Origin of the sequence: Hymenobacter canadensis (assembly GCF_027359925.1) — a bacterium.
Classification (GTDB): Bacteria; Bacteroidota; Bacteroidia; order Cytophagales; family Hymenobacteraceae; genus Hymenobacter; species Hymenobacter canadensis.
This window is the reverse complement of the sequence record NZ_CP114767.1, coordinates 2645021-2702691: the sequence shown is the minus strand read 5'-3', so window position 1 is coordinate 2702691 and position 57671 is coordinate 2645021. Positions and strand designations below refer to the sequence as shown.

Genomic DNA, 57671 nt, shown 5'->3' with positions numbered 1-57671 from the left:
CATTGAACCTGTCCGGGTAATGCCGGCGAAGGGAACAAACGATCCGCGAGCGACAAGCCGAAGGCACCGACCCCTGGTGTCCGGTCCGTTCCACTTTTTTCATTTTTCACTGTTGAAAAATTTTCTAACCACCGGCGTAGCGCTTTTGGCGCTGTCCGGTCCGGCATGGGCGCAAGGCCCCGTGTCCGGCACGCTTACCGATGCCCAGACGGGCACGCCGCTGCCCGGCGCCACCATCCTGATTGACGGCGCGGCCAGCGCCGCTACCGATGCGGCGGGCATCTTCACCATCCCGGCCGTGGCGGCCGGCGCGCACGAGCTGCGCATCACGTTTGTGGGCTACGAGCCGCTGGTGCGCCAGTTACAGGGCCAAGCGGCCGCCCAGCGCCTGGCGGCCACGTTGCAGCCCGGCGGCATCCTTACCGGCGAGGCCCTCGTGACGGCCAGCCGCGCCAACGAGCGCACGGCCACGGCCTACACCAACCTCAGCAAGGAAGACCTGGCCAAGCGCAATTTCGGCCAGGATCTGCCCTACCTGCTCGACCAGACGCCTTCCGTAGTGGTGACCTCCGACGCCGGCGCGGGCGTGGGCTACACCGACATCCGCATCCGGGGCACGAGCACAACCGGCATCAACATGACCATCAACGGGGTGCCGCTGAATGATGCCGAGTCGCGCGGTGCGTTTCTGGTGAACCTGCCGGACCTGGCCTCGTCGGTGAGCAGCCTACAGGTGCAGCGCGGCGTGGGCACCAGCCAAAACGGCGGCGCGGCCTTCGGGGCCAGCGTGAATATCAGCACCCTCGACAACCGCCGCGAGGCCTACGGCGAAACCCAGAACAGCGTCGGCTCCTTTGGCACGGTGAAAAACACGGTGCAGTTTGGCACCGGGCTGGTGAGCGGTCATTTCACCCTGGACGGCCGGTTGTCGCGCATCAAGTCCGACGGCTATATGAACCGGGCGTCGTCGGATCTGAAGTCGTATTACTTCGCGGCCGGCTACCAGCAGGCCAATACGCTGGTTAAGTTTATCACCTTCTCGGGCCGCGAGAAAACCTACCAGGCCTGGAATGGCGTGCCCGAGCCTGCCATCACCGGCGACCAAACGCTGCTGCAGAACTACATCGACAACGGCGAGCTGAGCGAGGCCGATGCCGAGCGGGTGCGCCGCGAAGGCCGCCGCTACAGCTACTACACCTACGACAACCAGACCGACAACTACCAGCAGAACCACTACCAGCTGCACCTCTCGCAGGGCCTGGGCCAGGACTGGAACCTGGGCGGGGCCCTGCACCTGACGCGCGGCCTCGGCTACTACGAAAGCTACCGGGATAGCCGCGAATTCGTGGATTACGGCCTGCAGGACGTCATTATCGGGGGCGACACGCTCACCCGCACTAACCTGGTGGACCGCAAGTGGCTGGACAACTACTTTTACGGCGGCACTTTTGCCCTCAACTACCAGCCCAAGGCCAACGACCGGCTGCAGGCCACGCTGGGCGGCGCCTGGAACCGCTACGACGGCGACCATTACGGCGAAGTCATCTGGGCCCAGTATGCCTCCAACAGCACCCTCGGCCAGCGCTACTACTTCAACAACGCCGTCAAGACCGACTACAACGGCTACGCCCGCGTTACGTGGCAGGCGCTGTCGCGGCTGGGCGTCTATGCCGATTTGCAGCTGCGCCGTATCCGCTACACGATTGACGGCGTGGAAGACGACCAGAACGACGTGCGCACCCGCGCCAGCTACACGTTCTTCAACCCCAAGGCCGGCGCCACCTTCACGCTGGCCGAGGGCCGGCAGCTCTACGCCAGCATTGGCGTGGGCCGGCGCGAGCCGGTACGCGCCGACTTCACCGACCGGCTTGCCAACGACCCCACCCCCCAGGCCGAGCGTCTGGTGGATGTGGAAGGCGGCTACCGCCTCAGTTTGCCCGAGGCCAGCGTGCTGGGCACCCGGGCCGTGGCGCGGCTGGAAGCCAACTTCTTCTACATGAACTACCGCAACCAGCTGGTGTCCATCGGGCAGCTGAACGACGTGGGCACGCCGCTGCGTACCAACGTGGCCCGCAGCTACCGCCGCGGCGCCGAGCTGACCGGCTTCCTGTCGGCCAACGACAAAATCAGCCTCAGCAGTACGCTCACGCTCAGCCAGAACCGCATTCTGGGCTTCCGCGACGTGACCTTCGACAAGGACTTCAACCCCGTGCTGGGGGAAGCCCGCACCAGCACCATTTCCTACTCGCCCGGCGCGGTGTCGGCGCACACGCTGGAGGGGCAGCCGCTGAACGGGCTGCGCCTGGCGCTGCTCTACAAAACCGTGAGCCGCCAGTACCTCGACAATTCCGAAAACCTCAACCGCAGCATCAAGCCCTACCAGGTGCTCGATTTCCGGGTGCGCTACGCCATCCGGCCGCAGTTTGTGAAGGAGATTGAGCTGGGCCTGCTGGTCAGCAACGTGCTCAACCGCGAGTACGTGGCCAACGGCTACACCTACAGCTACCCCGGCGCCAGCGGCGGCCTCGACACCTTCAACTGGTACTACCCGCAGGCCACGCGCAACTTCCTCGTATCGGTGGGCGTGAAGCTGTAGGGTGTTATCGGGTAATTGCCTGTCATCCTGAGCAGAGCGAAGGACCTTGCCACGCCAGAACATGTTGCAGTGGCATCGGTTGTTCAACCACCATCAGGTCCTTCGCTTCGCTCAGGATGACAGACGGTTTTCGTCGGCCAACCTAGCAGATTCTGTATCTTTGAATCTGATTCCCACCCAATCCTTTACTCATGTCTTCGCAAGCTGACGTTCTCTCGCCCCAGGCCAAAGCGGCCAAAGCGCACGGCTCTACCAACGCCGCCGGCTTCACCGATTATTTCGACCTCGACGGCCTGCTGACCGAGGAGCACAAGCTCATCCGCCAAAGCATCCGCGACTTCGTCAAGAAGGAAATCAGCCCCAACATTGAAAAGTGGGCGCAGGACGCGCACTTCCCCTCGGAAATCGTGCGCAAGTTCGGCGACGTGGGCGCGTTCGGGCCCACCATCCCCACCGAGTACGGCGGCGGCGGCCTCGACTACATCAGCTACGGCCTGATCATGCAGGAAATTGAGCGCGGCGACTCCGGCATGCGCTCCACGGCCTCGGTGCAGGGCTCCCTGGTGATGTTCCCGATTTACGCCTACGGCTCGGAAGAGCAGCGCCGCAAGTTCCTGCCCAAGCTGGCCTCCGGCGAGTGGCTGGGCTGCTTCGGCCTCACGGAACCCGACCACGGCTCCAACCCCGGCGGCATGACCACCAACATCAAGGGCATGGGCGACTATTACCTGCTGAATGGGGCCAAGCTCTGGATCAGCAACTCGCCCCAGAGCCAAGTGGCGGTGGTATGGGCCAAGGACGAAACCGGCCGCATCCGGGGCGTGATTGTGGAGAAGGGCATGGAAGGCTTCACGGCCCCCGAAATCCACAACAAATGGAGCCTGCGCGCCAGCATCACCGGCGAGCTGGTGTTCGACAACGTGAAGATTCCGAAAGAGAACATCCTGCCCAACGTCAGCGGCCTCCGCGGCCCGCTCTCCTGCCTCGACTCGGCCCGCTTCGGCATTGCCTGGGGTGCCATTGGTGCCGCCATCGACTGCTACGAGTCGGCGCTGAAGTATTCGCTGGAGCGTGAGCAGTTCGGCAAGCCAATTGGCGGCTTCCAGCTGCAGCAGAAGAAGCTGGCCGAAATGCTCACCGAAATCACCAAGGCCCAGCTGCTGGTGTGGCGCCTCGGGGTGCTCAAAAACGAAGGCAAGGCCACCTCGGCCCAGATTTCGATGGCCAAGCGCAACTCGGTGGAAATTGCCCTGCACATTGCCCGCGAAGCCCGCCAGATTCACGGCGGCATGGGCATCACCGGCGAGTACTCCATCATGCGCCACATGATGAACCTGGAATCCGTCGTGACCTACGAAGGCACCCACGACATCCACCTGCTCATCACCGGCGCCGACATTACGGGCATTCAGGCGTTCAAGTAAGCGTCTGCCCGCGTATCTTCAAACGGCCGTCCTGGAAGCAGGGCGGCCGTTTTTTATTTATTATCTACTCGACTATGCAAGCTGATACCCGTCGTTTCTTTGGTGCCGCCCTGTTGCTGGGGGCCGTGTTCTGCGCGGTGTATCTGCGGGTGGCGTATCCGCCGCCGCCGGAGCTAGAGCCGGAGCGGCGGTGGGGGGCGCCGCGCCTGCTGGTGTCCGACAGAGTGCTGTATGGGTTTGTGCGGGAGCTGCTGGCGCAGGCTGACTCTACTCCACCAAGTCCATATGTGAAGAAAAAGGCTGATTATTGGGTTAGTAGAGTACTATTTGAGCACGCATTGCTACCCATTAGCTATGCTCATGTAGATGCTGCTGATATCCGCTATCCATATGGTCAGGAATCGGCCTGGATGATGCGGCAGTTACACGCTGAACGAATACTATCGGCTGCAGACACTGTCTTTATGCAGCGGCAAATCCATTATTCTACTGGCTTCCAACTGGAACCTCGTTTTCTGCCCAGCTGTAGGATTATCCCAGTAGACACTCTCACGCGTTTGGCAAGGCAGCACGCTATTCCTGAAGCTGGTGCAGGCACTGCTCTGGCCTACCTGAAAAATAAGTATCAGACAGATTTTATTTCCAGTTTAAGTGCTCCTCTGTTTTCTCTGGATGGTCGTTATGCATTGACAACCATTACGCTATCCATTGGGATATTTTGTGGAGTTGGGAATACAACGGCGTTGGTAATGGAGAAGAAGAATGGCCGTTGGGGTATACTCAGAGCAGTCAGCCGCTAGAAAGTATGGGCCTCGATATCGTTGAACTCGTCGTTGCTTTTGAGGAGCATTTTCAACTGGCCATCCCGAACCAAGTGGCGGAAACAATCGGCACCGTGAAACAGGCGGCGGCGGCCATCGCCTACCTGAAAGGCCTGCCCGCCGACCCGGCGCGCACAACGGTGTACTACCAGTTACTCACGCGCCTGCTGGCGTGCCTGCACCCGCGCTACCCGGCCACCACCGAAACCACGCCGCTCACGCAGCTGGAGCTGCTGGGCGCCAACAAAGCGCGAGCCCAGGCCCTGGCCACCTGCCTGCAGCTACACATGCCTGATTTGCCCCAAGCCAGCTGGCAGCCCCGTCTGCCGGGCTGGTGGGAGCGCCTGTTCGGAACTATGGCAGCGGCACCCACGCCGCCGCCACTTTCGCCCAACTGGGCCCAAAGCACCGTCGCCGACCTCACGGAGTGGCTGCTTTCTCAGAACTACCAACTGCTGCTGCCACAGCCCGCTACGCTCTATGAGGTCGGGCCGTCGTCGGCCTCACCAGTGACCGATGTGGCGTGCCGGTGCCCGAAATCCGGCTAACCGACAGCTTCACTAGCGACCTGGGTATGGATTAGAAATACCGGCTTACAGGTGCCAGCTGAACTCCCGGTAGACAGACGCAACCCGGAATCCAGCTGGATACTGCCCAGGCCTACCGTTTCTCCAGCAGAAACGTAAGCGTGGCGAACTTATCCGGGCCTAGCAGCGGATACTGGATGTCGGGCACCACGGCTTCGGTGGTTTGCATCTGCACTACTGTCCAGCCTTGCTGGCGCAGCTCATTGAGCTTCAGCATGAGCTGGGCATGATAATCGTACGACCCTTTGGCTTTCTTAAGCAGCGGGTATTGCTGCTGCTCACCGGTGGGGGAGATGGAAACTAACGCGGGCCGGCCCCCGGTGTGCAGCGTCAGCAGCATGTAGCCCGCCTCAGTAGTTGGTTTGGGATGGAAGGCCAGGCTGCTGACGATGGCCAGCACCGCGAATAGATAAAGGATAGATTTTTTCATGCTATCCGTCGTTCAAAAACCTTACCGTAGTTCGTCGAAAGCGTACTGCCCGGTGCTCCAGAACTCGTCCAGGGCCATCAGGCGGGGCTTGAAGAACGAAATCAGGGCGGGCCAGTCGTCGCGGCTGAACAGGTTTACGGGCGTGAGTTCCGTGAAAACGCGGCTGATGGGCTGGCCGTTGGCGTCGGTGGTGTCGGCTTCCCAGCGCCAGGGCTCGCCCACGGCCTCCTGCAGCATGGCCTTCAGCTCGCGCAGCTGCTCAAAGAATAGCTCCCGCACCCCGGCGTCCGGGTGCGTCAGCTCGATGGCTATGGTGGCGTGGCGGGCGTCGGCGTGCAGGCGGAAGTGCACGTTCTTGAGGCCGGTTTTGTAGTTGATCCAGTTGGTGGGCACGCCCTCGGCGGAAGGCACGGGGGTCATATATTGGCCGAAAGTGGTCCAGAAAGCCTGGCGGAGCTGTGTTACTTCAGTTTTGCTATACATGGGCCACAAAAATAACGCTTCTGATAGGGGAATGAAGCCCGGGCCGCGCCGGCGGGTGGCGGCCAGCCAGGCAGGGCGTTGGCGTCGGCACCTCGCGCGCCGGGTAGGATTATACGCGCAAGACAGGTGGCCAGGCAACAATCGGGCACGCGCCGCGCGGTGGCGGCAAGCCCGGTGAGCAGTGCCCGAATTGTCGGGCTGACGGTGTAAAACTATTTTGCTGTGTATTTTACTGCCTCATTACGGCTCTCCTCTATGCCCAAAACCTCCGATTCCCTGATTCTGCTTGAATGCCTGGTGGCCGGCACCACCCACCGCCCCGGCCTGCGCGAGTTCGAGCCCCAGCTGAAAGCCGGACAGCGCCTGGCCCTGCAGCGCGAAGCCGACAGCGCCTATGACGACTGGGCCGTGAAAGTGCTGACCGAAGGCGCCGAGCCGTTCTGGCTGGGCTACCTGCCCGAAGGCCACAACGAAACCGTCGCCCGCATGCTCGACGCCGGCTTCCCGCTGACCGGCCGCCTCACCCACAAAGCCTGGGAAGACGAGTGGCTGCACCTGGAAATCGAAGTGCTGATGCCGAGGTAGATGGTTGTTAGGGCTTAGGGATTAGGGCCTGGGGATTAGTGCTTAGGTATTGCGCCTCTACAGCACACAAGCTGATTCCTGTGTCTAACGGCCTAATATCCTAATCCCTAATCCCCAGGCCCTAATCCCTAAGCCCTAAAGAGAATCAGCCAGGGCCAGCACCTGCTCGCGGGCTTTGTGCAGCGCCGGCTCCTGCGGAAACGTATGCTGCACCCAGCGTGTGAAGCCGCTGACCATCTCGCCCACGGCCTGCCGGCCGCTGGGCTCGTTGGTGGCCAGCGCCGAGGCCGCGACTTCGTCGGGTGCCACGGTCGGGAATACACTGCCCAGGCCCACTTTTTCCAGCACCTCGCTCACGAACACCATGCCGCACACCTGCATGGCCTGGTAGAGCTGCACCAGCTCCGGCATGCTCAGCGCCAATTCTTCGCCAGGCTCCAGAGTGCTCAGGCGCGCTATCATCGGCTCCAGCGCGGCCGGGCGCAGGTCCTCCAGGTCGGCTACGGCGGTCAGAAACGCATGCTCGCCGGCTTCGGGCAGGGAGTGCACTAGCAGCAGGGCCAGCCGCATCATCTGCAGCTGCGGCTCCGAGAAGCGCACCGTGGCCGCCAGCGGCGCCGGGGCCGGGTGGGCGGCCAAGTACTGCGCAAACGCTTCCTCCACGCTCAGCCGGTGCAGCCCCAGCGAAGGCGTGGCCGGCAGGTGTTCTTCCAGCAGCGCCAGAAAAGCACCACTCAGCTCCAGACAATAGGTTTTCAACGCCTGCACCTGCTCGGGTTCAATGGCCATCTGGCGCTGCACGTACTGCAGCACGGGCGTGGCCAAGCTGGTATCGAGGGTGAGGCGGCCCAGCAGTATTAGGTCGTAGAGGGCGCGGGGATGCTGCTCCAGCGCCTGCAGCAGTTGCTCGTGGCTGGCAATGGTGTTCAGCTCGGCTACACGTAGCGTATTGAGACCGGTGAGGGCCGTGAGCTGCAGCAGCGGCGCATCCTGCGGGCGGCTCAGCAGCTCAGCGCAGGCCATGCCGTGCAGCGACAGGCAGTGCGCCAGCTGGTCGTAGAAGTCGGCGGGAATGGCGTGCAGCCAGTCGTGGGAGGCGGAAGGCGTGGGCATAGAACAACGTGCGGAAGGGCGCAAAGGTAGGCAGCAAGCCGCGCAGATACCGGGCTTACTGCCTCGCCCACCCGCTATGCGTGCTGCTTTGCTAGTGAGGTTAGTAAATAATAGCGCCGGACTATTTTTTTGCTAAAAAGGGCACAATCTGCCGGGTGCAGGTGTTACCTTGCTGCTATCAACCTTTACCCTCCGCACTATGCGCGAACCATTTCTAACCGGCGGCGACGACCACATGGACGCCACCGAAAAAGACATTGACAAGGCGCTCCGGCCGCTTTCCTTCGACGATTTTGCGGGCCAGGATAAGGTGGTCGAGAACCTGAAGGTGTTTGTGGCCGCTGCCCGCCGCCGCGGCGACGCCCTCGACCACGTGCTGCTGCACGGCCCTCCCGGCCTCGGCAAAACCACCCTTTCGCACATCATCGCCAACGAGCTGCAGTCGGGCATCAAAATGACCAGCGGCCCGGTGCTTGACAAGCCCTCCGACCTGGCCGGCCTGCTCACCAACCTGGAGCCGCACGACGTGCTGTTCATCGACGAAATCCACCGCCTCAACCCCGTAGTGGAAGAGTACCTGTACTCGGCTATGGAGGACTACCGCATCGACATCATGCTCGATTCGGGCCCGAATGCGCGGTCGGTGCAGATTTCGCTGTCGCCGTTTACGCTGATCGGGGCTACCACCCGCTCGGGCATGCTCACCTCGCCGCTGCGGGCCCGCTTCGGCATCAGCTCCCGCCTCGAATACTACGATTCCAAGCTGCTAACCAGCATTGTGCAGCGCTCGGCCGAAATCCTGGGCACCCCGATTTACGAGGACGCCGCCTACGAAATTGCGCGCCGCTCGCGTGGCACGCCGCGTATCGCCAACAACCTGCTGCGCCGCACCCGCGACTTCGCCCAGGTGAAAGGCGACGGCAGCATCACGATGGACATTGCCCAGTTTGCCCTCAACGCCCTCGACGTGGACGCCCGCGGCCTCGACGACATGGACAAGCGCATCCTGACCACCATCATCGACAAGTTCAAAGGCGGGCCGGTGGGCATCAGCACCATTGCCACGGCTTGCGGCGAGGAAGGCGAAACCATCGAGGAAGTGTACGAGCCGTTCCTGATTCAGGAAGGCTACATCAAGCGCACCAGCCGCGGCCGCGAGGCTACGGAAGCTGCCTACCTGCACCTGGGCCGCGCCATGCCGCAGCACCTGCGCGGCAACTCCGGCACCACCGGCGAGCTGTTCTCGTAGCCGAAAAACCTCCCGTCATCCTGAGCGAAGCGAAGGATCTTCTCACGCTGGAATGAGCCATTTGTTGGTCATCCAGACGTGAGAAGATCCTTCGCTCTGCTCAGGATGACGTATTTTTGTGGCCTACTTACCCAACTCCCGTGCTGCCTACCGCCCACTATACTGCTTTTATCAAGCGCCGCGCGGCGGAGCTGGGCTTTATGTACTGCGGGATTTCCGAGGCCGGGTTTCTGGAGGAGGAGGCGCCGCGCCTCGAAGACTGGCTGAACAAGAACATGCACGGCCAGATGGCCTACATGGCCAACCACTTCGACAAGCGCCTCGACCCGCGTCTGCTCGTGGATGGCGCTAAATCGGTGATTTCGCTGCTGCTCAACTACTACCCGCCCGAGGAAACCCAGCAGCCCGACGACACGCTCAAAATCAGCAAATACGCCTATGGCCGCGACTACCACTTCGTCATCAAAGACAAGCTGAAGACGCTGCTGGCCGATATGCAGGAGGAAATCGGCGAAATCGGGGGACGCTGCTTTGTTGATTCGGCGCCGGTGATGGACAAGGCGTGGGCCAAAAAGAGCGGTCTGGGCTGGGTGGGCAAAAACGCCAATCTGATCCGGCCCGGCACCGGCAGCTTCTTCTTCATTGCCGAGCTGATCGTGGACGTGCCCCTAGACTACGACGGCCCCATCAAGGACTATTGCGGCAACTGCACCAAGTGCGTGGATGCCTGCCCCACCCAGGCCATTACGGAGCCCTACGTCGTGGACGGCAGCAAGTGCATCAGCTACTTCACCATCGAGCTGAAAGACCAGATTCCGCGCGAGGTGGATGGCAAATTCGGCAACTGGGTGTTCGGCTGCGACATCTGCCAGGATGTATGCCCCTGGAACCGGTTCAGCAAGCCCCACCAGGAGCCGCAGTTCAATCCCCACCCCGGCCTGAAGGACCTCACCCGCGGCGACTGGCAGGAAATCACGCACGAGCTGTTTTCGGAGCTGTTCCGGCAGTCAGCGGTGAAGCGCACCGGCTACGCAGGCCTGAAGCGCAACATCCGCTTCGTAACCGGCGACGAGTGAACCGTCTGAACGGCAAACTGCCCCGGCTGCCAGCGTAATGCTGGGGGCCGGGGCAGTTTGCGTACCAGGGAAGCTGGCGTACTAGGCAGGAAGTGCCTGCGTGAAAACACGGTTGAGAATGCGGCGGTAGAGCTTGGAAAACTGCTCGTAGCACCAGGCTTTGAGCTGAAGCAGTTCGTCGGGGAGCATGGTGCGCAGGGCTTTGCGCAGCTCTTTTTCGAAGAGAATCTTATCGAAGCTAACTTTTAGCAGGATGGTTTTAGCGTACTCGAGCATTGGGGTAAAGCTTGATTTCGGGTGGGGTGGGTGATAAACAGGACGGCTGCGGGTTGACTATACGAAGCCAGGAAAAATAGGTCGGCTTCGTGCCGGGGATGCCATGATATTCTATTGAAAATTACAAAATAAAAACGATTAGGTTCAAACATGATTATGGGCAAAAGTGCTTTTGCGCATCGTGAAAGCAGAATATATAAAAAAAAGAACGACGTAGGTCGTTCCTTTTTAGGGTCGGCAGGCACCTTACGAAGCAGGTGCTGCTAGTAGGTAAACAGCCCCAGAATAGTGCCAGCCTGGGCCGTGTTGAGGGGCTCATCAAACGCCTCGGGCACACCCTGCGTGAGGATGTTGGTGCCGGGGAAGCCGATGGGTAGCAGCCGGAACGGCACCGGCCGGTAGCTGGGCACCGATTGCTCCAGCGCATTCTCGCCGCTGTACACGATATCCGTTTTGCCGGCTACCGTAATAGACGCGTCGGTAGGGCTGGGCCAGGGCTTGACCACGGCGCCGCGCTTCTGCCGGATGATGCGGATGCGGGCCGCGTGGCGGGCTTCGGTGGAGTGTATCTGCAGGGCGGTCTGCAGAATAAAGTCGTTGCTGATCAGGGATTCTACCTGGCCTTTGTAGGCCCGCACACCGGTGTCTTCGAGGAGCTGCGCGAGCCGCAGAAAATCGTCGAAGTTGCTGAACACCGACGCGAAAAAGGCCGGCTGCGTGCTGTTGCGGCTACCCGTGAAATCGTAGTTGGGCCGGGCCGGCACCGGGCCGCCTGAGTTGATGATGGCGTCGGTGAGCAGCGTGATGTGCTGCTGCTGCTGTCGCTGCATCGTCACGATGGACGTGCGGATGGTGGCATCGGCGGGGAAGAAACCGGCCGGGGCAGCCAGGGCCTGCGTGTAGAAGGCTTCCTGCAGGCGCTCCAGCTGCAGCGCTAAGCCCAGCGAGTCGAGGATGGTGGTGGTGCCGGCCTGCGCCGGTAGGGCCGCCAAACCCAGCGGCAGGGCTGCCGCCAGGGTTTTGGCGCTGAAACGGCCCAGGCTCTCCAGGGCGGCGCGGCGCGGGGCCGACTGCTCCAGCTGGGTGGTATCGGTGGTGGCCAGTTCGGCCAGAAGCTTCAGAAGATACATAGCAAGCGGCGCCTTAGGTGGTCGGCAGGTTTGCCGTGGAAATAGCTATTGGAACGAACGGCTGGATCAGGGCAACTACTTGGGCCGGAGTTTTGGCGTCGTCGAGGCCGGTGGTGCCTACGTTGTCGGCGAAGGAGCCGGGCTGCAGCACTTCCCGGGCCAGCGCTGCGTGCCGGGCTTCCACCGATACAATCTTGCCCAGCGCGTTCAGATGGTCGGCTGAGGTGAGGTATTTGGCAGCGCCGTTGTAGGCGGCCACCCCAATTTCCTCCAGCTGCCGCGCCGCCGTCCAGACGCCGGTGCGGGTGGTAAGCGTGAACGTGGAAAAGTCGAAAACCAGCGGTGTGGCCAGCGTATTGTCGTAGGCCGAGGTGCCCAGGGCGTACTTCAGGTACTCCCGATGGATCAGCTCATGGTCGCGCATGTCGGTGAGGTAGGCCAGCTCGCCCGGCAGCAGGTCGGCGGGGGGCGTGGTTACTACCTTGTCGTAGAAGGCGGCCTCAATCTGCTCGAGCAGATAGGCGTAGTTGAGCACCGTAATGTTAGGGTCGGAGGTGGCGGTGGCCACGAAATTGCCCAGCGACAGGGTAGGCGTGCCGGGCACTGGCGGCTCGGGGTCGTCTTTGCCGCAGCCAGCCAGAACAAGCGCCGAAACTGCCGCACCGGCCCCGGCTACGCGAAAGAAGGAGCGGCGGGCAAGCATCCGCGCCGGAGAAGAAGGAGTGTGCATAAGGAAAGGTTGGGCGGTACCAGAGCAGAAAACAGCCCGGTTCCAACTCAACAAAGATAGCCTGTTAAGATGGGATGCTCTAGCATCAAGATACTCGGCTGGCAAACAGAGTTGCATAGCCCCACAAACAAAACAAGGATGGCCGGTAAGGCCATCCTTGTTTTAGGAATCAAAACGATGCAGCTACTAGAAAATGGTGCTGCCCGTGATGGTGAACGTGCGGGCGATGGTCGAAACCGTCGGAACGTCCAGCGGCTCGTCGAACGCCTCGGAGAAGGCTGCGGCTGGGAAGCTCAACGAAGCCAGCGCCGTCTGCAGGTTTACGCCAGCAGCAGCACCGGTAGCGCCTTGCGTTACGTTGTCTTCAGCCGGGAACGTAATGCCAGCCGGCGTGTAGGCCGGGGCCGAACCAGCGGCGTAGATTGGGGCCGTCTGGGCCGGCGAAGCGCCGCCGCCATCCTGGCCGGAAATCCAGCTCTTAGGCGAAGCGCCGGTGCCGGCACCAGCCGTAGCCGAAGCGTTGTCGTTCATCGGGCCACCGCGGCGCATGGTGCGCAGACGGGAAGCGTGACGGGCTTCAACGGAGTGAATGTTGAGGGCTGCCGTCAGCACGTCTTTGTTGGAGGCCAAATAAGGAGCACCGCCTTTGTAGGCACGTACGCCGGTGTCTTCCAAGGACTGGGCTACTGCCAGGAACAGCGCGGCGTTGCTGAACAGGCCAGCAAACGGACCCGCGTTGGTGCCTTTACCACCCGTGAAGTCGAACTGCGAAACAGCTGGAGCAGCAATGGCATCAGCGCCAAGTGCCGTACGCAGGAAGTTTACGTGGTTGTTTTCATCGGTACGAATCTTGAGCAGCGACGACAGGTTGGTAGCGCTAAACTGAGCCCGCAGAGCGGTCTGGGCAGCGGTAGTCGTGTTGTTGCCGATGGTGCCGTCGCCCGACAGGCCGATGTTGTAGAAGTAGGCTTCCAGATATTCCAGCTTCAGAGCGAAGTTGAGAACATCGTTAACACCGGGCGCGCTGGTCGTCTGGCCGTACGCTTTGTTGAAGATGGCACCCATTGCCAGTGGCAAGGCGGCAGCCGTCATCTTTTTGCCGAAGCCGGTCATGTGCTTGAACACTTGGCGGCGCGAATCGAAACGTTCGAAGACCTCTGGGTCTGTTTTTTCGATTTCGGAAAGGATATGGAAGAAATTCATAACTGAAGGCGAATTTTAGGTGGAAGTAAGGAAGGCGACCGGACTACACGAGGCCGGTAACGTTGAGTTTAGACCCATCCTTCAGGAAAGTGTTGGCGACAGCCGCTACCTCAGACGGCGTCTTGGAAATCTCCAGGCCGTTGGTGCCGACATTCACAACGTCGGCGTCGAGGAACGAGCCTTCCGACAGCAAGTCGCGGATGATGGCGGCGTGACGGGCTTCCACCGATACAATTTTGCCGGCAGCTACCAGGTAGTTCAGGCCGGCGTTGTCGGTGCCCAGGAAACGGGCGGCGCCATTGTAGGCCGATACGCCCAGATCTTCGAATGCCTTAGCGGCGCCGAGTACGCTGGCGCGGGTGCCAAAGTTGATGGTCGAGAAGTCAGGCTCCAGCGGCTTGATGATGGCAGTGCCGGCATCACGCGTCAGGGCTGCCTTGAAGAATTCGCGGTGAATTACTTCATGGTAGTACAAGTCGTCCAGAATCTGCTTTTCGGCGCTGCCAGCTGCCAGGCCGGTATAGTAAGTGCCGGTGCGCACCTGGGTGTAGAAAGCGGCTTCCAGTTGCTCCAGTGCATAAGCATAGTTCAGTACGCCTACGCTGCCCGAGCCTACATTCACCATGCCGGGCATGTTGCTGCCATTGTCGTCATCGTCGTCGCAGCCCGAGAGCAGCAGAGCAGTAGCACCGGCGGTGGCGCCAGCATACATGAAGAACGAACGGCGCTTGATGGGAACGAGCAGCGGCTTGGTGAAATCAGCCTCGTCGCCACCTTTTTTGAGGTTGTTGGACATGGGGTAGAAAATTAGGTAAGGGGAAGGTTTCGGCAATACAATACCTGCCAGCCTACAAAGCCGCTTTTTAGAAAAGTGGAAATAAAGGAGGTTGGGTATTTGAAATGCACTTACGGCGGCTTCTCAAGTAGGGATTGTCGGAAGCCTAAATTTTGTACCTAATGGGTAGCCGTCGGTATACATAAAATACAGGAACAGCCCCGTAACTAACTGTGAAAGCCGCCAGAATCAGCCTCTTAGCACTGGATTGGCTTTTTGGCGTAATTTTGAAGCTGACGCTGACCATATGATTCGGTTTCTGGGCTGGATGCTCCTATTTCTGTGCAGTGCTGCCGGCCCGCGAGTCTGGGCCCAACAGCCTGTACGTCCGCTAGCTACTGCGCCCGCAGCTCGGGTAGAGCTGGAGCTGGGGCACTCGACTTTTCCGGTGACGGAATACTTCACCGTGAGCTTCCGGCTGAGCGGGGCCCCGCTGGAGCGGTACTCGGCCTTCCCCGACCTCGAAGGCTTTAAAAAAAGCGGGAAGTCCAGCACCACCACCACGCGCATTGTTGAGGGCCGCACCACCACCGAGCTGACCATCACGCAGCGCTACGCTGCCTACGCCGAGGGCGAATACACCATCAAGCCGTTTTCAATGACCGTGAACAGGCAGGTGGCGCGCTCAGCGGGGGCGAAGCTTACGGTGGCCCCGGCTCCGGCGGCCGCGGCCACGCCGCCGGCCGGTAGTGCCCCGCAGGGTATTGGTCTGATGGATCTGCTGTTTGGTAAGCCCAAGCCGCAGGAGTATGTCGAGCCCAAGGACAATGCCTTTCTGGCGCTGGTACCCGACAAAACCAGTGTGTACGTGGGCGAAGGCGTGCACATAGGACTGTATTTCTACCTCACGCCCTCCGACCAGGGCCTGCTGGATTTCTACAATTTCCCGGGGCAGCTACCGGGCATCCTGCGCCAGCTGCGCCAGCGCACGGCCTGGGAGGAGTCGTTCAACGAGCAGGAGATTGTGCCGGAGCCGGTGACGATGGGTGGCAAGCCATTTCTGCGCTACCGGCTCTACGAGGCCGAATATTACCCGCTCAACACCGAGCCACTGGTGTTTGAGGCCGTAGCGCTGCAGATGGTGAAGTACCGCCTGGCCAAAAAGCCCGCCGAGGGCCTCGACAACCGCATGGAAGGCTACAAGACCTACCGCACGGCCGCCCGCACCATTGCCGTGAAGCCCCTGCCGCCGCACCCGCTGCGCGACCAGGTGGCCGTGGGCAGCTACCAGCTGCGCGAGGCCATTGACCGCACGGCGTTCCGGACCGGGCAGGCCTTCACCTACACGTTCGGGGTGGAAGGCGAGGGCAACCTGGCAGCGCTGAACGCGCCGGTGCTGCAGCCGCGGCCGGGCCTGGAGGTGTACGGGCCCGACGTGCAGCAGGAACTGACCCGCCAGGCCGGCCGGGTAGGCGGGCGCAAGGTGTTCAAATACCGGCTGGTGGCGCGCCAGCCAGGCGTGCTGCCCCTGGATAGCCTGCTGCAGCTGGTGTATTTCGACCCTGAAACGGCCCGCTACGACACGCTGCACCCGGAGCTGCGCCCTGACGTGCGCGGCGTAGTGCGGACGGAGCTACCCTTCCGCGCCCGCACCGACGACCCGTACTACCAAGCGGTGCTCCTCGATGCCGGCAACCGCCTGCAGCCCCTGGATGCCTACCGCGACGTGCGCCGCTACGCCACTTACATTCTGGCCGGCTTGCTGGTGGTGGCCGGCTGGGGCTGGTGGCAGGCTAAAAGGTGATAGTTGATGAGGTGAAAACGGGGCGAGGCCGGGTGGCGTGCGTTGGCGTTGATTGCGGAATTATTGCTTGCCGTGCAGCTACTGCGGCCTGCGCAAGCTCCAAATGACGGTTACCTTTGTCACCTCATCACCAGTCACCCCATCACCCCAAAACATATGAATTCTTTCGGCTCACTGTTTCGCATTACCACGTTTGGAGAATCGCACGGGCCGGGCATTGGGGTGGTGATTGATGGCTGCCCGGCGGGGCTGGCGGTGGCGCCCGAAGACATTCAGGCGGCGCTGGACCGGCGCCGGCCCGGCCAGAGCGACCTGACCACGCCCCGCCAGGAAGCCGACCGGGTGGAAGTGCAGTCGGGTATTTTCCAGGGCCAGACCACGGGCACGCCCATCAGCCTCTACATCCGCAACCAAGACCAGGCCAGCCACGACTACTCCCACATCGAGCACGCCTACCGCCCTTCGCACGCCGACTACACCTACGACCAGAAGTACGGCCGGCGCGACTACCGGGGCGGCGGCCGCAGCTCGGCCCGCGAAACGGCCGCCCGCGTGGCCGCTGGGGCCGTGGCGCAGCAGTTTCTGAATCAACAGGGGATTCGGGTGCAGAGCTACGTGTCGCAGGTGGGGGCGGTGGCCGTGCCGGTGGGCTACGAGCAGCTGGACTTAAGCCTCATCGACTCCAACCCGGTGCGCTGCCCGCACCCCGAAACCGCCGAGCGCATGGCCGAGCTGATCCGCCAGACCCGCGACCGGCACGATACGGTAGGCGGCCTCGTGACGGGCGTGCTGACGGGCGTGCCCGCCGGCCTCGGCGAACCGGTGTTCGACAAGCTGCATTCCGAGCTGGGCCGGGCCATGCTGGGCATCAACGCCGTAAAAGGATTCGAGTACGGTTCCGGCTTTGCGGGCACGCTGCTGTTCGGCTCTGAGCACAATGACGCCTTCTACACCGATGACGCCGGCCAGGTGCGCACCCGTACCAACCACTCGGGCGGGATTCAGGGCGGCATTTCCAACGGGCAGGATATCTATTTCCGCGTTGCCTTCAAGCCCGTGGCCACCATTCTGCAGCCCCAGGCCACCATCAACGACCAGGGCGAGGCCATCAGCCTGGCCGGCAGGGGCCGCCACGACCCCTGCGTGCTGCCGCGCGCCGTGCCCATCGTGGATGCCATGTCCAGCCTCGTGCTGGCCGACATGCTGCTGCGCGCCCGCGCCAACCGGGTGTAGGCTGGAGGGAAGGCAAAGGGACGATATCAGCTGTGTCTACCAGCTGGAAAGCTCTTTCAGCTGTTGCAGCTCCTGTTTGGAAAGAGAGGCCAGCCCTTCACTGTGTACTTTTTCCAGCAGCTCATCCAAGGCTACTTGCTGCTGTTTGCGTCGGCCATGAAAACGGTCGTCAACTGTTTGCAGGCGGGTCGGGCGGGCCAGTAAGTTGCCTTGCAGATAGGCAGCGGGGCGGCAGATCAGCAGCACCAGAAACGCCAGGGCCGGAACGGCCAAGGCCAGAATCACCCAATAGTTGGTCAGCAGCGCCCCGGGCACCATGCCAATGGCCGCCAGCAGGCCGGTGAGCGCGCCAACAAGGTGCGCATCGTGGCCGATGTTGCTTGTGCGGGTCGTCACGCCGTAGGCCGCTATGAGCACGTAAAGCAACCCGTACAGCCAGCCCGGCAGGTACAGGCCCACCATGCCCACCTCAATCCCCGGAAACAAGGCAATACCGGCAAATATCAGCCCGCTCATCCCGCCGGATGCGCCTACGGCAGTGTACTGGGGCTCATGCCTGTGCAGCCACAAGGAAAACAGGTTGCCCCCCAACATGCTGAGCAAGTACAGCGCAAGAAAGCTGCGCATACCCAACACCTGCTCCAGAATTCCGCCAAAGCACCAGATCGTAAACAGATTCAGGATGAGATGAAGCCAGCTGGTGTGCAGGAATCCGCTTGTGAGCAGCCGGTAGTACTGCCGCTGGGAGCGAATAGCACCTACTTCAAAAGAGTATTGATGAAAATAGCGGGTGTCCTTCAGTCCCTGATACGATACTATGGCTGTAACCAATGCTATAATGAGGCCTATTACACCTAAATCACTCATAAAGGGATATGTGAAAATATGTTGGAAAGCTGCCAGAACGGGCGGCATAATGCCAGCCGGCTAGATGGAATCATCTATAATTCAGGCAGGCAAGTTAACAACCCATGCCTTGAATTAAAACCTGCTTTTTCACCAGCATATCGGAGGGCATCAACCCTTGCTATAGTGCCGTCCGGCGCTACGGCGTGGGCCCGGCACTAGCTCTTTGCTCCGTTTTCAACGTATTAGCCAGGCGCGTTTGCCTTGCTCTTTCCACTCATTGCCTATGGCTGTTCCTCAACTTGTGCGTCCGCTGGTGCGGCCTTTTACAGAGTTTTTTCGGCGCGAAGCGGCCGGCGGCATCATGCTGATGGCCAGCGCCGCGCTGGCGTTGCTGCTGGCCAATACCAGCTGGGGGCCGGCCGCCTACTTTCCGCAGATCTGGGAAAAGCACCTGAACCTCTCGCTCAACGGCGTGGTGCTCGATATGAGCCTTGTGCACTGGATCAACGACGGGCTGATGAGCGTGTTTTTCCTGATTGTGGGGCTGGAAATCAAACGGGAGGTGATGGAAGGCGAGCTGTCGGAGTGGCGGCACGCGGCCCTGCCGATTGCGGGCGCGCTGGGCGGGATGCTGCTGCCGGCATTGCTTTATTTTCTGGTGAACCGCGGCCTGCCCACCCAAAACGGCTGGGGCATTCCCATGGCCACCGACATTGCCTTTGCGCTGGCGGTGCTGCAGCTGCTGGGGCCGCGCGTGCCGCTGGGTCTCAAGGTGTTCCTCACGGCCCTGGCCATCGTCGATGATTTGGGCGCGGTGCTGGTTATTGCCGGCTTCTACACCACCAACCTCGACCTGACCTACCTGCTGCTGGCGCTGGGCACGTGGGCGCTGCTGCTGAACCTGAATTTCCTGGGCGCGCGCAGCCTGGCTATTTACCTGCCGCTGGGCGTGCTGCTCTGGTTTTTTATGCACCAGTCGGGCATTCATGCCACGCTGGCGGGCGTGCTGCTGGCGCTGGCCATCCCGGCGCGCATCGGGCGGGCCCGCCCCGAGATTCTGCTGATGCTCAACGACCGGCTGGGCATGCTGCAGCACGAGGTGCACGGGGCCGAAGCCAATCCGCGCATCATCAGCGAGGAGCTGGAGTACCTGTCCGACGCCATCAGCTCGCCGGCCCAGAAGCTGGAGCAGCGCCTGCACTCGGTGGTGGCGTTTGGTATCATTCCGCTGTTTGCCTTCGCCAATACCAGCCTCGTCATTGATGCCGGTGTGTTTGGGCAGCTGTTTTCGCCGCTGGGGCTGGGTATTCTGCTGGGGTTGGTGGTGGGCAAGCCGCTGGGCATCGGGGCGCTGTCGTGGCTGAGCGTGCGGCTGGGCTGGGCCTCGCTGCCGGCCGGCGTCACGTGGCGGCATTTGTGGGGCGCCGGCGTGCTGGGCGGCATCGGCTTCACCATGTCGCTGTTTATTACGCTGCTGGCGCTGGGCGAGCATTCCGAGGGTGAGCCGGTGGCCAAGGTGGCCATTCTGAGCGCCTCCTTTATATCGGGCACCGTGGGCTTCCTGCTGCTGCGCAGCGCGCCCGCCCTGCCCGAAGCAGCCTGACGGCGCCCGATTGCCTCGATCCTCCATTTCCTGGCTACCTTTGCAACTATTGCCGCCCCGTGCGGTTTTACGTGTCAGGCCGAACGAATACGGCCGACTTTCTCCCGCTTGTCTCCAAGTCTTTCAAACATGGCTGAACAACTCACTGCCCCCGCCGGCCCGGTTTCTATCTACGCCGAAGCCTCGCCCAACCCCGAATCCATGAAGTTTGTGCTCAATGCCCAGCTGCTAGCTGATGGCGTAAGCGTGGACTATCCCAACCTCGAAGCCGCGGCCAACTCGCCTCTGGCTCAGGAGCTTTTCAACTTCGATTATGTGGGCCGCGTGTTCATCGCCCAGAACTTCGTCACCGTCACCAAAACCACCGACCACCAGTGGGCCCAGCTCATTCCCGAGTTGCGCACCTTCCTGAAGTCGTACGTGGAAGCCAGCGGCCCGATCTTCACCGTCGACCCCGCCGCCGAGCAGAAAGCCGCCCAGCAGGCTGCCGCCAGCGGCTCAGCCGATTCGTCGGAAGCCGACCAGCAGACCAGCCAGAAAATCATCGACCTGCTCGATAACTACGTGCGCCCCGCCGTGGAGCAGGATGGTGGCAACATCACCTTCAAAAGCTACCACGAAGGCATTGTGACCGTGAACCTACAGGGTTCGTGCTCGGGCTGCCCTTCGGCCACCGTCACGCTGAAATCGGGCATCGAAAACCTGCTCAAGCGCATGGTACCCGAAGTGAAAGAGGTAGTAGCCGAAGGCATCATCGCCCAGCACTAAGCGCCGGACTATCTCAACATCAAAAGCCTCGAACCAGCTGGTTCGGGGCTTTTTTGTGTATCAGCAGGAAGTGTGGCGAAATGAACTGCCGCAATGAAGGCTCCAACGCGCCAACAAAAAACGCCCGACCATTTGGCCGGGCGTTTTCAGTAAAGCAGTCAACCAAGCAGATAAGCTCAGCGCAACCGATGATTTATACCTGCGCCGTCGAGAGTTTCGGGGCGTCGGTGCCGTCGTTGATGTGCGTCGACATGTCGGTGCCCCGCTCGCGGGCCTCTTTGCGGCCGTAGGTGTCGAGGATGATCGGCGTGGCGATGAACAGCGACGAGTACGTGCCGAAGATCATGCCCACGAGCATGGCAAACGAGAACGAGCGCAGCGTTTCACCCCCGAACACGTAAAGCACGGCCACCACCAGGAACACCGTGGTGAACGTAATCATGGTGCGCGAGAACGTGGAGTTCAGGGCCGGATTGGCTACCTGCGCAAACGTCAGCTTCGGGTTTTCGCGCAGATACTCGCGGATCCGGTCGTAGATAACTACGGTATCGTTCATCGAGAAACCAATTACGGTAAGCACGGCAGCCACGAAAATCTGGTCCATTTCGTAGTTCAGGCCGAACAGACGGGCAATCGGGTAGCAGGCAATTACCAGCAGCGCATCGTGGAAGAGCGCAATTACAGCGGCCATCGAATACTGCCACTTCTCGAAGCGGAACAGCACGTAGATGAAGATGCCGAGCAGCGTCAGGCCCAGGCTCAGCACCGAAGTGCGCTTGATGTCGTCGGCGATGGTAGCGCCTACTTTCGACGTGGACTTGATAACCGGGGCATCGGCGGCGAAGTCCTTGGTGAGCTCCGAAACCATGGCCGACTCCACTTTTTTGTCGGCAACCACCGATTCGTCATCGGCCAGGTAGCCGGTGGTGATGCGCAGACGGTTCGGGGCGCCGAAGGTTTTCACCTCCGTACCAGCACCCTGGAAAGCCCGCTCCACCAGGGCGTCGTGCACCTTGGAAGCGTCCATGTCCTTATTGAAGTCAACCACGTAAGCGCGGCCGCCGCGGAAGTCAACGCCCAGGTTCGGGCCGCCCTGAATGGCCATCAGCACGAAGCCGGCCACGATAACGATGGTCGAGAAGGCGTAGGCAATCTTGCGCTTGCCCACGATGTCGAAGTTGACATCCTTGAACAGCTTGCGCGACAGGAAGGTCGAGAACGTCATGCTGCTCTTCTCCTTGCCCTTCACCAGCCACTCGATGATGAGACGCGAGATGAATACGGCCGACAGGAACGAGGTGAAAATACCGATGAGTAGCGTTACGGCGAAGTTCTGCACCGGACCCGTACCGAAGATGAACAGGATCAGGGCGATGATGAGCGTGGTAACGTTGGAGTCAAAAATAGCCGAGAAAGCGCGCGAGTAGCCTTTGTTGATGGCGTCGTGCAGGCCCAGGCCGTGGTCCAGTTCTTCCCGGATCCGTTCGAAGATCAGTACGTTGGCATCCACCGACGAGGCAAATACCAGGATCAGACCGGCAATGCCGGGCAGCGTGAGGGCGAAGGAAAACTGGGCCAGTACGCCCAGAATCAGGAAGCCGTTGAACAGCAGGGCGGCATCAGCCACCATACCGGCGCGGCCATAGTACAGAGCCATGAAGGCCATGATGATGATCAGACCGGCCAGCGACGAGTACAGGCCCTGGTTGATGGCCTCCTGGCCCAGCGACGGACCAACTACGGCTTCTTCCACGATGCGCGTCGGGGCGGGCAGCTTACCGGCTTTCAGTACGTTGGAAAGGTCCTGGGCTTCCTCGATGGAGAAGTTGCCCGAAATGCTGGTGTTGCCACCGGCAATTTCCGATTGCACCACCGGGTCAGAGTACACGTAGTCGTCGAGCACGATACCTACCTGGCGGCCGATGTTGGCGCCGGTCAGTTTCTGCCATTTCTTGGCGCCCGAGGGGTTCATGGCCATGCTCACTTCGGGGCGGCCACCCTGGTCGTAGTCCTGGCGGGCATCAGCCACCACCTCACCACCCAGCGGAGCCTCGGTGCCGGGCTGCTTGCGGATGGCGTTCAGCTTCAGGTATTCCTGGCCATTGATGGCGTCTGGCTTTACGCTCCACAGGAACGTCAGGTTGGGGGGCAGAATAGCGCGGGCTTCGTCGGAACGCAGGATGGTGTTCATGCGGGCCGTGTCCTGCACGTTTACGCCCAGCTGGCCGGGAACCGGCATCGTGAACAGGCGGGCCAGTACCGAGCCCTGCTGGGCAGCGGCGGCGGTGTCAGTCTTAGCAGTCGGAGCGGCGTTTTTCTTGGCCAGCTGGCTGGCCAGCGAGGTAGAGTCACCAGCGGCTACGGCAGCGGTATCAGTGGCGGCGGCCAACGTGGCCGGCTTGGCAGTGGTAGCGGCTTTCTCTTTGGCAATCAGGGCCTGGTCGAGCTGCTGCAGGTAAGGGCCGAACTCATCCTGACGCCATACTTCCCAGAACTCCAGCTTGGCCTGGCCTTGCAGCAGCTTGCGCACGCGGTCCGGGTTGTCTACGCCGGGCAGCTCCACCTGAATGCGGCCCGTGCCTTTCACGCGCTGAATGCTGGGCTGGCTGGTGCCGAATTTGTCGATGCGGGTCCGCAGGATGTTGAACGAGCGGTCGATGGCTTCTTCCACTTCCTTGTTGATGGCGCCGATAACCTTCTCGTTGGTCGAGTTGATGTCGATGCCGCGGCTCTTGTTGGTGGTGTTGGCGAAGATGCGGGCCAGGTTCTGGCCGGGCGCGGCCGTTTGGTAGGCCTGGGCGAAGAGCGTAGTGAAAGGCGTCGAAGGATTGGCCTTCTGGGCTTCCTGCGCCTGCGTCATGGCCTGGTTGAACTTCGGGTCCTTGGAGTTGCCGCTCATGGCGCGCACAATCTCCACCGGCGATACTTCCAGTGTCACGTGCATGCCGCCTTTCAGGTCAAGGCCGAGGCCCAGCTCCGACGAGCGCACGTCGCGGTAGGTGTAGTCTACGCCGAGCAGGCTGGTCACGGGCGCGCGCCACACCGAGTCGAGGTAGCGCTGGCGCAGCTTCTGGTTTACCTGGCCGCCTTTGGTGGCATACACCACGGCGTCGTTCTGCACCCGCCGCGAAATAAACGTGAAGGTCAGAAAGTAGATACACAGCGCCGACACAATGATGGTCAGCGCAATGATGAGTCCTTTATTACGCATGTTTGATTAATTGATGTGCTAATTCGGGATGTGCTGATGTGCCCGGAGTGTGCTGTCGATACAGGTTGCCGTTGTGCCTGGCTACTGCCAAAAAGCACGTTGCTTACGTCTGGCGCTATATTTTGCCCGCATCAGCTCCGGACAAATCAGCGCACCAGCACCGCAACCTGTCAGCAGCTCCTCTAAGGAGCCTGCGGCGAAAGGGCCGCCACCAAGAGGCGCGTGCGGAACACGGCCGCCGGCCGGATGCCCGCCAAAGGGCGCGGCACGGCCAAGGCCCGGCGCATGGCCGGCAGCCAGCTCTGCGGAGCGGGCCAGGGCAGCCACGCGGCCAGCTCGGGCGCCGTGTGCAGCACCAAAGGGCCGGTGGCTTCCAAAGTCACTTTCTGCTTCACCACCGACACGCGCAGCGGCTGCCCGATGCGCGTGGTTTTGCCGGCCGGCACCCGGAAGGTGGCCACGGCCTGGTGGTTCAACGACAGCACAAACAGCACGGTGGCTGTGAGCAGCGCGAAACGCACGCGGGGCAAAAAGTGGGAGAAAAAGGGCAGCATGAAAAACCTAAGAGCTACAAATATAGCCAAACCGGCCGGGCGAGGCAACGGCCGCCGGGTATTCGGGCCGGTTGCCGGGGCCAGAAGCCAAAAAGAGAGCCCTGCCGGCCGGCGGGGCTCTCTTTTACTTAGGGTTGTCCCGGCCAGCGGAAGCTAGGCAAAGTCCTTCAACAATGGTCCCCGGATTCCTGTCTTTCGCCGGAGTAATGGTTAGGCTACTTTGCTTTTCAGGAACGACACCAGCACGTCCAGGCCCCGGTCGAAGTGCCGGTTGTTGGGGATGACGATGTCGGCATCCTGCTTGAAAGGCTTGATGTATTTCTCGTAAGTAGGCGCTACGTGGTTGGTGTAGCGGTAGAGCACGTCCTCCAGGTCGTAGCCGCGCTCGTCCCGGTCGCGCACGATGCGGCGCTGCAGCTTCACATGCTCGCGGGCATCGATGTAAACTTTCAAATCCAGCAGCTTGGCCACTTCCTCGAAGTAAAACACGAAGATGCCTTCCACTACCACGATAGGGGCAGGCCGGAACACCAGCTCCTGCGGCACCACACCCGGGTTATTGAACGTGTACTCCGGCCGGCGCACTTCCAGGCCCTGGCTGATGCGCAGCACATCGGCCGCGTAGGCCGCCGAGTCGATGCTGGAGGGCAGGTCGAAGTTGGTGACACCCTGCGCATCCACCGACTGGTTTTCGCGCGGGTGGTAGTAGTTGTCCTGCGAAATCAGGCAAATTTCTTCTTCGGGAAACGAAGCCAGCAGCCGGCGCAGGAAGGTGGTCTTGCCGGAGGCACTGCCGCCCGTGATACCGACGATGAAAGGATGTTGCATGGTGTGGGGAAACGGCCCGTACAGGTAGGGCCAACCTTGCAAAGGTAAGAAGTTAGGGGCTTAGGATGATAAGGTGATGAAGTAAATGGTGAGGAGAGGGCCGGTAATCCGGGTTTCACCGTTCATCCCATCACTTCATTCCCTCATTACTCCATAACGCCCAAAAATGCCACCAGGCCGGCCACGGCCCGGGCCCGGTGGCTGATCTGGTTTTTCTCGGTGGTGGTCATTTCGGCAAACGTGCGGCCGTCGCCTTCGCCGGGCTGAAATACCGGGTCGTAGCCGAAGCCGCCGGCACCGCTGAGCTCCTCGGTGATGTGGCCGCCCACGGCGCCCTCAAACTCGTGCACCACGCCGCCGGGCAGCACCAGTGCCACCACCGTGCGGAACTGCGCCGAGCGGTCGGCGTGGCCGCGCAACTCCGTGAGCAGCTTCTGCACGTTGTCGGTGGCCAGGCGCTGGGGGCCGGCATAGCGCGCCGAGTACACGCCGGGCGCGCCGCCCAGCGCCGCTACCTCCAGGCCCGTATCGTCGGCGAAGCAGGCCACGCCGTAGTGTTCCCACACGTATTCGGCTTTCTGGCGGGCGTTGCCGGCCAGGGTATCCTGCGTTTCGGGCAGCTCCTCGTGGCAGCCGATGTCGGCGAGGCTCAGCAGCTCCGTACCGGCCGGCAGTAGCGGCCGGATTTCGTCGAGCTTATGAGCGTTATTGGAAGCAAAGCAAAGGCGCATCTTAAGTTTGGTGATGAAGTGAACAAACAGCACAGAAGAACGTCATTCCGAGCGTGGGCGGAGCCGGAGCCGAGGAATCTCGCTAGTGTGGTAAAGTAATGGCACCACAACATCAGCACGCGAGATTCCTCGGCTCCGGCTCCGCCTACGCTCGGAATGACGTTCTTTTACGTCCACTCTCTAGCGAAACATCGACTTGATGCTGCCCCAGGAGCGCTGCACGGCGCTGGGCGTCTGGCCGAGGGTGCTTGTGTAGTGCTGGTCGCCGGTGGCAGTGCGTACGGTCAGGCGGTAGATGAACGGCCCGCCCTGCGTGCCGCGGTACACGTCGGTATCGAGGTATTGGTAGCGGCCCTGGCCGGTGGGGGCGAGGGTGGTGAGGCGGTTGAAGCCAGGGTCGGAGTTGGTTTTGCGGTAGAGGTCGTAACCCTGCACGCCGCTTTCACTGGCCGTTTCCCAGGTCACGCGCACATTGTCGTTTTCGAAAGCGGCCTGAAAAAGCGTAATGGTGGCTCCCAGGGCCAGGGTAGTGCACAGGAGCAAAAGCAGCACCAGCGGCCGCGTAGCTTTGTGAGGGAGCATGAGGGAGAGAGTATAGGTAGGCTGAATAGGCAATAGTAGTGGCAACGCTTCAAAAATAAACAAAATCCGGTAGCTCAGGCCGTCTGAAACCGGTTTTAGAGAAAAGAGCCGTAGAAGCTTTTGAAAGTTGCGCGTAACGTGTACTTTTGCAGTCCCTTCCGCAAAATCGGCAGGCAACCAGGCACAAACGGTATTCCGACATGAAAAAAGACATCCACCCCGAGTACCGCGAAGTGGTATTCCAGGACAGCTCCAGCGGTTTCAAATTCGTTACCCGCTCGACGATGAACTCCAACGAGACCATCACGATGGAAGACGGTAAGACGTATCCCGTCGTGAAAGTGGAAGTTAGCTCGGAGTCGCATCCCTTCTACACCGGCAAAAACGTTCTGCTCGACACGGCTGGCCGCGTAGAGAAGTTCATGACCCGCTACAAGAAGAAGTAGTTTTCTGAGTGCCTGGTGCTTAGTGCCTGGTGCTTCGTACAACTGATATTCTAAAAACTCCTGCCGGCTCGCCTGGCAGGAGTTTTTGCTTTTCTGCCCACCTTTGCAGCCCATTGCCTGATTTCTTCTGGAAGCCTGCTCACCACTCTGCTAAGCACCAGGCACGAAGCACTAAGCACCAATTCCATGCACGTTCTGCTCTTCGACGACCCGGCCATCCGGCCCCACCTGCTGCCCTTCACGTTCACGCGCCCGGTGGCGGCCCTGCGCTGCGGCATCCTGACGCTGGCTGAGAAGTGGCAGCACCGGCTGGGCGGGCAGCCCGTCGGCTACCTCACCGCGCCGTACCTGCAGGCCAAGTATCCGGCCGGCGCCACGTCGGGCCCGGCGCTGGTCATCAACGGCGCCGTCTGCCCCGACGACGTGCTGGTGAAGCAGGTGCAGGCTCTGGCTGCCGGCGAGGCGCTGTTCTGCGATGAAACACTGGTGGCGGCCCATCTCACCGATGCCACGCAGGTGGCCGAGCTGATTCAGGAAGGCTTCCTTAAAACCCGCGACGTAGCCGAGCCCATTACCATCATCCGGGAAGTGTGGCACCTGTTTCTGCGCAACGGCGCCGAAATCCGCCGCGACTTCGACCTGCTGACCAAGGGCCGCGAGTCGGCGCCGGTGGGCGACGCGCATACCATTGTGTACGCGCCGGAAAACATCTTCATTGAGCCCGGCGTGAAGATTCGCGCCGCCATTCTCAACGCCGAAAACGGCCCGATTTACCTCGGCAAAAATTCGCAGGTGCACGAAGGAGCCATCATCAGCGGGCCGCTGGCGCTCTGCGAGGGCAGCCACATCAACGCCGGCGCCAAAATGCGCGGCGACAACACCGTGGGCCCGTTCAGCAAGGTGGGCGGCGAAGTCGGCAACAGCATCCTGCTCGGCTACAGCAACAAAGGCCACGATGGCTACCTCGGCAACTCGGTGATAGGCGAGTGGTGCAACCTGGGCGCCGACACCAACACCAGCAACCTCAAAAACAACTACGCCCCCGTCAAGATCTGGAGCCACTCGGCGGGCCGCTTCGTGAACACCGGCCAGACCTTCTGCGGCCTGATGATGGGCGACCACAGCAAGTGCGGCATCAACACCATGTTCAACACCGGCACGGTGGTGGGCGTAGGTGCCAACATCTTCGGGGCCGGCTTCCCGCGCACGTTCATCCCGAGCTTTAGCTGGGGCGGCGCCGCCGGCTTCGAAACCTTCCGGCTGCCCAAAGTGGCTGAGGTTGCGGAGCGCGTAATGGCCCGCCGCAACCTGCCCTACAACCAGATAGAGCAGGATATCATGCGCCACGTGTATGAGCAGACTGCGAAAGACCGGGTGTGGGAGAAAGCTGCGAATAATGAGCAATCAGCAACGAGCAAGGACCAATAGTCGGCAAGCCAACAAGCTGCTTACAGTCCATTGCCAATTGCTCACTAATACAACATGCGTTTCTCCGATATTCCCGGCCAGCAACAGGTAAAGCAGCTGCTTGTGCAAAGCGTGCAGCGCAACCACGTGGCACACGCCCAGCTGTTTCGCGGGGCTGAGGGCTCGGCGGCGCTGCCGTTGGCGCTGGCTTTCGCGGCTTTTCTGAACTGCGAGAGCCGCACACCCGACGCCGATGATTCCTGCGGCCGCTGCCCGAGCTGCCAGAAAATCGACAAGCTCATCCATCCCGACCTGAACTTCATCGTGCCCGTCACGACCACCAAGGCCGTGGCCAAGGATGCCACCAGCAGCAAGTTCATGGCCGACTGGCGCACCTTCGTGCTCGACAGCCCCTACCAGGGCCTCAACGACTGGATGCAGCACATCGGGGCCGAGAACAAGCAGGGCAGCATTTCCAAGGAAGAAAGCCTGCAGTTGCTGCGGCTGGTGAGCCTCAAGGCCTTTGAGGCGCAGTACAAGCTGGTGGTTATCTGGCAGCCCGAGCTAATGCACCCGGCCGCCGCCAACGCTGTGCTCAAGCTGCTGGAAGAGCCACCCGCCGCCACGGTGTTTCTGCTGGTGAGCCACGCGCCCGAGCAGCTGCTGCCCACCATCATCAGCCGGGTGCAGCCCGTGGTGGTGCGCCCACTCTCCGAGCAGGACCTAACCAACTGGCTGCGCGACGAGCATCAGGTGCCCGAAGTGAAGGCCCGGCAGCTGGCCCAACTCGCGGAGGGCAACCCCGGCGCCGCCCTGGCCGCCCACCACGCCGCCGCCACCGACCACGACTACTTTGCCCTGTTCGCGGGCTGGATGCGCACTTGCTTCAGCAACAAGGTGAGCGAGATGCTGGAAAAGAGCGACGAGTTTCAGAAACTGGGCCGCGAAAACCAGAAGGAGTTTCTGCAGTACGCCCTCACGCTGCTGCGCAAGGTGCTGCTCTTCGGTCTCGATCCGCAGCTAGTGCCGCACTTGTCCACACAGGAGCAGCCGTTTGTGCAGGGCTTCAGCCGCTTCGTCACGCCTCAAAACGCCGACCCCATCACCCGCGAGCTGAACGACGCGCACTACCACATTGAGCGCAACGCCAACCCGCGAATGGTGTTCGTGGATGTCTCGCTGCGGATGGCGGCACTGCTGAAAATGGCCGTCTAGAGAGAATAAAGGCGGAAAATACAGTTTGCTAAATAGGTATAGCTGGCGCTAAAACTGCTATAGCCGGCCGCCAAAACCAGCCGCACCGTACCTTTGCCAGAACTGCTGAGGGCCGGCGTCAGCGTCGGCGCAGAACCGGCCACAAAGCCGCTGCGCATCGCAAGCTTACACGTTTACTTTCTAATTCAGAATTCTTACTTGAAAAAGCCCATTCGCATCGGCACCCGGGGTAGCAAGCTGGCGCTGTGGCAGGCCCACCACGTAGCGGCTTGCCTGGAGCAGGCTGGCCTGGCTTCCGAAATTGTCATCATCACCACCAAAGGCGACGTAGTGCTGGACCGCTCCCTTGATAAAATCGGGGCCAAAGGCGTGTTCACCGAAGAGCTGGAAGTGGGTTTGCGCACCGGCCACATTGATATTGCCGTGCACAGCGCCAAAGACGTGCAAAGCAGCATCCCCGATGATCTGGAGCTGCTGGCGTTCATGGAGCGCGAGCAGGTGAACGACGTAGTGGTGAGCTTTCAGGCCGACCTGGATCTGCGCAAGCCGGGCCTCGTGCTGGGCACCAGCAGCACCCGCCGCAAGGCCATGCTGCGCCGGTTTCTGCCCAACGCCAGCACCGCCGAAGCCCGCGGCAACCTTCAGACCCGCCTGCGCAAGCTCGAGGAAGGCCAGTACGACGCGCTGGTGCTGGCCTACGCCGGCGTGCACCGCATGGAGTACGACCACCTGATCCGGCACGTGCTGCCCGAAACCCAGTTTGTGCCCGCCACCGGGCAGGGCAGCGTGGCCATTGAGTGCGCCCGCGCCTTGGAGCCGGCCCTCAAAACCGAGCTGCACCGCATCCTTGACCATCCGGCCACCCACGTGTGCCTGGCAGCGGAGCGAGCCTTTCTGCGCACCATGGAAGGCGGCTGCAGCATCCCCAGCTTCGCGTTGGCCACGCTCAGCCCCGATGGCGCAACGGTGCACCTGCACGGCGGCCTCATTAGCCTCGATGGGGCCAAGCTGCTGGAAGAAGCCCAGACTGCCGACGCCAGCCAGGCCGAAGCGCTGGGAATCCGCATTGCCGAGAGTGTACTGGCGCGTGGCGGCCAGCAGATTCTCGACGAAATTCGCCGGGAAAGAGACGCTTAAGCGTCGCTTCTGCGGTTTTATGCCCAACAAAAAGCCTCGCTTCTGCACGGAAGCGAGGCTTTTTGTTGGGCAGTTTGAAGGTGGATCAGACGTCCTGGCGGCGGCCCCGGCCAAACAGCGCGTACAGAATCAGCGCGAAAACGGCGCCGCTGGTATCGGCCAGCATGTCTTTCTGGGCATCCCAGATGTCGCCCTGGCTGCCCAGGAAGGCGGCCCCGGCGTCGCCGCCGGCTACTTCGGCATACACCCATTCAATCAGCTCGTAGGCCATGGCCACCGTGCCGATGACGCACAACGGAAACAGGTAGCTGATGACGCGGCTGCGGATGGTGCCGTAGCGGTCCGTCAGCTCGATGATGGCGTAGGCGTAGAAGCCCACCGAAAAGTGCGCCACCCGGTCGTACATATTGCGCTTGAAGCCAAACAGGTTGTTGAACCAGTCGAACGGCACTTTCTCGAAGGTATAATGGCCGCCAATGGTGTGCATGAACAGCAATACGCTCATCAGGGCATAGGCTAGGTTGGAGAAGCGTGTGCCGCGCACGTACAGCACCGTCAGGGCCAGCACAATCAGGAAAATCGGCACGTTTTCGGCCCACCAGGTGCCGCGCTCAGCCGGGTTGATGCCCAGCGCCACAAACTCAATCAGGTACACGGCCAGCAGCAGCTTCGGAAACCAGTGGGGCGGCGGCGGGGCGAGGCTGGGGGCAGTAGTGGTAGGGGTAAAGGCAGTGGTCATAAGGGAAAAGTGAGGGGGAAACTGGCGCATCATACGCCAATAAAGACGTTAGGTCGGATATCGGCAGAAAAATATATTCAACAGTTTCGCTGCGTGTTCGGTATCGCCGAGCCGGGACGCTCTGCCGCAAACCGCTTACTTTCGCCCTTTAAATTCTGTAGTCTTCCCGTTATGCGTTTCGTTTCCCGTTTTTCTGCTTTGCTTGGAGTATTCCTTCTAGTGCTAGCTCCGGCCCTGTATGCGGCCAAATTCCCTAAGAGCAGCAAGAAAGATCAGCTCGTGACCATCAGCACCTCGCTCGGCGACATCAAGCTCGTGCTGTTCGATGCCACTCCCAAGCATAAAGCCAACTTCCTGAAGCTGGCCGAAAGCGGCTTCTACAACGGCACCACCTTCCACCGCATCATCTCCGACTTCATGGTGCAGGGCGGCGACCCCGGCAGCAAAGACGCGGACCCCGGCAACGACGGCCAGGGCCAGCCCAGCGAGGCCACCATTCCGGCCGAAATCCGGCCCGAATTCACCCACAAATTCGGCGCACTGGCCGCTGCCCGCCAGGCCGACTTCGTGAACCCCGAGCGGGCCAGCAGTGCCTCGCAGTTTTATCTGGTGCAGAATCACCGCGGCACACCCCACCTCAACGGCCAGTACACCGTCTACGGCCAGGTCGTAAGCGGCCTCGACGTCATCGACAAGATTGCCGCCCAGCCCAAAGACGGCCGCGACCGGCCCACTACTGACATTAAAATGACGATGAAGGTGGAGAAGCTGAAGAAAAAGAAAATTACGGAGCTCTACGGCTACACTTACTAACATCCGGTACCGCCTTCCGTGTCACCTGCTACTGCCAGTGCTATGCGTATTCTCGTTACGGGTTCCAACGGTTTGCTGGGGCAAAAGCTGGTGGCGCTGTTGAGTGCCCAACCTGGTCTGACACTCATTGCTACCTCGCGCGGCCCCAACAAGCTGGCCGGTCTGTACCCGCAGGTGCGCTTCGTGCCGCTGGACGTGACCGATGCCGCGCAGGTGGCGGCCGTGCTGGCGCAGGAGCAGCCCACGCACCTCATCCACACGGCCGCCATGACCAACGTGGACGAGTGCGAGCTGAACCAGCAGGCCTGCTGGCAGCAAAACGTAACTGCCGTCGAGTACTTAGTGGCCGCCTGCGAGGCGCACCAGATTCACCTCGTCCACCTCAGCACCGACTTCATTTTCAGTGGCGAAGGCGGACCGCTGGCCGAGGACGCGGTGCCGGCGCCGGTCAATTTCTACGGCGCCAGCAAGGTAGCCGCCGAGCGGGTGGTGCAGGCCTGCCGCACGCCGTGGGCCATTGTGCGCACGGTGCTCGTGTACGGCGTGGCGCACGACTATGGCCGCACCAATATCGTGCTTTGGGTGCGCGACTCGCTACGAGCGAAAAAGCCCATTAAGGTGGTAAATGACCAGTTCCGGACGCCTACTCTGGCCGAAGACTTGGCCCAGGGCTGCTGGCTGGCGGCCCAGCACCACGCTACCGGCATCTACCACATCAGCAGCGACGAGATGCTGACGCCCTACCAGATGGCGCTTCGGGTAGCCGACTATTTCCAGCTGGATGCCTCCTTGATTGAGCGAGTGGACGCCAGCACGTTTTCACAGACGGCCGAGCGGCCTCTGCGCACGGGCTTCATCATAGATAAGGCGCGCCGTGCGCTAGGCTATCAGCCCCACACTTTTGAGCAAGGCATTGCAGAAGTGGCCCGCCAAGCCGAGGCCAGCTGAAACGGCAGCAGCTATAAAAAGTAAGTGAAGGCGGCGTTACTGGGCGGCGTAAAACGCAAAAACCCCGCGGGCAGAACCGGCGGGGTTTTTACACACCTATTGCAACATTGTTCACGGGATGGAATGCTTTAGAAGCACCGCCAGCCTGAATAATAATATAATGCTATTCGATTGGTTACTAGCTATCGAATTGAGGCAATACCGTTCCTACCAGCAGCCCGCCTATCAGCACCGCAGTGCCCGACCGGATGGCCTGCTCTCCTCTGACATAAGACACCATTTCTCCGTCAATCGTCTGGAAGCCGGTGAACGGGGCTGCTGCGCGCTGGCAGGTAGCCATTTCCAGAAGCAAGTAGCGCAATGCGTGTCCTTGCCGGCGTTTGAGAAGAAGTGAGGCCATGGATAGCCAGTAGAGAAGCGCCAGTAGAAATGCTGAGAGAACTTTCTAGAACCCTTAGCACATTACAAAACTACAGGCAAGGCCATTCGCTGTAAAGGACAGTTTCGGCATATTTGTGACTATGGATTTTCGCCGCGCAATTATCCTTTTTGCCTCCTGTATCAGCAGTAAAATTTATATTATAAAATATCTATATTTTTTATAATCAAAAGATTGCAATTGCAAAGACAGCTGAGTTACTAATGACAGCTGATGATAAATTTATCCAAAGAAGGCTGATTTGTGACATGAGGAAGGGCCAGAGCGCCTTTAATTGCGCTCTGCCTTAGGGGCCGGAAGCAGCTGGCGCAGAGCCAGGGCAGTGAACAATAAGGCTACTGCCGGGAATACTATCAGCCACCAGCTGGAAGCAGCTAAGCGGCTGGCTGCCAGTAGACGGCCCCAGCTTGGCAGTTCAGGGGGCAGGCCCACTCCGAGGAAGGATAAGGTAGTTTCCAGGCCTATAAGCACGGCCAGGTTCATGGGCAGAGAAACCCGCAGCACCCGCCAGCTATTGGGGAGCACATGGTGCAGCAGTATGCTGTAAGTGGGCAGCCCCAGTGCCCGGGCCGCCTCCAGATAAGGCAACTGCTGGATTCTTCGGGTTTCGGCGCGCATCAGCCGGGCCGGCACCGGCCACAAAACCAGGGTAAGCAGGGCCGTAAGTGTAAGCGTACTTGGCTCTGTGGCTGCGGCCACCACCAACACTACTACCAGGCGCGGTAATGCTGCCAGCGCCACAATAGCGGCCGAAACCCATGTATCTATGGGCAATGCAACAGGCTGCTGCAGCCACTTTTTACGAAATAAGAGCCTGTTGGCCAATATGCTGGCTGACAGCAGCAGCACGGGCCACCATGCAGCCAGCGAGCTGGTTGCTGGTGCTCCGGCCACGACAAACAGTAGCGCAGCAACCCCACCGGCCAGCAAAGTGGCAAGTGGTAGGCGCAGGCCGGTATTGCCCCAGAATCCGGCTGCGCCTCCCAAAGCCATGCCCAGGGCGGTGGCAAGCAGCGTGGCCGGCACACTTACCAGCAGTACCGTGCGGGCCCCGTAGATCAGGCTGCCCAGCACATCGTGCCCCTGGGGGTCGGTGCCTAACGGATGCCCGGCAGTCAGGGGCGGAGCATTGGTATGCAGCAGGTCCGGAAATGCGGGGAGCGGCAACAGGTCGGCGAGTAGGGCGGCCGCAACAAGCAGCAGCAGCCAACTCCAGCCCAGGCGCTGGCTCCACCGGGAAAGTTGGTGGGGGCGTCTCATGTGGCCGCAGTGCCAAGGCGTGGGTCGAGCAGGTACTGCAGGCCGTCGGCGAGCCACAGCGAGAGCTGGCGCAGCAGCGTGAGCAGCAGCACACCTGCCAGCAGCACCGGATAGTCGCGGGCAGTGGCGGCTTCGGCCAGCAGCCTGCCCACTCCCGGCAGGGCGAAAATCAGTTCTACCACCACGGAGCCAGCCAGCAGGTTGGGCAGCAGATCAGTGATGAGCACGAGGCTGGGTAGGGCGGCGTTGCGCAGGGTGTGGTGCCAGAGCACCTGCCGCTCCGATAGGCCTTTGGCGCGTGCAGCCAGCGCATACTGCTGCTGAGTTTCATGGCGTAGCGTCGCCGCCAGCTGCACGGCCGGCTCGGCAATGCCCGTGAGCACTAGGCTAGCCACAGGCAAAGCCAGATAGCTCAGATAAGTCAAAGAACTGCCTGACTCAGTGTCTTCAGCCAAGCCATAGGCCGGAAAAAGCGCGAGAAAATCAGGGTTGGCCAGCAGCAGCAGCAGCAGCAAAGCCACCACAAACAACGGCAGGGTATCCAGCGCAAATAGCACCGCCACCAGCGGCCCCGGCCGCCGGGCCTGCACCACTCCCAGCGCCCCGCCCAGCCCCACAAGCAGCAGCATGGCCAGCAGCGCGAGCGGCATTGTATGGCACAGTGCCTGCACTAAAAGAGGCAGTACCGGTTCCTGGGTTTGGTAAGAAGTGCCTAAGTCGCCCTGGCTAAGCTCCGTTAGCCATTGATGATATTGGTTGTGGCACCCTTCCCATTGCCAGCGCATAGCCAGCGCCTGCGTGGGCTGATTGGTCTGCGGCGGGCGGCGGGAGATATAAAACAGCGGCTTGTCGAGGCCCAGGCGGCGGCGGGCCTGCTGCTGTGCGGCCTGCATCTGCCGGGCGCTGGGGGCGGCACCGGTAGCAATGCCCCCAAAGCGCGCCAGCAGTTCCTGTTCCTCGGGCAGCGTGCGGGTCAGCAGAAACAGAACCGAGAGAATGCTCCACGTCATGAATAGCTGCTTCCCCAGCCGAACACCCAAGCGGCGCACCATACGCTAACGGGCCGAAGAAGTGGCCAGCTTCAGATGCAGGGCATCATAGCCAGGCCGTACGCTGGTGGCCCGCACCGGTTGCAACCGGCGGGAAGCAACCAGCCGGTTGCGCGAAAAATACAAGACAGTGATGGGCGCCTCCTGCTGCAGCAGCCGCTGAAAACGGCGTACCAGCTGGTTGCGCTCAGCCGGTTGGCTGGCGGCAGATATAGCCTCAATCAGCTGGTCGGATTCAGGTGAGCTGAACCGGGTGAAATTGAATAACCCAATGCCCTGCGAATGCAGAATAGGCATGAAGTTGTACCCGAAAGGGGTGCCCGATATCGTTCGGATAAACATATCAACGCTGCCGGCAGTAAGCTGCTGCTGTAGCAGGCTGGCTTCTGTAGGCCGCAGCCGCACGGCAATGCCCAGCTTGGTAGCAGCCTCCAGGAACTGCAGCGCCGCCGTTTCATGGTCGGTGGCCTGGCTCCGGTAGCTGAGGCTCAGTGCCAGCGGACCCGTTTGGCCCTTCCACCACGTTCCATCGGCCTTTCTGCGCCAGCCCGCCTGCTGCAACAGATTGACTGCCTGCTCCGGTGAGAATCGGTCGACCGTCAGGCTGTCGTTGAACGCATGCCTGTCGCGTGGCGAAATTATGCTCGGGCTACGGTAAGCTAGCCCGGGTTGGGTAGCCTGAATCAGACGCGGGACATCAAACAGTAGCGTCAGAGCGCGGCGCGTACGGGCATCGGCCAGAAATGCACGCTCAGTATTAAAGCCCACCATCGTCGACTCGTAGGTGTCGGCCGTGGCAAAGGAAAAGTGGCTGCTGTCAGCGGAAGTCTTCAGTTGCGTGAAGATGCGGACCGAAGGCATGGAGTACAGGTCCAGGTTTCCCCGCCGCAGGGCCAGGGTAGCCGTGGCATCATCCGGAATGATGCGGTATTCGAGCTTAGCAGCCTGCGCCTGCAGCCAATATGCTGGCTGGGCCAGCCGGTCGGCCCACCAGCGGGCCTTGCGTTGCAGGCGCAAATATTGGTTGGGCTGCCAGGCGGCCACCTTGTAGGGGCCACAGCCCGGCAGGCGTTCCGGGTGCTGGCCCACGTGGGCTTGCCGATAACGGGCGGCAAAAGCCCGGATAGTCGGATATTGGCGGGTGGCGGCAGCCGTATCCGTTCGTAATAGCGGGAGCGGCACAGCCCGTAATTGCCCGGTCGGGTCCAGCGAGTATTCCGGCAGAATAGCGAAGTCGCCGGAGGCCAGCACCATATCCAGCGAAGAACTGGCCCGCACCAACGTAAAGCGCCTTGGGTCCGATGCGTCCAGTTCCACATCCAGGATATCACCGTACTGCGTACGGGAGAATTCGGTGGGGAGCCCGGGGCAGTTCAGCAGACGCAGCGTAAAGGCCACGTCGCGCGCCAGTACCGGCGTGCCATTGTCCCAGGTTGCCTGTGGCCGAAGACGGTACTGCAGCAGTGTAAGCGGGCCGCGTTGCCGGATGCGGGGCAGCGAATCAGCCAGCCAAGGTATTACCTGCTGCTGGTCGGGTTCGCCCATCAGCAAGCTGCAGTGTAGCAGGTTGATAACCTCCGTGGCCTGGGGCGTAGCACTCACCAGCGGGTCGAGCGAGCCAGGGTCGTTAGACCAGCGGATTCGGACAGCCGCCGAGGGTTTGGCCGACGGGTTGCAGGCAACCAATACGCAACAGCCTGTAAGTAGGAGCAATACCCCGGAAAGTAGCGACTTCATGTGCACGCAGCAGGCATATTTTCCTGCCAAGCAAGGTAGCCAAGAAATTCGAGGCTGCGTGCTGGAGTGCCCTTACAGGCCTTGGCGTGGCTTAGCGGCCCGTCCAGCCGCCAGTGCCGTGGTCAGCGTCGATACCCGTCCAGCCGCCAGTGCCGTGGTCAGCGTCGATACCCGTCCAGCCGCCAGTGCCGTGGTCAGCGTCGATACCCGTCCAGCCGCCGGTGCCGTGGTCAGCGTTGTTTGCCGTGACAACCGACGAGTTAGCGGGATAGACACCGGCGGAGAAATCAGAAGTGAAGCTCGAAAACTGGAGCAGGGCGAGGGCGATTAATTCTAACATGGCGCTTGGTTTTTGTGTGGTTCAAGTGATTGACTGACACAAAGGTGGGCGCTTAAACAAGCCACGTAAAGGACACTATTGGTGTAAAAGTGATTGGTATAATTGTAATAATAAATATTTATTATTATATAAAAATTGTAACTGGAAGGCCACTACATTGCTATCAGGAAGTATGCCTTCGTAGGATGTTGTACCCGGATACTGCCAAAGTGTGACATTATACGATTGAAAAAAACATATTTTACCACTACAAATGTCCAACAAGGCAGTGGTGTTAGTAAAGGAAAAACCGCGTTGTTTTGTGACAGCAATTTTAGAAGCTGCCTAATTTCAAAAACATCAATAAAAGCCTATTGAGGCTGATTTAGCAATGGATGAACTGATAAATCTGGCCCGTATTGTGACAGATAGAAAGCTGAAAGTGCTTCCATTGCTTGACTTTACGACCCGTCATTCGTCCAATAAAGAGATGCAACTGGTACAGCAGCTGGTCGACGGAGTGCCAAAGTCGCAGCAGCAGATCGTTAAAAACTTATACGGCAAAACAGATCAGACCCGGTATGCGGCATTCCGCAAGCTCAAGTCGAGGGTTCAGCAGAAACTGCTGAACCATTTGTACTTTCTGGATGAAACCGACCCGCGCCATCTGGTATCGAAGCGTTATGAATATCAGGTGCTTAACCTGTACATGCAGGTTAGTATACTGTATTCTGAAGGCGAACTGAAAGCGGCAGAATCGCTGAGCAGAAAGGGCCAGCGGCTGTCCCAGTCCCACGAAATGACGCAGTATGTGGTGCTGTTCGGGCAGTTGTTGCGGGGCATATATGCCGATATCCGCATGCCGGTCCGCTACCAAGCCAACAAGTTATTGCTGGAGAAAAGTAAAAAGGTTCTGGCAATAGAAGAGGAAGCCACGCAATTGTACTGGGACGTGAAAGGTAAAATAGCCTATAACGTGCGTACCCGGCGCTCAATCCTCGATAAAATGGATAACGCGGTGCAAAAACTGGCAGACTTGCACCGGGCTGCCGGTACGTTCATCACGTTCCACTACCACTATCGGGTGCAGTTGATTCAGCAGGAGCTGCTAGGTAACTATCAGGAGATAATCCGCATTACTGGGGTAACGGCCCGGCTGCTGGAACAGGGGAAAATTAACAATAAGCGCTTTGATAAGCGTTACAACGCTTACATGATTGTGTACGCGCACTTTCGGAGCCGCAATGTGGCAGCGGGCCTGCGCTTGGCGGAAGCCTACGCCAAGGAGTTCCACCAATCCTCGGTCAACTGGCTGTATTATCTGGAAATCTACCTGCTGCTGGCTATTCATGCCGAGCAGTATGGGCAGGCCATAGAGCTGCTGGCTACGGCCCGTAAGAATGTGCATTTCGACAAGCAGCAGGCCGTGGCCCAGCAGCGCTGGGACTTATACATGGCCTATCTGCAGTTTGTGCGGCCGGAAATGTCGCCGATACGGATGCGCAACTTCACCACCTTCGTGCAAACGGTGCCCGACCATAGCCGCGACAAGCAGGGCTACAACGTGGCGGTGCTCATCCTGCAGTTTCTGCATTTCCTGCGTCAGCGCGACATCGAGAACATTCTGACCCGCCTGGAAAGCCTGCGCAAGTATCAGCAGCGGCATCTGCGCGAAACCGGCAACGTGCGCAGCCAGTTGTTTTTCCGGCTACTGGCAATTGCCGTCAAGGAAGAGTTCAACCCGGTGACCAGCCGCAAAAAGGGCGAGCCAGTGCTGAAAAAGCTACAGGCCTCGCCACCACCCGGCGAGGCCTTTGCTGAAATCGAAATCGTGCCTTACGAGGATCTCTGGCAAATCACGCTGGGGATTTTGCAGGCCACAGCGCTGTACAATGCCGAGCAGGACAGGACGCTGGCCTAGCCTAAAGCGCGCGGTTTACTTGGGCGAGGCTGCCGTGGGCTTCAGGGATGAAACGGAATGCGGAGAGGTGGGCGCGGTGCCGGCCGCTACCAAGGCTTCGTAGCGCTCAAACTGTGAGGTCGTCAGCAGGCCTTTCAGCTTATCGGTGTATTCCTGCTCCACTACCCGCAGCTTGTTCTGTCGCATGGCCGGATCGTCGCTGTACATGGTGGTAATCTGGCTTTCCTGCACCAGCCGCTCGTAGGTCAGGTGGCGGACACGCACGGAGCGGGCGTCGTCGAGGGCAATGCGGTTGGCCAGCAGACGGGTGTTTTCCATGGCTTCTGCCCGCAGCCGGTCGGGGGCTTGCTGAGCCTGAGCGGAAAACGACGCAGCACCGAGGCTGCCAGCTACTAGAATGGCAAAGAGGCGTTTCATAGTGAGGGCGTAAGGGCAAACAGCCGGTGTGAGCTGTTTGGGTACGCAAATAAAGCAATTGTTTATTAGATAAGTGCAGTATAAAAAGTATATTATTGAAATATATTGCTATTCAATAGCAGCGGTGCTGGCCTGCGCACAACAGGTGTATTGCGGAGATGATGGTTAAATTGCTTTTTATGAGCGGGTTATGGCTCAATTAGGATGCTCACCAGCCGGGTAACACAGTGGCTGTCGGGGCAGGTGTCGGGACCATTGCCGCGCAGGGCCATGCGCACTACGTACCTGCCGGGCCGGCGGAAGACGTGCTCTACGCGGCGGCCATTTTCCACGGACCCATCCCGGAAATCCCATAGTATCACCACATTTTCGCATAGCGGTAGCTGCGAGTCGAGGGCATCAAATGCTATTCGCTGGCCAACGCGGGCGTTTGCCGGGGAGGCCCGGAAATTGAGGACTATTTCTTGGGTGAAGTCAACCGGGATGAGCTTTTCGGCGGCCCGCACCTCGCCGGTTTTCTCGTCCACTACGTCCAGTTGCACGGTGTAGCGGCGGCGCTCGGTGTAGCAATGGGCTACGGTGGCACCGGTCAGGGTGGTGCCGTCGCCCATCAGCCAGCGGTAGCTAAGAGGCCCTGCGGCCGAGTCGACGGAAGTGCGGGCGTCCAGCTCCACGCACATCTCCACAAGGCGCGCCGGCGGGCATTGCGCGCTAGTGGTGTCGCCGGCTGTTTGGGCACGGGCAGCCCGGGGCAGGGCCGCCAGCAGGGCGGTCAGCAGAAGCAGGGCAAAGAAACGGCAGGTGTGCACGGCTGGCTAAACCAAGTACGTTGAACAGAGGCGGCGCTAGAACTTATTGAGCCGCTGAAATACGTCGCGCGTGTAGGTCTGGCCGATGGGAATGTGCTTGCCATCAATGAGGATGGAATTGTCCTCGATGGCCTGGACGCGTTTCAGGTTGACGATAAACGAGCGGTGCACCCGCACGAAAAGGCCGGTCGGAAACTTCTCTTCCACCGCTTTCATGGTGCTGTACACGATGAGCTTGCTCTGGCCCGTCACCACGTGCACGTAGTCGCCGAGGGCCTCCACGTAGCGCACTTCGTCGAATATGACCTTCACCAGCTTGGTATCTACCTTCATGAAGGTAAAATCGGCGGTTTCGGTGGCCGTGGCGGGCTCGGGGTCGGTGCGGGCAGAGGACAGTTCCAGCGCGCGCTGCGCGGCTTTCAGGAACCGGGCATAGCTGATGGGCTTTACCAGATAGTCGACCACATCGTGCTCGAAGGCCTCGACGGCGTATTGCTGGCTGCTGGTGATGAGGACCACCATAGGCGGGTTCTGCAGCGTGCGGAGCAGGTCGATGCCCGACATCAGGGGCATCTCCACGTCCAGGAACAGCAGGTCGACGGCTTGGGTGCGCAGGACTTCAGCCGCCTGTACGGCACTGGTGCAGGAGCCGGCCGAGGTCAGAAAGTCGGTGCTGGCAATGCAGTTTTCAACAATCTGAATGGAAAGCGGGTCATCGTCGATAACCAGGCAGCGGAGCGGGGAGGGGTGCGGCATATACTCAAAGGTAAACTATCCCCTGAAAAAACCACACCGCAGCCACCAAGCCTTAACTGACCATGATACGGGTCTGAATAAGCGGATACAGGTCGGCCAACTGCAGATCCAGGTGCCCCAGGCCGGTGGCCAGCTGGTCGGGGGAGGCGTGCTGCCGGGCCTGCTGCTCGAGCTGCTCGAGCGTGGCGTGGAGCGCTGGCACCCCAAAGTACGCTACCTGGCCTTTCAACTTGTGCGCAGTGCGGGCCAAGGCCTCGTGGTCGGTAGCGGCGAAGGCGGCGGCCAACTCCTGCTGCAGCAGGGGCGCCTGGGTTAGAAACGTCCGGATGATCTGGCCGATAAAGGCTTCGTTGCCGCCCGCCAGCTCTTCCAGCAAAGTCCAGTCGAGGGCGGCAGCCGGAGTAGCAGGCGCCACTTCTGCCGGTGCGGCTGCCGGTGTGGCGGCCTCGGTGGTAGGGCGGCGGGTATGCTGGGCGAGCCGGGCGAAAAGTACGGCCGGGTCGAAGGGCTTGGCCAGCGTGTCGTTCATGCCGGCTTCCAGGGCCAGGGCGCGGTCTTCGGGCAGGGCCGACGCCGTAAGGCCGATAATCGGGAACTGGCCGGCATCAGGAAAGAGCATGCGCAGCTGTCGGGAGGCTTCGTAGCCGTCCATTTCCGGCATCTGCACGTCCATCAGCACGGCATCGAAAGCCTGAGTGGCGGCAGCTTCCACGGCCAGGCGGCCGTTGGCAGCTATGGTTACCTGCACGTTCCAGGCTTCGAGGGTTTTGCGGGCTACCAGCTGGTTGAGCTCGTTGTCTTCGGCCACCAGCACGTGCAGCGCCGGCTCGAAGCGGCCGACGGCCAGGCTGGCTTCGGCGGGCACGGTAGCCGGGTCGGCGGCTTCGTAGGCGATACTGAAGTGAAAGGTGGAGCCAGCGCCGTCCTGGCTTTCCACGCCCAGTTGGCCGCCGTGCAGCTCCACCAAGTTGCGGGCGATGCTCAGCCCCAGCCCGGTGCCACCAAACTGGCGGGTGGTGCTGGTGTTAGCCTGCGAGAAGTCCTCGAAAATGGCTTCCAGCTTATCAGCCGGAATGCCGATGCCGGTGTCCTGCACCGCGAAATGCACCGCGGGCCGGGCCGTACCGGTGGCTTCTTCGGGCACCGATACGCGCAGCGTGACGCCGCCGCGGGTGGTGAACTTGATGGCGTTGCCGACCAAATTGACCAGCACCTGATTGAGGCGCACCGGGTCGCCAAAGACGGCAGCGGGCACGCCGGGCCCGATTTCCAGCCGGAAGTAGAGCTGCTTGCTTTCGGTGGCGAAGCGGAACATGCTGGCCACGCGCCGCAGCAGCTCCGGCAGCCGGAACGCGGTGTGCTCCAGCGTCATCTTGCCGGCCTCAATCTTGGAGCTGTCGAGGATGTCGTTGATGATGACCAGCAGGTTCTGCGATGACGATTGCACGGCCTCCAGGTACTCACTCTGCTCGCCGGTGAGGGGCGTCTGGCGCAGCAGGTGCGAGAGGCCGATAACGGCGTTCATCGGCGTGCGAATCTCGTGGCTCATGTTGGCCAGAAACTGGGCCTTGGCCTTGCGCGAGGCCTCGGCCACGTCGCGGGCCACGGTCAGTTCAACGTTCATCTCCTCGATGTGGGCATTCTGGTGGCGCAGTTCCTGGGTTCGCTCGCGCACGGTGGTTTCCAGCTGTAGCTTCTGCTGCCGCAGCACCGCCTCGCGCCCCCGCACAAACGCCCAGATGCCGGCCCCAGCCGCCAGCACGCTCAGGACCGCAAACCACCACGTGCGCCAGAATGGCGTGGCGATGCTGAAGGCCACAGTGGCCGGCCGGCTCCACGCGCCCTGCTCGCCGCGCCGGGCCCGCACCTCGAATTGGTAGGCGCCAGCATCCAGTTGGGCAAACTGCGCTTCGGTGGCCGTGGAAGGCTTGCTCCAGACCATATCGTAGTCGCGCAGGCGATACTGGTACTGCAGGCTGGCCGGGCCGGCCAGCAGGCTCACGGCCCGAAACGCAAACCCCAACCGGTGCCGGGTAGCGGACAGCTGCCTCAGCTGCTGCGGAGCCTGGGCGGCGCCATCCACTTCGCTGCTCAGGATGGCCGGGGCCGGAACCGCCAGGCTGGGCAGTAGCTCGGGGTAGTTGGTGCGCACGCACAGCAGGCCCGTACGGGTCTGAATCCAGGCGCAGTAGTCGTTCCAAGCGACGGCCGCTGCGGGCAGCAGTTCCCGCACCAGCGGGTTGTCGGGCAGGGCAACCGGCCGGAACCGCTGCCGCGTACTGTCCAGGAAGCTGAGGCCGTTGCGGTGTACGGCGAGCACCTGCTCCTTCCGAAAATCGTGGTGGTAGGCGGCGTGGTAGTTGGTGCCCCAACGTACGGGAAGCAGGGCATAATTATAAGGGGAAAGCAGGCCCTCGGCCGGGCCATACGGGCGAAGCTGGCCTTTTTCGTAACAGAGCACGCCGCTGCCTTCGGTGCCAATCCAGACCCGGCCGGCATCATCGGTGAGCAAGGCCGACACGTCGATAGCACCGGTCCGGAACCGGAAGTAGTGGAACCGGCCCCGCTGCCAGAACGCCAGCCCCGTATCGTGGGTGCCCAGCCAGACCCGGCCCGCCGAGTCGGCGGCAAGGGCATAAATGGTATTGTGCAGCAGGCCATTGGCGGTGGTGAAGTGCTCGGCGGCCTGCGTGGTGTCGGCGGGCAGACGGTACACGCCATCCAGGGCGGTGCCCACCCACAAGTCGCCGCCGGGGTGCTGGGTCAGGGCCGTAACGGCCAAGGTTGGGGGCAGCCGTCGTACGCGCCGCATCGGCTGCTCGCCCGAAGGAATAGGCTTCTGCCACAGCCCGTGGCCCTGCGTGCCTGCCCATAGCGTCTCCGGCGCCGGCTTGGGGTACCGGCCATCGAACATTGGGTTGGTGCGCTCCGAAGGCGTGCGCAGCACCACGCTGGGCGCGTAGGGCAGTAGCCAAAGTGGGTAGGCAATCAGTGGCGACGGCCGGCTGGCAGTGGGGTTGAGCGTGAAGTATTGGCCACCGGCAGAAATGCCCTCTGCGTGGCCGCCCTCATGCAGCGCCAGTGGAGTAGCCGGGGATGCCGGGTTCGGATAAAAGCTGATGTGGCGGTCGGCCCAGCGCCACAGCCCCTGGCCGGCCGTGCCAATCCAGAGGGTTTGTTCCCGATCGGTGAGCTGGCACTGGGGCACGGTGCCGGCGGGCAGCACCTGCTGCATGTCTGGTAGGCGGCTGGCGGGATATGGCGGCAGATCGAACGGGTCGCGGGCCGTGTCGGGGGGCGCGATGCCGGGGGTGGTGCGCAACGCCCTAGGCCGCGCCGCGCCGGCCGCTACTGCCTGAAAGCGCTGCCCATTCCAGCGGGAAGTGCCGCCTTGGTAGTGCGCTGCCCACAGCTGGCCGGTGCGGGGCTGCACGTAGAGCCCCGTCACAAAATCCTCAGCCAGCCCGTCTTTGGTGGTGTACGTCACGAACTCCGTACCGTCGTAGCGCACGAGACCCTCGGCGGTGCCAATCCAGAGGTAGCCCTGCCGGTCTTGCGCGAGGGCGTAGATGAATGGCTGCGGCAACCCCTCGGCCGGCCCAAACTGCTTCAGAAACTGCTGCCCCTGCACCGACTGCGCCTGGCTGCGCGGCGCGGCCAGCAGCATGAGCACCAACACCAGCCCCAGACGAAACAGTAAAAGAAATGGGCGCAACACAGGCAGCTGGCAGAGAAGAAAACAATCGAAACGGAAGCGGTTGGCAAGGTAGTGGCTTGCCGGCAGTCAGCCGCGTGCTCCCGGGGAACCGGGTAGTTTTCTCGTTGAATGTGAGGCCACACTGGTTGGCCGAGGTAAGTATCCGACAAAGACAGCCCCCGCCAACCAGGGGAACCGGCGGACGGGGGCAGTGCAAAATCGGCCGGAAACGCTACTTGCCGGTCACCTTGAACTCGGTGCGGCGGTTTTGCTGGCGGCCGGCCTTGGTTGTGTTCGGCGCCACGGGCTGGGTGTCGCCGTAGCCGGCGAAGGTGAGGCGGTCCTTGGCCACGCCCTTGGTCACGAGGTAGTCTACCACGGTTTTGGCGCGGCGCTGGCTCAGGTCTTTGTTGTAGGCGGCATTGCCCACGTTGTCGGTGTGGCCCGAGATTTCCAGGCGCAGGGCGGGCGTTTCGGTGAGCAGCTTCTGCAGGCGCTCCAGCTCGCCGGTGCTTTCCTTGCGCAGCGTGGCCTTGTCGAAGTCGAAGAAGATGTTGTTGAGCACCACTTTCACGCCCACGTCCAGCTTCTTGAGCTGAATGTCCTTCACGACCTCCGAATAGGCCGTGCCGGCCGGCAGATCGAAGTTTTCGGAGTGGAACAGGTAGCCGTCCTGCCGCACCACAATGCCGTAGTTCACGCCCGAGGGCAAACTCACCAGGTAGCGGCCCGACTGCGCATTGGCCTTGAACGAGGCAATGTTTTCGTTACGCGAGTTGTCAATTACATCAATGGTGGCCTCCAGGGGCTGCTTGCTGGCGGCATCCGTGATAGTGCCTTTCAGGATGGTCACCTGGGCGGTGGCCACGGGCACGGCCGGGGCCAGCTGGGTTTCCTTTACGGGCTGCACGCGGGAGGCTAGCAGCTGGTCTTCCTGGCTGAGCGCCGGCGCCTTTTCGGCCCCCAGAAATGTAATCTGGTAGATGTCCTTGGAGCCCAGGCCGTCGTCGCGGAACGACGAATAATAGCCGTGCCGGCCCGAGGCCGAAATCACGAAGAATACGTCATCATCAGGCGTATTGATGGGCCAGCCCAGGTTTTCGGGGGCGCCCCACTTACCGTTTTCGTACGTGGAGCGGAAGATGTCGTAGCCGCCCATCGAGTTGTGGCCCTCGCTGGAGAAGTACATGGTTTTGCCATCGGGGTGCAGAAACACGCCTTCCTCGCCGTAGGGTGTATTGATGGCGGGGCCGAGGTTCACAGCCGGACCGCGGCCTTCCATTTCCACTTTGTAGATGTCGCGCGAACCCAGCCCGCCGGGCTTGTCGCTCACAAACAACAGGCTGCGTCCATCCGGCGTGTAGGCCGCCGACGACTCGTGCGCCTTGCTGTTGATACGGGTGCCCAGCTGCTTGGGCTTGCTCCACTCGGCGCCGCGCAGGTTGCTTTCGTGCAGGTCGCCGCCATTGTCTTCCATGTACACCAGCAGGCGCTGGGCGTCGGGCGCGAGGCCCACGGTGGCGTCGTGGCCGGCGGTATTCACGGTTTCGCCGAGGCTGCGGGCCGGGCCCCAGGCGTCGCCGCTACGGACACTCTGGTACACGTCCTCGAAGAAGCCGCCCGATTCGGGGTCTTTCTCGCCGCCGGTAGAGCCCTGGCGGCGCGAGGTGAACAGCATCACCGACTCATCGGCCGAAATAACGGGGCCGTAGTCGGGGTAGGGAGAGTTTACGCCCGGTCCGGCGTTGTCTACGAACACCCGGATGGGCTTGGCTTCCAGCAGGCGGCCGTTTTCACACTCTTTGATTTTCTTCTGGATGTCCTGCGTGAAGCCGGCCGTGTTTTTGGTGCCGGTGGCGGGCGTGGCCTGCTTGTATTCGGCAATGGCCGCCGCCCACTTGCCGTTCAGGTGCAGCCCGCGCCCCAGCAGGTAGTGGATGCGCGGATCGACGCCGGCGTTGAGCTGGTAGGCCTTCTGCAAATACGCCAGCGCCCGCGGCTTAAACCCCGAATGCAGGTAACAATCCCCGATCTTGAGGTTCAGCTCAGCGTTTTCGGCGTTGAGCTTCTGGGCTTCCAGGTAGTGCGGCAGGGCCTGCTCGTAGCGGGGCGGGTCGTTGAGGTACCACTCGTCGCCGAGCTTGATTTCCTTGAGTGCCGCCCGCAGCCCATCCTTGTCGTTGCCGAACCGGTCTTTGCTGAACTCCACGCTTTGGGCCTGCGCGGCCGAGGAAAGCAGGAGCAGGGCGAGTAGGTATTTATACATGAGGATATGAAGCTATTGGGAGGGCGTCATGCTTCGGCAAGCTCAGCATGACGTTCTTTTATCGTCTGAAAGCACGCACCTACTCGCCGCAGCCGGAGTTAGCGGCATAGTTGGTGCCGATTTCCAGGCCCAGCTCGGCGGCTTTGCGCCAGTCCTGGCAGGCGCCGTCGGCGTTGCGCAGCATCTCGCGGGCGTGGCCGCGGTTGAGGTAGGCTTCGGCGTACTGCGGGTTGAGGGCAATGGCTTTGCCGGCGTCGGCTTCGGCCTTTTTGTAGTCTTCCAGCTTGAGGAAAGCGGCGGCGCGGTTGTTCCAGGCAAAGGCGTAGGCCCCGTCCAGCTCAATGGCGCGCCCGAAATCCTCGGCGGCGCCTTTGTAGTCGGCGGCCTCGTAGCGGGCGGCGCCGCGGTTGGTATAGGCCACGGGGTTGTCCTGCTTTTTCTGCAGATACTGCGTGTAGTCCTGCAGAGCCCCTTTCAGGTCGCCGGCGCGGCGCTTGGTGCCGGCGCGGTTCAGCAGGGCCGGCAGCAACTCGGGCTGCAGCGTGAGGGCGCGGGTGTAGTCCTGGATGGCGGCCGGATACTCCTGCAGCTGGCGCTCGGCGCTGGCCCGGTCGTGCCAGGCGTAAGCGTAAGTGGGGTCGGCCTTGGTGGCCTGCTCGAAATCGGCCTTGGCCGCTTTGTACTCCCCTTTCTCGAAGCGCAGGGCGCCGCGGTAGTACCAAGCCGGGGCGTAGGCCGGGTTGGTTTCTACGGCTTTGGAATAGTCCTGCTCGGCCTCGGCGGGCTGTTTCAGTGCTTCCCGGGCTTGGCCGCGCCCAAAATACGCGGTGCCGCTGGCCGGGTCCAGCTTGATGGCGGCATCATAATCCTGCACGGCCGGCTGGTACTCCTGTAGCTCGTAGCGGACGGCGGCGCGATTGTAATAGGCTTTGGCAAAGTCGGGCTTGGCCGCCAGCGCCCGGTCGAAATCCTGCAGGGCCGCGCGGTAGCTTTTCTGGTTAAACTTGGCCACGCCGCTGTTGTACAGCCGTTCGGCCTGTTGGGCGGGCGGCAAGGTGGTGGCGCGCACGGTATCTACCTGGGCGGTGGCCGCCAGGGGCAGCAGGCTGCCGACCGCCAGCAACAGTATCAGTTTTAACATAGCATCCGGCCGTTTAGCATTGGCCGGATAAATGTAATTTTAATTGCGCAAACCACGTAAATAGCCAGCTGATTTTGTTTGCCGGTAGAACTATGGCAAGAACGAGTAGTAGCCCCTTGCTTGCGGCTAGGCTGGGAGCTGCGTACGCACCAGCTGCTGCCATTCCGTCCGGCTGTTGCCCGTGAACACCGGCCGCCCGGCTTGCTGGTACCAGTAAGCCGCATTGCCAGCGTCACCTTCCTGGCGGTGCAGCAGCGCGTGCAGCCAGTCGAAGAGCGGGTCGCCTTCGTGCTGCTGGGCAATATCGTGGGCGAGGCTCCATTCGTCGCGGCCGGCATACCAGAGGGCGCGCAGCAGCGGCGAAATACCTGCCGGAGCTTGAGGTTGGGTGAGAGAAGCGGAAAAGGCAGCGTAGGTCATGGTAGGGAACAGAAAAGGCGGAGGTGAGTAAAGTGCGTAACTGGGCGCTCAGTAAACTTCTCAGAGTGCATTTTGGTTGAATACGCCAGCTGCCGGATGGCCGCCGTTTATTGCGTAATTTTGCGGCAGCGGTGGCCGTCAGCCACCTGTCATTTTTCCCTCAACGCCTAGCTTTTACCTATGGCTACGTACCCCGAATACATGGTTGCCCCCATCCGCCAGGACCTCACCGAGGCCGGCTTCGAGCAACTGATGACCCCCGAAGAAGTGGACGCCGTCCTCAACGAGCAGAGCGGCACCGTGCTGGTAGCCGTTAACTCGGTATGTGGCTGTGCCGCTTCCAAAGCCCGCCCGGCCCTGAAAATGGCCGTGTCCAGCTCCGATAAGAAGCCCGCCAAGCTCGTGACGGTATTTGCCGGCATGGAAACCGACGCTGTAGCCAAGGTGCGCGAGCATCTGCTGCCGTATCCGCCCAGCAGCCCTAGCATTGCCCTCTTCAAAGACGGTGAGCTGGTGCATATGATTGAGCGCTACCACATCGAAGGCAACGACCTTATGCGCATCGTCAACAACCTGCAGGGCGCTTTCGAGGAGCACTGCTAATCACGGATTTTTTCGGATTAGGCGGATTGGTCGGATTTTGTAGATTATTACCTGTGCAGATTTCGAGTTAATCCAAACAAAAAAGGCTTGCCAAGTGGCAAGCCTTTTTTGTTTGTAGGTCCATTGGTGGAAGCAGACCAGCGTCATCCACAAAATCCGACCAATCCGTCTAATCCGAAAAAATCCGTGATCCTAGTTGGCCACTTCGCTCAGAAACTTAATGCGCATCAAACGCAGATCCTCTTCAGTGTATTCATCGGAGCCGAGCTCTTTCAGGGCCACAGCAATGTTGTCGGTGCTGGCCGACATGAAGTAGTCGTAGATTTCCTCCTGGCGCTCGTAATCCAACACGCCGTCGATGTAGTAGTCAAGGTTGAGCTTGGTGCCGGAGTAGCAGATGTGCTCGATTTCCTCCATCAACTCACGCATGTCAATGCCCTTCGAGGAAGCAATTTCTTCCAGGTCCATCTTCTTATCGATCTGCTGAATGATGTAAATCTTGATTTTCGACTTGTTGACGGCCGACTTTACCACCACGTCGGTGGCGGTTTCGATGTCGTTGTCGTCGACGTACTTTTTGATCAGGGCCAGAAACGGCGTGCCAAACTTGGTGGCCTTGCCCTGCCCGACGCCGCCCACGTGGGCGAGGTCGTCCATCTTTAGCGGGAAGGTGGTGGCCATTTCCTTTAGGCTCGGATCCTGGAAGAGCACGTACGGCGGCAGGTTTTTCTCCTTGGCCATCTTCTTGCGCAGGTCCTTGAGCATCTGGAACAGCGCTTCGTCGTGGCCGGCGGCCTGCTGCACGCCTTCCTGCTCCAGCTCCTCCTTCACCTCCTCGTCGTAGTCGTGGTCTTTGGTGAGCTTAATCGAATGGGGATTGTCGATGAATTCCATACCCTTGTCGGTGATTTTTACAACGCCAAAGCTTTCAATATCCTTCTCCAATAAACCGAAAATCAGGCACTGCCGCAACAACGAGTGCCAGAACTGCGCGTCGTGGTGCTTGCCCTGCCCGTAGATCGGCAGGCCATTATGGCCGTAGCTCTCCACGTGCGCATTGTTCATGCCCATCAGCACGGTCCCGATGTGGTCGAGGCCAAACCGCTGCTCAGTCTGGACCACGGCCTTCAGCGCCATAGCCACCTCATCCTTCGCCTCAAACCGCTCCTTGGGGTGCTTGCAGTTGTCGCAGAAGCCGCAGTCGGTGGGGTAGGTTTCGCCGAAGTAGTGCAGCAGCTGCTTGCGCCGGCACACGGCCGAATCGGCGTAGTTGGCCATTTCCTGGAGCAGCAGCTTGCTGTTGTCGCGCTCCGTCACGGGCTTGTCCTTGTTGAACTTCTCCAGCTTCACGATGTCGTCGTAGCTGTAGAACATTAGGCAGTCGCCGTCCAGGCCGTCGCGGCCGCCGCGGCCGGTTTCTTGGTAGTAGCCCTCAATGCTTTTGGGCGTGTCGTAGTGAATCACGAAGCGCACATCGGGCTTGTCGATGCCCATGCCGAAGGCAATGGTCGCCACGATGACGTCGGCGTCCTCGTTCAGAAAAGCGTCCTGGTTGGCCATGCGCACGTGTGGGTCGAGGCCGGCGTGGTAGGGCAGGGCCCGCACGTCGTTGACCTTCAGCAGCTCGGCAATTTCTTCCACCTTTTTGCGGCTCAGGCAATAGATAATGCCGCCCAGGCCTTTGCGCTGCTTCACGTACTGAATCAGCTGCTTCTTGGTGTTGTGTTTGGGCCGCACCTCATAGTAGAGGTTGGTGCGGTTGAAGCTGGTCTTGAACACCGAGGCGTCGTCCATCTGCAGGTTTTTCTGGATATCCAGCTGCACTTTGGGCGTGGCCGTGGCCGTGAGGGCAATGATGGGCACCTGCCCGATGTTGTCGATAATGCCGCGGATGCGGCGGTACTCCGGCCGGAAGTCGTGGCCCCACTCCGAAATGCAGTGGGCCTCATCGATGGCTACGAAGCTGATGGTAGCTTTCTGCAGAAACTCGATGGTTTCGTCTTTGGTGAGGCTTTCGGGCGCCACGTACAGCAGCTTCACTTCGCCGCTGATGACGTCGCGCTTCACCCGGTTCATCTCTGCTTTGGTGAGCGTGGAGTTCAGAAACTGGGCGTTCACGCCGAAAGCATTCAGCTGGTCGACCTGGTTTTTCATCAGGGCGATGAGCGGCGAAATAACGATGGCCGTACCCGGCAGCACCAGCGCGGGCAGCTGATAGCAAAGGCTTTTGCCGGCGCCGGTAGGCATAATCACAAACGTGTTGTGGCCTTCGATGACGTTCTGGATAATGGCCTCCTGCGTACCCCGGAACTGCCCGTACCCAAAAACTTCCTTTAATTTGCCCTTCAAATCAGGTGTTGAACTGACTGCGGTATTCACGGCTGGCATCGGCATCCTCACTTACTCGGTTGGGAAATTCAGACAGGACTTCGACGCGTAGCGCGGGTTGCCTATCTCAATCTAAGTATTTTTGAAGTATTCGGTAATGGGTAGCGGCTAAAAAGACAAAACCTTGTTCCGCTAGTAGCCCTCCACACGCAATACCTAATCAAATTTAGATTGAAAGCACAGAACGAGCTTCATTCCATCGCAAAAAATGTGCTTCTGCAGGAAGCAGAAGCCATCAGGGGCGTGGCAGACGCTATTGCGCTGACGCCAGATTTTGCACTATGCGTAGAGGCGATTTTGTCTTTGCGGGGACGGGTAGTGGTGACCGGCATTGGCAAAAGCGCCCACATTGCCGGCAAAATAGTGGCCACGCTGAACTCAACGGGCACTCCGGCGCTGTTTATGCACGCCGCCGATGCCATCCACGGCGACCTGGGCATGATTCAGGCTGAGGACTTCGTGGTAGCCATCAGCAAGAGCGGCGACACGCCCGAAATAAAAGTGCTGGTGCCCCTGCTTAAGCGCAAAGGCGTGCCGCTGGCAGCTCTCGTCAGCAACGCCGACTCCTACCTGGCCCAGCAGGCCAGCTACGTGCTGCACGCCCCCGTCACGCGCGAAGCGTGCCCGCACAACCTGGCCCCTACCACCAGCACCACGGCGGCCCTGGCCCTCGGCGACGCGCTGGCCGTGTGCCTGCTCGAAAGCCGCGACTTCACCCGTCAGGATTTCGCCCGCCTGCACCCTGGCGGCACGCTCGGCAAGCAGCTCTACCTGAAAGTAGGCGACCTGAGCCGCCAGAACCAGCAGCCCCAGGTGCAGGACGATGCGCCGCTGAAAGACATCATCCTGGAAATATCCGGCAAGCGCCTTGGGGCCACGGCTGTGCTAGACGCCGCCGGCCAGCTGCAGGGCATCATCACCGACGGCGACCTGCGCCGCATGCTCAGTACCTTCGCCGGCCGCCTGGAAGACGTGCGCGCCCGCGACATTCTCACGCCCCAGCCCATGAGCGTCGATGTTGACGATTTTGCGGTGGAGGCCTTGGCCCGCATGCAGCAGCGCAACATCACGCAGCTCATCGTTACGGAGCAGGGCCGCTTCAGCGGCTTCATCCATCTGCACGATCTGCTGCGCGAAGGGTTGGTGTAGGTGCATTTCAGGCAGGCATTTTTGGAAGCCCGCTACCTACCCCCCCCTTTTGTGCCAGTAAAAGCAGATATTGGCACGCTTCAATACCTGTTTCGTCCTCATTCTACACCGGCTCTGAAAACTATGACACCAAATACCTATCTCGTAGTGATGGCCGGCGGCATTGGTAGCCGCTTCTGGCCTTTTAGCCGTACGCACCTGCCCAAACAGTTCCACGACGTAATGGGAGTCGGGCGCTCCATGTTGCAGCTCACGGTGGAGCGCTTTCAGGGAATCTGCCCACCCGAAAACGTTTTTGTGGTTACAAACCGCGACTACATGGAACTAGTGCATCAGCACTTGCCCGCGCTGCCGGCTGATCAGATTCTGGGGGAGCCTATCGGCCGCAATACGGCTCCCTGCATTGCCTACGCCAGCTACCGCATCGCGCAACGTGACCCCAAAGCGGTAATCGTTGTGACGCCCGCCGACCATGCGGTATTGCGTGAGGTCGAGTTCCAGCGCATTATCAATCAGGCCGTTGAGGCCGCCCGGGAAAACGAAATCCTGATAACACTCGGCATCCAGCCCTCCCGGCCGGATACCGGTTATGGGTATATTCAGTATCTGGACGAGGAGGTAGCGGAAAAGCTTCCTAAAGGCCTGAAAAAGGTGAAAACCTTCACCGAGAAGCCCAATCTGGAGTTGGCCCAGATGTTCCTCAATAGCGGGGATTTTCTCTGGAATTCAGGCCTGTTCGTCTGGCGCGCCGATGCCATCATTCATGCCTTTCACCAGTATCTGGGAGACATTGCGGAAGTGTTCGACGAGGGCATTGCGCAACTGGGCACTCCGGCTGAAAGCGAGTTCATTGCCGCCGCCTACACCCGCTGCCGCAACATCAGTATCGACTACGGGGTGATGGAAAAGGCCGATAACGTGTATGTGCTTCCCGCCGACTTCGGCTGGAGCGACCTGGGCACCTGGGACTCGCTGCACCGCATGGGCCACCATGATGCCGACAATAACGTGGTGGACGGCGACGCCATTCTGTATGATACCCGCGAGTGCGTCATCAAAACTCCCGCTGAGCGTCTGGTGGTGGTGCAGGGGCTGGATGGCTATATCATTGCGGAATATGACAACGTGCTGCTAATCTGCAAGCGCACGGAAGAGCAGCGCGTAAAGGATTTTGTGGCGGACGTAAAAGCGAAAAAGGGCTTAGGCTACAATTAGCTTGCATCACGCCATAAAAAAGGCCGGCCCGTACTCCCAATCGGGGGTGCGGGCCGGCCTTTTTTGTGGCGTGATGCCTATGCTTTGCTGGCGGTAAGACGCTGGCGCAATACTTCAAACAGCATAATGCCGCTGGCGACCGACACGTTGAGCGAGCCAATCTGGCCGGTCATCGGGATGCGGAGGCGGTGGTCGGCGAGCTGCAGGTACTCGGGGCTGATGCCGTCTTCCTCGCTGCCCATAAGCACGGCCACGGGGCCGGTCATGTCGACGGTGGCGGCTTCCAGGCTGGCGTCGGACTTCTCGGTGCAGGCTACAATCTGCACGCCCGACTGGCGTAGGAAGTTCAGGCTGTCGCGCAGGTTGGCTTCGCGGCACACCGGAATCAGGTTCAGGGCCCCGGCAGAGGTTTTCACGGCGTCGCCGTTGATCTGGGCGGCGCCGCGGGCGGGCACCACAATGGCGTGCACGCCCATACACTCGGCGTTGCGGGCAATGGCGCCGAAGTTACGCACGTCGGTCACGCGGTCCAGAATCAGCAGGAAAGGTACTTTGCCTTCTTCATACAGGCCCGCCAGAATGCTGTCCAGCGGCATATAGTCGATGGGCGATACGAAGGCTACCGCGCCCTGGTGGTTTTTGCGGGTAAGGCCGTCGAGCTTTTCGGTGGGCACCATCGAAACAGGCGTGCCCCGCTCACGGGCCAGGTCGTTGATTTCCTGGGTGATGCTGTTCTTGGTGCCGCGAAGCAGGAAAATCTTTTCCAGCGTCCGGCCGGCGTGTAGCGCTTCCAGAATAGGGCGCAAACCGAACAGCATGTCGATGTTGTGGTCGGCAGCCGGGCGGTGCGAGTAGAACGGCTTGTCGCCGCCGCCGGATGGGCGGCCGGCGTTGCCACGGGGCCCGCCGTCAAAGCGCTGGCCGCCGCGGTTGTCCGGCCGGTTTTCGGAACGGTTGTCGTCGCGGCCTTCTGGGCGGGCTTCGGGGCGGCGGTAGCCACCGGGCGAGTCGTCGCCGAAGTCGCGGCGCGGGGTGCGCGGCACAGGGCGGTTTTCCGAGTCAAAAAATGTGCGGCGCGGTTTTAGCGGCCGGGGGCGGTCGTCGTTGCTTTTCTCCATTGCTCCACGGCGGCATACCAGAGACGTTCTTGCTCGGGGCGGCGCACCAGTTCATAGTGTTCGGGGGCAAAGGTACTCGGTTTGGGCCGGAACGTATAGGTGGCCGAGGAGCCATTGTCGGAACCGTGATAAACCCAGCGCTCTTCCTGCGCGGTGCGGTACACGGCATCGGGGGCGCCCAGCACCATGTAGAGCATGCCCCGGTCGGTCATCCAGCCGGCTTTATGCGCTGCAAACAACTCATTGGCCACGGCGGCCCGCCCGTAATACGTGCGAATGGCCTGCCGGGCCAGCGTCTGCTGGCCAGCCGCGGCCGCCAGCCAGAACTCGTCTACGGCCCGCTTGGGGTTGGGGGCGGCGTAGAGTTTCGCCCGTTCAGTAGATGTCGTCAAATAAATCAGGGGCTGAATAAGCGCATCGGCGGAAGTCAGGTTGGGATAGTCGCTGTCCGTGACGAGCAGGCCCAGCATGCTGGCTTCGCTGGGTAGCCGCAGCGTGTACAGGCCGGGTTCCGGCAAGGCCAGTGCCGCGCCGGCGCGGGCAAACAACGAATCCAGTACCGTTAGCCAGGGCGGGGCCGAGGACTGCCGGGCGGGGTCGGCGTGGGGGGGCAGGGCGGCCACGAACGGGCTGGCGTAGCGCCTTAGGCTCACGGGTTGGTCGGGGCCGTAGCGGTCCACGAAAAAGGGCTCACCGGCCCGCACCATGGCCCGTAGCAGTGGCTGGCCCAAGCTGTCGGTGAGCAGGAAGGGGCGTGCCAGCCGGGCCGGCGTGAACTGCAGCCAGGCCGCATCGCCGGAAGCGGCATCAGCGGCGGAGCCACTGGCTACGCTCAGTACCATGCCGGCCGGCAGCCGGGCCAGCGGCAAACAGAACTCGACGCGGGCGGCCTCCCCATCGGGGCGGATGCGGCGGGCCAAGTGGCGCACGGTATCCGCCCAGAGCGGGCGTTTGGCGTCATAGGAGGCCCAGGCCATCACGCGCAGCGGCTGACGCTGCCGGAGTACGCTGGCATCCGGGAACAGTAAATAAATGCGCAGGCTGTCGCCTTCCCGGCGCGAGTCGGCCAGCAACTGCCGGTTGGGGTGGTACTGCCCGGCAAAGTCGCGGCGCTGGGCCTGGGTGAGCTGGCTTAGCAGCAGGCAGCAGCTGAGCAGAAACAAACGGATAGAAAGGCGCACAGGCATAAGCTATGGAATAGGCACAAGATCGGACTTCAAGCTACAACCCGGGCAGCGAATGCCGTGCCGAAACAAAAAAACGCCGGTCCACAGGACCGGCGTTTCAGTGAATACAAGGGCTGCCGTGCCGCTACTGGCGCGGGTAGTATTGCTGCAGCAGCTCCAGCGCCTTGGCCGCCCGTGCCTGGTCGCCGACCTGCTCGGCGGCGCGGTACACGCTCTGCAGGCCTAGTAGATACGTCTGATTTTCGATGTCGAACAGGGCCGGATTATGCGTCTGGTAGTAGGCCAGGGCCACCTGGGCGCGGCTGGTCATCTTGTCCATGATGTCCTGGGCGCGGGCCTGCTCGCCCACGGTCACCAGCGCCGGCACAAACTGCGGCGAATAGTAGTCGTAGGGAATCGTGGCGTCGGGCATCACCTCGAAGGCTTTGTCGAGC

52 protein-coding genes and 1 riboswitch (2 of these 53 running past the window's edge) are annotated in these 57671 nt (G+C 61.1%); of the genes, 21 read left to right on the top strand and 31 right to left on the bottom strand.

What is annotated here, in order from left to right:
• Positions 1–53, top strand: a riboswitch (TPP riboswitch) (it extends 54 nt beyond the left edge of the window).
• Positions 54–112: 59 nt separating this feature from the next.
• From O3303_RS11550 to O3303_RS11535, 4 genes are all read left to right on the top strand, one after another.
• Positions 113–2596 (top strand): TonB-dependent receptor, encoded by a 2484-nt coding sequence (locus tag O3303_RS11550; RefSeq protein WP_269558568.1) that lies wholly within the window; start codon positions 113–115, stop codon positions 2594–2596.
• Positions 2597–2787: 191 nt separating this feature from the next.
• Positions 2788–4020: an acyl-CoA dehydrogenase family protein gene (locus O3303_RS11545; protein WP_269558567.1), complete on the top strand. Its 1233-nt coding sequence runs from the start codon at positions 2788–2790 to the stop codon at positions 4018–4020.
• Between the two features lie 74 nt (positions 4021–4094).
• Positions 4095–4820, top strand: coding sequence for a hypothetical protein (locus tag O3303_RS11540; RefSeq protein WP_269558566.1), 726 nt, complete (start codon positions 4095–4097; stop codon positions 4818–4820).
• Positions 4821–4825: 5 nt separating this feature from the next.
• Positions 4826–5389, top strand: a complete 564-nt coding sequence (locus O3303_RS11535; RefSeq protein ID WP_269558565.1) for an acyl carrier protein — start codon at positions 4826–4828, stop codon at positions 5387–5389.
• 112 nt (positions 5390–5501) lie between these two features.
• Here the strand turns inward: O3303_RS11535 and O3303_RS11530 are convergent, their stop codons facing one another.
• On the bottom strand, positions 5502–5858 hold the full coding sequence (locus O3303_RS11530) for a hypothetical protein (RefSeq protein ID WP_269558564.1): 357 nt from the start codon (positions 5856–5858) through the stop codon (positions 5502–5504).
• Between the two features lie 21 nt (positions 5859–5879).
• On the bottom strand, positions 5880–6341 hold the full coding sequence (locus O3303_RS11525; RefSeq protein WP_269558563.1) for a DUF4268 domain-containing protein: 462 nt from the start codon (positions 6339–6341) through the stop codon (positions 5880–5882).
• Between the two features lie 255 nt (positions 6342–6596).
• Between O3303_RS11525 and O3303_RS11520 the strand changes: the two genes are divergently transcribed.
• Positions 6597–6926: an HIRAN domain-containing protein gene (locus O3303_RS11520; protein WP_044016206.1), complete on the top strand. Its 330-nt coding sequence runs from the start codon at positions 6597–6599 to the stop codon at positions 6924–6926.
• A 135-nt stretch (positions 6927–7061) separates the two neighbouring features.
• On the opposite strand, the gene O3303_RS11515 is transcribed toward O3303_RS11520, so the two are convergent.
• Positions 7062–8039: a hypothetical protein gene (locus O3303_RS11515; protein WP_269558562.1), complete on the bottom strand. Its 978-nt coding sequence runs from the start codon at positions 8037–8039 to the stop codon at positions 7062–7064.
• Positions 8040–8238: 199 nt separating this feature from the next.
• Between O3303_RS11515 and ruvB the strand changes: the two genes are divergently transcribed.
• Positions 8239–9288, top strand: coding sequence for a Holliday junction branch migration DNA helicase RuvB (gene ruvB, locus O3303_RS11510; RefSeq protein ID WP_269558561.1), 1050 nt, complete (start codon positions 8239–8241; stop codon positions 9286–9288).
• 200 nt (positions 9289–9488) lie between these two features.
• Positions 9489–10364, top strand: a complete 876-nt coding sequence (gene queG, locus O3303_RS11505; RefSeq protein ID WP_269561904.1) for a tRNA epoxyqueuosine(34) reductase QueG — start codon at positions 9489–9491, stop codon at positions 10362–10364.
• An 81-nt stretch (positions 10365–10445) separates the two neighbouring features.
• Here queG and O3303_RS11500 read toward each other — a convergent pair whose 3' ends face one another.
• The 5 genes from O3303_RS11500 to O3303_RS11480 form a co-directional block, all read right to left on the bottom strand.
• The gene (locus O3303_RS11500; protein WP_269558560.1) at positions 10446–10640 is read right to left on the bottom strand and encodes a hypothetical protein; all 195 of its coding nucleotides are present in this window, start codon (positions 10638–10640) and stop codon (positions 10446–10448) included.
• A 263-nt stretch (positions 10641–10903) separates the two neighbouring features.
• Positions 10904–11770, bottom strand: a complete 867-nt coding sequence (locus O3303_RS11495; RefSeq protein WP_269558559.1) for a ferritin-like domain-containing protein — start codon at positions 11768–11770, stop codon at positions 10904–10906.
• 13 nt (positions 11771–11783) lie between these two features.
• On the bottom strand, positions 11784–12500 hold the full coding sequence (locus O3303_RS11490; RefSeq protein WP_269558558.1) for a ferritin-like domain-containing protein: 717 nt from the start codon (positions 12498–12500) through the stop codon (positions 11784–11786).
• A gap of 186 nt (positions 12501–12686) precedes the next feature.
• On the bottom strand, positions 12687–13703 hold the full coding sequence (locus O3303_RS11485; protein WP_269558557.1) for a ferritin-like domain-containing protein: 1017 nt from the start codon (positions 13701–13703) through the stop codon (positions 12687–12689).
• Between the two features lie 43 nt (positions 13704–13746).
• Entirely contained in the window at positions 13747–14499 is a 753-nt protein-coding gene (locus O3303_RS11480; RefSeq protein ID WP_269558556.1) for a ferritin-like domain-containing protein, read from the bottom strand.
• Between the two features lie 286 nt (positions 14500–14785).
• On the opposite strand from O3303_RS11480, the gene O3303_RS11475 reads away from it, so the two are divergent.
• Entirely contained in the window at positions 14786–16282 is a 1497-nt protein-coding gene (locus tag O3303_RS11475) for a BatD family protein (RefSeq protein ID WP_269558555.1), read from the top strand.
• A 156-nt stretch (positions 16283–16438) separates the two neighbouring features.
• Positions 16439–17515, top strand: coding sequence for a chorismate synthase (aroC, locus tag O3303_RS11470; RefSeq protein WP_269558554.1), 1077 nt, complete (start codon positions 16439–16441; stop codon positions 17513–17515).
• Between the two features lie 36 nt (positions 17516–17551).
• Here aroC and O3303_RS11465 read toward each other — a convergent pair whose 3' ends face one another.
• A complete protein-coding gene (locus tag O3303_RS11465; RefSeq protein WP_269558553.1) occupies positions 17552–18382 on the bottom strand; it encodes a rhomboid family protein in 831 nt (276 codons plus the stop codon).
• Positions 18383–18647: 265 nt separating this feature from the next.
• Here O3303_RS11465 and nhaA point away from each other — a divergent pair, with 265 nt between their 5' ends.
• On the top strand, positions 18648–19967 hold the full coding sequence (gene nhaA, locus O3303_RS11460) for a Na+/H+ antiporter NhaA (protein ID WP_269558552.1): 1320 nt from the start codon (positions 18648–18650) through the stop codon (positions 19965–19967).
• Between the two features lie 129 nt (positions 19968–20096).
• Positions 20097–20735, top strand: coding sequence for a NifU family protein (locus O3303_RS11455; protein ID WP_269558551.1), 639 nt, complete (start codon positions 20097–20099; stop codon positions 20733–20735).
• A 193-nt stretch (positions 20736–20928) separates the two neighbouring features.
• On the opposite strand, the gene secDF is transcribed toward O3303_RS11455, so the two are convergent.
• The 5 genes from secDF to O3303_RS11430 form a co-directional block, all read right to left on the bottom strand.
• The gene (secDF, locus tag O3303_RS11450) at positions 20929–23946 is read right to left on the bottom strand and encodes a protein translocase subunit SecDF (RefSeq protein WP_269558550.1); all 3018 of its coding nucleotides are present in this window, start codon (positions 23944–23946) and stop codon (positions 20929–20931) included.
• A 182-nt stretch (positions 23947–24128) separates the two neighbouring features.
• A complete protein-coding gene (locus O3303_RS11445; RefSeq protein WP_269558549.1) occupies positions 24129–24500 on the bottom strand; it encodes a hypothetical protein in 372 nt (123 codons plus the stop codon).
• Between the two features lie 210 nt (positions 24501–24710).
• Complete coding sequence (locus O3303_RS11440) at positions 24711–25328, bottom strand: uridine kinase family protein (protein ID WP_269558548.1); 618 nt, start codon at positions 25326–25328, stop codon at positions 24711–24713.
• A 146-nt stretch (positions 25329–25474) separates the two neighbouring features.
• Positions 25475–26059: an RdgB/HAM1 family non-canonical purine NTP pyrophosphatase gene (gene rdgB / locus O3303_RS11435; RefSeq protein WP_269561903.1), complete on the bottom strand. Its 585-nt coding sequence runs from the start codon at positions 26057–26059 to the stop codon at positions 25475–25477.
• Between the two features lie 180 nt (positions 26060–26239).
• On the bottom strand, positions 26240–26641 hold the full coding sequence (locus O3303_RS11430) for a hypothetical protein (protein ID WP_269558547.1): 402 nt from the start codon (positions 26639–26641) through the stop codon (positions 26240–26242).
• A gap of 200 nt (positions 26642–26841) precedes the next feature.
• Here O3303_RS11430 and O3303_RS11425 point away from each other — a divergent pair, with 200 nt between their 5' ends.
• The 4 genes from O3303_RS11425 (at position 26842) to hemC (ending at position 30846) form a co-directional block, all read left to right on the top strand.
• Positions 26842–27087: a type B 50S ribosomal protein L31 gene (locus tag O3303_RS11425; RefSeq protein ID WP_044016244.1), complete on the top strand. Its 246-nt coding sequence runs from the start codon at positions 26842–26844 to the stop codon at positions 27085–27087.
• Positions 27088–27273: 186 nt separating this feature from the next.
• Positions 27274–28515 (top strand): GlmU family protein, encoded by a 1242-nt coding sequence (locus O3303_RS11420; protein WP_269558546.1) that lies wholly within the window; start codon positions 27274–27276, stop codon positions 28513–28515.
• 54 nt (positions 28516–28569) lie between these two features.
• Positions 28570–29709 carry a DNA polymerase III subunit gene (locus O3303_RS11415; RefSeq protein ID WP_269558545.1) on the top strand — a complete coding sequence of 380 codons (1140 nt, stop codon included), beginning with the start codon at positions 28570–28572 and terminating at the stop codon, positions 29707–29709.
• Between the two features lie 198 nt (positions 29710–29907).
• Positions 29908–30846 (top strand): hydroxymethylbilane synthase, encoded by a 939-nt coding sequence (gene hemC / locus O3303_RS11410; RefSeq protein ID WP_269558544.1) that lies wholly within the window; start codon positions 29908–29910, stop codon positions 30844–30846.
• A gap of 85 nt (positions 30847–30931) precedes the next feature.
• Here hemC and O3303_RS11405 read toward each other — a convergent pair whose 3' ends face one another.
• On the bottom strand, positions 30932–31585 hold the full coding sequence (locus tag O3303_RS11405) for a DUF2238 domain-containing protein (protein ID WP_269558543.1): 654 nt from the start codon (positions 31583–31585) through the stop codon (positions 30932–30934).
• A 198-nt stretch (positions 31586–31783) separates the two neighbouring features.
• Here O3303_RS11405 and O3303_RS11400 point away from each other — a divergent pair, with 198 nt between their 5' ends.
• Positions 31784–32398 carry a peptidylprolyl isomerase gene (locus tag O3303_RS11400; RefSeq protein ID WP_350356582.1) on the top strand — a complete coding sequence of 205 codons (615 nt, stop codon included), beginning with the start codon at positions 31784–31786 and terminating at the stop codon, positions 32396–32398.
• Positions 32399–32440: 42 nt separating this feature from the next.
• Positions 32441–33346, top strand: a complete 906-nt coding sequence (locus O3303_RS11395) for an SDR family oxidoreductase (RefSeq protein ID WP_269558541.1) — start codon at positions 32441–32443, stop codon at positions 33344–33346.
• Between the two features lie 178 nt (positions 33347–33524).
• On the opposite strand, the gene O3303_RS11390 is transcribed toward O3303_RS11395, so the two are convergent.
• From O3303_RS11390 to O3303_RS11370, 5 genes are all read right to left on the bottom strand, one after another.
• On the bottom strand, positions 33525–33746 hold the full coding sequence (locus O3303_RS11390) for a hypothetical protein (RefSeq protein WP_269558540.1): 222 nt from the start codon (positions 33744–33746) through the stop codon (positions 33525–33527).
• 309 nt (positions 33747–34055) lie between these two features.
• Positions 34056–35045 carry an ABC transporter permease gene (locus tag O3303_RS11385; RefSeq protein WP_269558539.1) on the bottom strand — a complete coding sequence of 330 codons (990 nt, stop codon included), beginning with the start codon at positions 35043–35045 and terminating at the stop codon, positions 34056–34058.
• Complete coding sequence (locus O3303_RS11380) at positions 35042–36055, bottom strand: ABC transporter permease subunit (protein WP_269558538.1); 1014 nt, start codon at positions 36053–36055, stop codon at positions 35042–35044. Before O3303_RS11380 ends, O3303_RS11385 begins: the two co-directional genes overlap by 4 nt.
• Before the next feature lie 45 nt (positions 36056–36100).
• On the bottom strand, positions 36101–37831 hold the full coding sequence (locus tag O3303_RS11375) for an ABC transporter substrate-binding protein (protein ID WP_269558537.1): 1731 nt from the start codon (positions 37829–37831) through the stop codon (positions 36101–36103).
• Between the two features lie 91 nt (positions 37832–37922).
• Complete coding sequence (locus O3303_RS11370; protein ID WP_269558536.1) at positions 37923–38171, bottom strand: hypothetical protein; 249 nt, start codon at positions 38169–38171, stop codon at positions 37923–37925.
• 370 nt (positions 38172–38541) lie between these two features.
• Between O3303_RS11370 and O3303_RS11365 the strand changes: the two genes are divergently transcribed.
• Entirely contained in the window at positions 38542–40071 is a 1530-nt protein-coding gene (locus O3303_RS11365; protein WP_269558535.1) for a hypothetical protein, read from the top strand.
• A gap of 15 nt (positions 40072–40086) precedes the next feature.
• On the opposite strand, the gene O3303_RS11360 is transcribed toward O3303_RS11365, so the two are convergent.
• The 7 genes from O3303_RS11360 to O3303_RS11330 all read right to left on the bottom strand — a co-directional run bounded on the left by O3303_RS11360 (position 40087) and on the right by O3303_RS11330 (position 49577).
• Positions 40087–40488 carry a hypothetical protein gene (locus O3303_RS11360; protein WP_269558534.1) on the bottom strand — a complete coding sequence of 134 codons (402 nt, stop codon included), beginning with the start codon at positions 40486–40488 and terminating at the stop codon, positions 40087–40089.
• Positions 40489–40676: 188 nt separating this feature from the next.
• On the bottom strand, positions 40677–41297 hold the full coding sequence (locus O3303_RS11355) for a PKD domain-containing protein (RefSeq protein ID WP_269558533.1): 621 nt from the start codon (positions 41295–41297) through the stop codon (positions 40677–40679).
• Between the two features lie 36 nt (positions 41298–41333).
• Complete coding sequence (locus tag O3303_RS11350) at positions 41334–42053, bottom strand: LytR/AlgR family response regulator transcription factor (RefSeq protein ID WP_269558532.1); 720 nt, start codon at positions 42051–42053, stop codon at positions 41334–41336.
• Positions 42054–42105: 52 nt separating this feature from the next.
• Positions 42106–45768 (bottom strand): hybrid sensor histidine kinase/response regulator, encoded by a 3663-nt coding sequence (locus O3303_RS11345; RefSeq protein ID WP_269558531.1) that lies wholly within the window; start codon positions 45766–45768, stop codon positions 42106–42108.
• 214 nt (positions 45769–45982) lie between these two features.
• On the bottom strand, positions 45983–48016 hold the full coding sequence (locus O3303_RS11340; protein ID WP_269558530.1) for an OmpA family protein: 2034 nt from the start codon (positions 48014–48016) through the stop codon (positions 45983–45985).
• A 79-nt stretch (positions 48017–48095) separates the two neighbouring features.
• The gene (locus O3303_RS11335; RefSeq protein WP_269558529.1) at positions 48096–49157 is read right to left on the bottom strand and encodes a tetratricopeptide repeat protein; all 1062 of its coding nucleotides are present in this window, start codon (positions 49155–49157) and stop codon (positions 48096–48098) included.
• Positions 49158–49283: 126 nt separating this feature from the next.
• Positions 49284–49577, bottom strand: coding sequence for a hypothetical protein (locus O3303_RS11330; RefSeq protein ID WP_269558528.1), 294 nt, complete (start codon positions 49575–49577; stop codon positions 49284–49286).
• A gap of 180 nt (positions 49578–49757) precedes the next feature.
• On the opposite strand from O3303_RS11330, the gene O3303_RS11325 reads away from it, so the two are divergent.
• The gene (locus O3303_RS11325) at positions 49758–50180 is read left to right on the top strand and encodes a BrxA/BrxB family bacilliredoxin (RefSeq protein WP_269558527.1); all 423 of its coding nucleotides are present in this window, start codon (positions 49758–49760) and stop codon (positions 50178–50180) included.
• A 192-nt stretch (positions 50181–50372) separates the two neighbouring features.
• Here the strand turns inward: O3303_RS11325 and recQ are convergent, their stop codons facing one another.
• On the bottom strand, positions 50373–52568 hold the full coding sequence (gene recQ, locus O3303_RS11320) for a DNA helicase RecQ (RefSeq protein ID WP_269561902.1): 2196 nt from the start codon (positions 52566–52568) through the stop codon (positions 50373–50375).
• Positions 52569–52739: 171 nt separating this feature from the next.
• Here recQ and O3303_RS11315 point away from each other — a divergent pair, with 171 nt between their 5' ends.
• Together O3303_RS11315 and O3303_RS11310 are read left to right on the top strand one after the other, a co-directional pair.
• A complete protein-coding gene (locus O3303_RS11315; protein ID WP_434086399.1) occupies positions 52740–53717 on the top strand; it encodes a KpsF/GutQ family sugar-phosphate isomerase in 978 nt (325 codons plus the stop codon).
• 123 nt (positions 53718–53840) lie between these two features.
• Positions 53841–54932: a mannose-1-phosphate guanylyltransferase gene (locus O3303_RS11310; protein ID WP_269558525.1), complete on the top strand. Its 1092-nt coding sequence runs from the start codon at positions 53841–53843 to the stop codon at positions 54930–54932.
• 77 nt (positions 54933–55009) lie between these two features.
• Here O3303_RS11310 and rlmB read toward each other — a convergent pair whose 3' ends face one another.
• The 3 genes from rlmB to O3303_RS11295 all read right to left on the bottom strand — a co-directional run.
• Positions 55010–56050 (bottom strand): 23S rRNA (guanosine(2251)-2'-O)-methyltransferase RlmB, encoded by a 1041-nt coding sequence (gene rlmB, locus O3303_RS11305; RefSeq protein WP_350356581.1) that lies wholly within the window; start codon positions 56048–56050, stop codon positions 55010–55012.
• A complete protein-coding gene (locus O3303_RS11300) occupies positions 56014–57231 on the bottom strand; it encodes a GWxTD domain-containing protein (protein ID WP_269558524.1) in 1218 nt (405 codons plus the stop codon). The genes rlmB and O3303_RS11300 overlap by 37 nt, the downstream gene beginning before the upstream one ends.
• Positions 57232–57361: 130 nt before the next feature.
• Positions 57362–57671, bottom strand: partial view of a DUF2723 domain-containing protein gene (locus tag O3303_RS11295; protein ID WP_269558523.1) — the 3' portion only. It continues 2690 nt past the right edge of the window; 310 of the gene's 3000 nt are visible here — the last part of the coding sequence; its start codon lies beyond the right edge, outside the window; it ends in the stop codon at positions 57362–57364.

Coding starts and splice junctions, on each gene's coding strand:
- O3303_RS11545 (WP_269558567.1), top strand. CDS start 2,788: ATGTCTTCGCAAGCTGACGTTCTCTCGCCCCAGGCCAAAGCGGCCAAA.
- O3303_RS11540 (WP_269558566.1), top strand. CDS start 4,095: ATGCAAGCTGATACCCGTCGTTTCTTTGGTGCCGCCCTGTTGCTGGGG.
- O3303_RS11535 (WP_269558565.1), top strand. CDS start 4,826: ATGGGCCTCGATATCGTTGAACTCGTCGTTGCTTTTGAGGAGCATTTT.
- O3303_RS11530 (WP_269558564.1), bottom strand. CDS start 5,858: ATGAAAAAATCTATCCTTTATCTATTCGCGGTGCTGGCCATCGTCAGC.
- O3303_RS11525 (WP_269558563.1), bottom strand. CDS start 6,341: ATGTATAGCAAAACTGAAGTAACACAGCTCCGCCAGGCTTTCTGGACC.
- O3303_RS11520 (WP_044016206.1), top strand. CDS start 6,597: ATGCCCAAAACCTCCGATTCCCTGATTCTGCTTGAATGCCTGGTGGCC.
- O3303_RS11515 (WP_269558562.1), bottom strand. CDS start 8,039: ATGCCCACGCCTTCCGCCTCCCACGACTGGCTGCACGCCATTCCCGCC.
- ruvB (WP_269558561.1), top strand. CDS start 8,239: ATGCGCGAACCATTTCTAACCGGCGGCGACGACCACATGGACGCCACC.
- queG (WP_269561904.1), top strand. CDS start 9,489: ATGTACTGCGGGATTTCCGAGGCCGGGTTTCTGGAGGAGGAGGCGCCG.
- O3303_RS11500 (WP_269558560.1), bottom strand. CDS start 10,640: ATGCTCGAGTACGCTAAAACCATCCTGCTAAAAGTTAGCTTCGATAAG.
- O3303_RS11495 (WP_269558559.1), bottom strand. CDS start 11,770: ATGTATCTTCTGAAGCTTCTGGCCGAACTGGCCACCACCGATACCACC.
- O3303_RS11490 (WP_269558558.1), bottom strand. CDS start 12,500: ATGCACACTCCTTCTTCTCCGGCGCGGATGCTTGCCCGCCGCTCCTTC.
- O3303_RS11485 (WP_269558557.1), bottom strand. CDS start 13,703: ATGAATTTCTTCCATATCCTTTCCGAAATCGAAAAAACAGACCCAGAG.
- O3303_RS11480 (WP_269558556.1), bottom strand. CDS start 14,499: ATGTCCAACAACCTCAAAAAAGGTGGCGACGAGGCTGATTTCACCAAG.
- O3303_RS11475 (WP_269558555.1), top strand. CDS start 14,786: ATGATTCGGTTTCTGGGCTGGATGCTCCTATTTCTGTGCAGTGCTGCC.
- aroC (WP_269558554.1), top strand. CDS start 16,439: ATGAATTCTTTCGGCTCACTGTTTCGCATTACCACGTTTGGAGAATCG.
- O3303_RS11465 (WP_269558553.1), bottom strand. CDS start 18,382: ATGAGTGATTTAGGTGTAATAGGCCTCATTATAGCATTGGTTACAGCC.
- nhaA (WP_269558552.1), top strand. CDS start 18,648: ATGGCTGTTCCTCAACTTGTGCGTCCGCTGGTGCGGCCTTTTACAGAG.
- O3303_RS11455 (WP_269558551.1), top strand. CDS start 20,097: ATGGCTGAACAACTCACTGCCCCCGCCGGCCCGGTTTCTATCTACGCC.
- secDF (WP_269558550.1), bottom strand. CDS start 23,946: ATGCGTAATAAAGGACTCATCATTGCGCTGACCATCATTGTGTCGGCG.
- O3303_RS11445 (WP_269558549.1), bottom strand. CDS start 24,500: ATGCTGCCCTTTTTCTCCCACTTTTTGCCCCGCGTGCGTTTCGCGCTG.
- O3303_RS11440 (WP_269558548.1), bottom strand. CDS start 25,328: ATGCAACATCCTTTCATCGTCGGTATCACGGGCGGCAGTGCCTCCGGC.
- rdgB (WP_269561903.1), bottom strand. CDS start 26,059: ATGCGCCTTTGCTTTGCTTCCAATAACGCTCATAAGCTCGACGAAATC.
- O3303_RS11430 (WP_269558547.1), bottom strand. CDS start 26,641: ATGCTCCCTCACAAAGCTACGCGGCCGCTGGTGCTGCTTTTGCTCCTG.
- O3303_RS11425 (WP_044016244.1), top strand. CDS start 26,842: ATGAAAAAAGACATCCACCCCGAGTACCGCGAAGTGGTATTCCAGGAC.
- O3303_RS11420 (WP_269558546.1), top strand. CDS start 27,274: ATGCACGTTCTGCTCTTCGACGACCCGGCCATCCGGCCCCACCTGCTG.
- O3303_RS11415 (WP_269558545.1), top strand. CDS start 28,570: ATGCGTTTCTCCGATATTCCCGGCCAGCAACAGGTAAAGCAGCTGCTT.
- O3303_RS11405 (WP_269558543.1), bottom strand. CDS start 31,585: ATGACCACTGCCTTTACCCCTACCACTACTGCCCCCAGCCTCGCCCCG.
- O3303_RS11395 (WP_269558541.1), top strand. CDS start 32,441: ATGCGTATTCTCGTTACGGGTTCCAACGGTTTGCTGGGGCAAAAGCTG.
- O3303_RS11390 (WP_269558540.1), bottom strand. CDS start 33,746: ATGGCCTCACTTCTTCTCAAACGCCGGCAAGGACACGCATTGCGCTAC.
- O3303_RS11385 (WP_269558539.1), bottom strand. CDS start 35,045: ATGAGACGCCCCCACCAACTTTCCCGGTGGAGCCAGCGCCTGGGCTGG.
- O3303_RS11380 (WP_269558538.1), bottom strand. CDS start 36,055: ATGACGTGGAGCATTCTCTCGGTTCTGTTTCTGCTGACCCGCACGCTG.
- O3303_RS11375 (WP_269558537.1), bottom strand. CDS start 37,831: ATGAAGTCGCTACTTTCCGGGGTATTGCTCCTACTTACAGGCTGTTGC.
- O3303_RS11370 (WP_269558536.1), bottom strand. CDS start 38,171: ATGTTAGAATTAATCGCCCTCGCCCTGCTCCAGTTTTCGAGCTTCACT.
- O3303_RS11365 (WP_269558535.1), top strand. CDS start 38,542: ATGGATGAACTGATAAATCTGGCCCGTATTGTGACAGATAGAAAGCTG.
- O3303_RS11360 (WP_269558534.1), bottom strand. CDS start 40,488: ATGAAACGCCTCTTTGCCATTCTAGTAGCTGGCAGCCTCGGTGCTGCG.
- O3303_RS11350 (WP_269558532.1), bottom strand. CDS start 42,053: ATGCCGCACCCCTCCCCGCTCCGCTGCCTGGTTATCGACGATGACCCG.
- O3303_RS11340 (WP_269558530.1), bottom strand. CDS start 48,016: ATGTATAAATACCTACTCGCCCTGCTCCTGCTTTCCTCGGCCGCGCAG.
- O3303_RS11335 (WP_269558529.1), bottom strand. CDS start 49,157: ATGTTAAAACTGATACTGTTGCTGGCGGTCGGCAGCCTGCTGCCCCTG.
- O3303_RS11330 (WP_269558528.1), bottom strand. CDS start 49,577: ATGACCTACGCTGCCTTTTCCGCTTCTCTCACCCAACCTCAAGCTCCG.
- O3303_RS11325 (WP_269558527.1), top strand. CDS start 49,758: ATGGCTACGTACCCCGAATACATGGTTGCCCCCATCCGCCAGGACCTC.
- recQ (WP_269561902.1), bottom strand. CDS start 52,568: ATGCCAGCCGTGAATACCGCAGTCAGTTCAACACCTGATTTGAAGGGC.
- O3303_RS11310 (WP_269558525.1), top strand. CDS start 53,841: ATGACACCAAATACCTATCTCGTAGTGATGGCCGGCGGCATTGGTAGC.
- rlmB (WP_350356581.1), bottom strand. CDS start 56,050: ATGGAGAAAAGCAACGACGACCGCCCCCGGCCGCTAAAACCGCGCCGC.